This is a genomic window from Paracoccus salipaludis (assembly GCF_002287065.1).
GTDB classification, from domain to species: domain Bacteria; phylum Pseudomonadota; class Alphaproteobacteria; order Rhodobacterales; family Rhodobacteraceae; genus Paracoccus; species Paracoccus salipaludis.
In genome coordinates this window covers 166,663-222,603 of the sequence record NZ_NSJZ01000003.1, presented here as the reverse complement: position 1 = coordinate 222,603, position 55,941 = coordinate 166,663, and the positions used below count along the sequence as shown (strand labels likewise).

Below are 55,941 nucleotides of genomic sequence, written 5' to 3'. Positions count from 1 at the left end.
GTCGATCGAGAAGGCCGGCTACGCCCCCGGCGACGACATCATGCTGGCGCTCGACTGCGCCTCGACCGAATACTTCAAGGGCGGGCGCTACGAGATGGTCGGCGAGGGCAAGTCCTTGACCTCGGCCGAGAACGTGGACTACCTCGCGGCCCTTTGCGCCGACTACCCGATCCTGTCGATCGAGGACGGCTGCGCCGAGGATGACTGGGAGGGTTGGCGCCTGCTGACCGAGCGTCTGGGCGGCTCGGTCCAGCTTGTGGGCGACGACCTGTTCGTGACCAACCCCGCGCGTCTGGCGGAAGGGATCGCCCGGGGCTGCGGCAACTCGCTGCTGGTCAAGGTCAACCAGATCGGCACGCTGTCGGAAACGCTGGACGCGGTGATGATGGCCGACCGGGCGGGCTATACCTCGGTCATGTCGCACCGCTCGGGCGAGACCGAGGACGCGACCATCGCCGACCTCGCCGTGGCCACCAACTGCGGCCAGATCAAGACCGGCAGCCTCGCCCGGTCCGACCGGCTGGCCAAGTACAACCAGCTGATCCGCATCGAGGAGATGCTGGGCGCCACCGCCGAATACGCCGGCCGCTCGATCCTGCGCGGCTAAGGCCGCCCCTGCTCCGGGGGGCATCGTCCCCCGGAGCTTCCGGCCCTGCAGCAAGGGCCGACCTGCCGCCCACATTTGCAAGCCCAAAGTGGTGGCATAGCCTGCACGAAGCGCCTATCTTCCCTGAAACGGAAGCAGGACAGGTTGATCGGCATGGCGCATCCGCAAGAGGCAAGGACCGCAGAGCCCGAGCGGATGCTGGGCCTGGCGATGCGCCGCGGCGCCATGGGCCGCTGCCCCAACTGCGGCGAGGCGCGGCTGTTCACCGGATACCTCAAGGTCAAGGACCACTGCCCGAATTGCGGCGAGGCATTCCATCACCACCGGGCCGACGACGGCCCGGCCTATGTCACGATTCTGATCGTCTCGCACATCGCCGTCGCCGTGATGCTGTCGGTCTACACGATCTACCGCCCCTCCTCCGAGGTGATGATCGCGATCTTCCTCGGCGGCTCGCTGGTGGCCTCGCTGATCCTGCTGCCGATCATCAAGGGCGCCTTTGTCGGGCTGCAATGGGCCAAGCGGATGCACGGCTTCGGCCAGGGGGGCGAGGACCGCCCGAACGAGCCGTGAGCATGGACGCCGCCGCGACGCTGGACAACCTGCCTGCCCCCGCAGCCGACCGCATCCGCAACGCGGCGACCGTGATCCTGATCGACCGCGACCGCGCGGACGGTCCTTCGGTCCTGATGGGAATGCGCGGCGCGGGCGCGGCCTTCATGCCCTCGAAATACGTCTTTCCCGGCGGTGCGGTGGATGCCGAGGATGACGCGCCCTGCCCCGAAACCCTGTCGGACGCCTGCCGGGCGCGGCTGTCGGCCGAGCCGCTGGCGGACGTGACCGTCAGCCCGGACGCGCTGGCCCGCGCGGCGCTGCGCGAGATGGTCGAGGAAACCGGGTTGACGCTCGCCCCGTCCGCCGACGATCCGCTGCTGTTCGTCTTTCGCGCGATCACGCCTCCGGGCCGGCCGCGGCGGTTCGACGCGCGCTTCTTCCTGATCGACGCGCGCAACATCGTGGGCGACCGCGACGACTTTTCCGGCGCCTGCGACGAGTTGAGCCACCTGCACTGGGTGCCGCTGGCCGAAGCCCGCGCCCTTGACCTGCCCTTCATCACCGAGGTCGTGCTGGCCGAGGTCGAGGCGCTGGTTCGCGCCGCAGGCAACAGCCCGCTGCACGCGCCCCGGACCGTGCCCTTCTTCGACAACCAGGGCGCCGAGCCCCGCTTTGTTCAGCTTTCCTGATCGCGCATCAGGGCATCCAGCCGCGCACGCTCTTCGGTGGTCAGGGCCTCGGGCGCAGGCGCGGCATCGGGACGTCGGCCGCGCAGGAACAGGAAGGCGGCCAGCGCCGCGACCAGCGCCATCAGGGGCCCTGCCCAGTAGAGGATGAGGTTTCCGCCCTCGGCCTTCGGCTCGAACAGGACAAACTCGCCGAAGCGCTCGGTCACGGCGTCGATCACCTGGGCGTCGCTGTCGCCCGCGACCAGCCGCTCGCGCACGTAAAGGCGCAGGTCGCGGCTGATCGGGGCATTCGATTCGTCGATGTTCTCGCCCTGGCAGACGGGGCAGCGCAGCATCTGGCCGATCTCGCGGGCGCGATGTTCCAGCGCCGCGTCGGCCAGCACCTCGTCGGGCTGGACGGCCCAGGCCGCCTGCGCCGCGACCAGCGCCAGCATCGCGGCGGCTGCGCGCAGCCCCCTCATTCGGCGGCCACCGCGCGGGGCGCGGGCTTGCGGGCCGTGGCGGCCACGCGCCAGCGGCGGTCGGTCAGGCTGATGACGCCACCCAGGGCCATCAGACCGCAGCCCATCCAGATCCAGAAGGCGAAAGGCTTGACATAGCTGCGGACGGCCCAGCCCCCGCCCTGCTGCGGGTCGCCGATGACCAGGTAGATGTCGCCCCAGAACGACGACCGGATCGCCGCCTCGGTCGTAGGCATGGCCTGCACCGGATAGACCCGCTTCTCGGGATGCAGCACGCCGATCTCGCGCCCGTTCCGTTCGATCCGCATGGCCGCGGTGGTCGAGACATAGTTCGGCCCCTGCACCTCGGATACGTCCTGAAGCGTGATCCGGTAGCCCGCGACCTCGAAGCTTTCGCCCTCGCGGGCGACCCGGATGTCCTCGACCGACCAGGCCATCAGCAGGCTGATGCCGACAAAGGCGACGCCCAGCCCCGCATGGGCCACGACGCGGCCCCAGTCGGCGCGCGGCAGCCGCGACAGGCGCCCGAACTGGCCCGCCGCCCGCTGCCAGATGTCCACCGCCGACCCTGCGATGAGCCACGCCCCCAGCGACGCGCCCACGACCGCAAGGCCCGAGCGGCCGGTCGAGACGGCATAGACCAGCGCCGCCACCGCGACCGCCAGCACCACGGCCGGCATCAGCACCCGCGTCGCGCGGCCCAGCTTGCCGCGCTTCCACGGCAGGATGGACCCGATCGGCAGCGCGATGGCCAGGACGATCATGAAGGGGGTGAAGGCCTTTTCAAAGAAGGGAGCGCCCACCGACAGGCGGCGGTCCCACAGCATCTCGGCCACAAGGGGCCAGATCGTGCCGATGAAGACGACGAAGCCCGCCACCGCCAGAAGCAGGTTGTTCAGCAGCAGCGCCCCTTCCCGCGACACGGGCGCAAAGACCGCGCGCGAACTCATGGCCCCGGCCCGCGCGGCGTAAAGCGTCAGCGCGCCGCCGATGAAGAAGGCAAGGATGCCCAGGATGAAGACCCCTCGGGCCGGGTCGCTGGCGAAGCTGTGGACCGAGGTGATGACGCCCGAGCGCACGATGAAGGTGCCGACAAGCGAGAAGCCGAAGGCGAGGATCGCCAGAAGGATCGTCCAGCTTTTCAGCGCCTCGCGCTTTTCCACGACGATGGCGGAATGCAGCAGCGCGGCGGCGATCAGCCAGGGCATGAAGCTGGCGTTCTCCACCGGGTCCCAGAACCAGAAGCCACCCCAGCCGAGCTCGTAATAGGCCCACCACGATCCTAGGGCGATGCCAATGGTCAGGAACATCCAGGCGGCCAGCGTCCAGGGCCGCACCCAGCGCGCCCAGGCGGCGTCCACGCGCCCCTCGATCAGCGCGGCGACGGCGAAGCTGAAGGACATCGAAAGGCCGACATAGCCGAGGTAAAGGAACGGGGGGTGGAAGGCGAGGCCGGGGTCCTGCAGCAGCGGGTTCAGGTCGCGGCCGTCGAAGGCGGGCGGGCTCATCCGCGTGAAGGGGTTCGAGGTGAAGACGATGAAGGCCAGGAAGGCCGCGCCGATCGCCCCCTGCACCGCCAGCACGCGCGCGCGCAGGCCCGGCGGCAGATGCTCGCCGAAGCTGGCGGCGGCCGCGCCGAATAGCGCCAGGATCAGCACCCACATGAGCATCGAGCCCTCGTGGTTCCCCCAGACCCCCGTGACCTTGTAAAGCATGGGCTTGGCCGAGTGGCTGTTCTCGTAGACCAGCGCCACGCTGAAATCCGAGGTGATGAAGGCCACCGTCAGCGACGCGAAGGCGATGCCCAGCAGCCCGAACTGCGCCATCGCGGCGGGGCGGGCGCTTTCCATCCAGGCAGGCCAGCCGCGCGAGGCGCCGACCATCGGCACGATGGCCTGGAACAGCGCGATGCCAAAGGCGAGGATCAGCGCGTAATGTCCAAGCTCGGCAATCATGGAAAAACCCCCGGGGATGTGGCCCGGGGGCAAGGTAAGCCTTCAGGGGCTCCGGGACCAGTCCCCCGCGCCGCGCCGGGTTGTCACAGGGGTGTCAGGCGGCGGGCCTCAGCTCCGCGCCTGCGCCCAGTCCCGCAGCGCCGGATTGTCGGCGAAGTCATCGGCAGGCGGGCGCAGCGGCCCGGCCCCGGCCGGAGCCTCTGCGCCCGCGACCGGCACCTGCGGCGCGCGCCAGCCGTCGTCCGCGGGAACGCGGGGCGCGCGCCAGCCGTCCTCGCCGACCACGGTGGTCTGGACCTTGGCGCGCGGCCAGACCCGCCTGCGGAAATAATGCGCCTCGCGCGCGCCGAAATAGAAGCTGACGATAGCCCCCATCAGCCACCACAAGGGCTCGGGCACCAGCGCCAGCCCCTCCATCCGCATCGAGAAGCCGGGCGGATCGATCATCGCGTAAGCGAACAGGCCGATGGTCCCCAGCGTCAGCAGCGGGCGCGGCAGGCGGTTCAGCCCGTTCATCAGGCTGTCCCACCAGGTCTGCGGCGCGTGGCTGAACTCGGCCTGCGCCTGGGTGATGGCACGGGCATAGGCTTCCTCGTCCAGTTCCATCCGGCGGGTGGCATTGGGAGTGAAGATCTCGGCCACGTCGCCTGCGGCCTCGGCAGCGGCGGCGAACCCGCCCGAGCGGGTCAGGAAGCGGTCGATCATGCCCATCGGGACGTCCTTTCGCGGTGCTGCGCCTCGGTCAGGTGATAGCGGGGCGAGATGAACTCCTCGGCGCGGGTGATCCAGCCGCCCTTGCCGCCGTCCTGACGGCGGGCGAACTTGCGGCTGGCAGGGCGCGCGTCGGCCAAGGCATAGTAATAGCTGCGCCGGGCGATCCCGTAGGCATCGGCCAGATGCGCGGGGGCGGCGGCGGCGGCGGCCTGGGTCGCGGCCTCGGTCCTGGGCCCCACCACGCCATCGTCGGTGCAGGCAAAGCCCATGCGCGACACCAGCCGCTGAAGGATCTTCACCGCATTGGCGCCCGCATTCACCTGCATGTCGAAGACGCTGGCCTGCACCATCGCCGGCAGGCGGTCCAGGCGCGGGCGGCGGAAGTAGTGTTCCACGTAGATGCGCGCCGCCTGCGCGGGATCCAGCCGCCGCACGTCCGCCGCGTCCACCCGGCCGTTCCCGTCAAGGTCCAGCCCCAGCCCGCGCATCGTGCCGATCGTGACGCCGTGGTTCGTGGCTCCGCCGGGGTCGTCGGGGTCGTCCACGAACCCCCCTTCGCGCGCGACGATGGCGGCGGCGATCTGTTCCACTGTCTGCATCTCCTGCTCCCCTTGCGAGGCAGGCAGGGTCGCGCGGGGGCGTTAAGCTTGCGTTAACCCTCCGCGCGTTGCGGTCAGGAGGTCGGGCCCTTGTAGACGCCCTGCTCCTTGAGCGAATCCGAGACTTCGCGCGGCATGTAGTTCTCGTCGTGCTTGGCGAGGATCTCGTCGGCGACAAACACGCCGTCCACCATCCTGCCGGTGCCGATCATGCCCGCGTTCTCGGCAAACAGGTCGGGCAGCACGCCGCGGAAGGTGACGGGCACGGTTCCGCCGCCGTCCGTGACGGAAAAGCTGACGGTCTCGCCCTCGCCCCGGACCAGCGAGCCGTCCTCGACCAGACCGCCCAGGCGGAAGACCTCGCCCGCAGGCGGCGGCGCCTCGGCCAGTTGCGTGGGCGAACGGTAAAGGTTGATCCCGTCGCGGAAGCCGTAGCCGATCAGCACGGCCGCCACCACCAGCGCGACCGCGGCCGCGATCAGAACCTGGATGCGACGTTTCTTCTTGAGCGATTTCATCGGATTGCCCTTGCTTTCTCAGGCCGCCTCGAAGCGGATCGGATGGCGCAGGAACTGCGTGGCCTTTGACGTGACCCGCTCGGGGTCGCCGGTGGTCAGGAAGCGCGATCGCGTGCCCGACCCCCGGAACTCGGGCCGGCGGCGCAGGTAGTCTTCAAGGCTTTCGGCCACCAAGCCTGCCTGCGAATAGACCGCGACTCCCGGTCCCAGCGCCTCGCGGAAGGCCTTTTCCATCAGCGGGTAATGGGTGCAGCCGAGGATCGCGGCCTCGGGATGCGGCATCCGGCGCTTGAGCGCCTCGACATGGGACCGAACCAGCGCCTCGGCCAGCATCTCGTCGCCGTCCTCGATGGCGTCCACGACCCCGCCGCAGGGCTGGGCCTCGACATCGACGCCGATGGCGCGGAAGGCCAGTTCCCGCTGGAAGGCCCGGCTGGCGACCGTCGCGGGCGTGGCGAACAGGGCGACATGCTTGACCGCCACCTCGCGCGGCGGACTGTTGTCGCCCCAGTGGCGTTCGGTCAGCGCCTCGATCAGCGGAACGAAGACGCCGAGGACGCGCTTGTCCGCCGGCAGCCAGGTTTCCTGCATCCGCTTCAGCGCCGCGGCGCTGGCCGTGTTGCAGGCAAGGATCACCAGGTCGCAGCCTTCCTGCCACAGCCGCTCGACGCCCCTGCAGGTCAGATTGAAGATGTCGTCGTGGGTGCGGACGCCATAGGGCGTGTGGGCGTTGTCGCCCAGATAGACCAGCGGCAGGTCCGGCATCCGATTGGCAATGGCCTGATGCACGGTCAACCCGCCCAGACCCGAATCGAAGACGCCGACAGCCATCCGAACCCTCCTTGAAGCTGGACCCCATCTAAGGGCGCGAGCGGGGGGAATCCATGACTCAAGTCAGATTGATGCGCCGGGACCGGGCCCCCGCCCCGGGCGCCGGGATGTCCGGGAAAAGAAGAAACGCGCAGCGCCCTGGGGGCCTGCGCGCTTCTTCCTGACCCAAATACCCCCGCCGGAGGCAGGCCGGGCCGTCAGGCCCGGGCTTTCATTCCGCAGCGATCCGCATCTCGGGCTGCGAGGGCCAGCCACCCGCGCGGAAGGCCGCCAGCAGCTCGTCCCGGCGCGCCTGCGCCTTTTCGGCGGCCGCGTCCTTGATGAAGCCGTAGCCCCGGATCTGCTGCGGCAGCGCGGCGAGTTCGCGCGCGATCTCCACGGTCGCGGGCGTCACCTTGGGCAGCACCTCGGCCATGTCCTGCTCGTACTGGCGCGCCAGTGCGCGTTCGCGGCGGCGCTCGCCCTGCCAGCCGAAGACGTCCAGCGGCGTGCCGCGCAGGCCCCGCAGCGCCGAAAGCGTGCGGAACACCGGCAGCATCCATGCGCCAAACTCGCGCTTCTTCGGGCGACCTTCCGAATCCTTGCCGCCCAGGAAGGGGGGCGCCATGTGAAAGGTCAGCTTCGTGTCACCCTCGAAGCTGCGGGCCACGCCCTCGGTCGTGGTCAGGTGCAGGCGGGCGACCTCGTATTCGTCCTTGACGGCAAGCAGGCGATACCAGCTTTCGGCCACCGTTTCGCGCAGCTCGGCGGGCGCCAGGTCCACCAGCTTGAGGAACCGGCGCTTGAGCTTGGGCCCCTGATAGCCGACCAGCCGCTCCGCACGATAGGCGACGGGATCGAAGCGCTCCACCTTTGCCGGCGCAGGCGCGGCCTGTTCGGGGTGAAGGATCGCCCAGCGGCCGATCTGGAAGGCGCGCTTGTTTTCCTCGGCCTTGGCGCCGTTCAGCTCGATGGCGCGCAGGATCGCTTCCTCGGACAGCGGGATCAGCCCCTGCTGCCAGGCCGCGCCGGTGATGAGCATGTTCGAGTAGATCGAGTCGCCCAAGTAGCGCTCGGCCAGCTTGGATGCGTCGAGGAAGGCCACATTCTCGCCCAGACGCGCCTGAAGCGACATCTTCAGCCGGTCGGCGGGCACGCGGAAGTCGCGGACGCGGGTGAACTCGCCGGTGATGATCTCGTGGTCGTTCACCACGGCGCCGGTGCGGCCGCCCGTCATCAGGCCGATGGTCTTGGCCCCGGCCGTCACCACGAGGTCGCCGCCGATGATGGCGTCGGCCTCGCCCACGGCGACGCGGATGGCGCTGATGTCCTCGGGCGCGTTCGCCAGCCGCAGGTGGATGTGGACCGCCCCGCCCTTCTGGGCGAGGCCCGCCATCTCCATCATACCGGCGCCCTTGCCATCCAGCTGCGCGGCCTGCGCCAGCACCGCGCCGATGGTCACGACGCCGGTGCCGCCGACGCCCGTGATGACGAGGTTATGGGTGCCGCTGATCGCCGGCAGCGCGGGCGCGGGCAGGTCGGGAAGCGCAAGCGTTTCGGCCGCCGGCTTGCGGAGCTTGCCGCCCGACACGCTGACGAAGCTGGGGCAGAAGCCCTTCACGCAGGAATAGTCCTTGTTGCAGGACGACTGGTCGATGGCCCGCTTGCGACCCAGCTTGGTGTCGAAAGGCACGACCGAAACGCAGTTCGACTGGACCGAGCAGTCGCCGCAGGCCTCGCAGACCTCGGGGTTGATCCAGACGCGGCGGTCGGGATCGGGGAACTTGCCCTTCTTGCGGCGGCGGCGCTTTTCGGCGGCGCAGGTCTGGACATAGACGATGGCCGTGACGCCGGGCACCTGCGACAGTTCGCGCTGCACCGCCATGAGGTTCGCGCGTTCCTCGAAGCGCAGGCCCTTGGGGAAGAGGTTGCGGTCCACCTCTTCCTTCTCGTCATGGACCAGCACCACGGGCACGTCGATCGCCTGCAGCTCGCGCACGATCTGGGGCGCGGTCAGTTCGCCTTCGTTCGGCTGGCCGCCGGTCATGGCGACGGCGTCGTTGAACAGGATCTTGTAGGTGATGTTGGTGCCCGCCGCCTTGGCCGCGCGGATCGCCAGCGATCCCGAATGGTTGTAGGTCCCGTCGCCCAGGTTCTGGAACACGTGAGGCCGCTGGGAAAACGGCGCTTCGCCGATCCAGTTCGCGCCCTCGCCGCCCATTTGGGTGAAGCCGGTGGTTTCCCGGTCCATCCACTGCACCATGTAGTGACAGCCGATCCCCGCATAGGCGCGGCTGCCCTCGGGCACCTTGGTCGAGCTGTTGTGCGGGCAGCCCGAGCAGAACCAGGGCGTCCTGACGGCGATCTCGGGCGCGTTGTCGGCGCGGCGCGTCTCGGCCAGCTTCGACAGCGCGGATTCCAGCCGGTCGGTGCGGCGGCCTTCCTCGATCAGGATGTCGCCCAGACGTTGCGCGATCAGCACCGGGTCCAAGGCATAGCGGGTGGGGAACAGTTCCAGCCGCCGCCCGTGTTCCCAGGTGTCGCCCTTGTGCCAGCCATAGACGCGGCGGCCGCGGCGGTCGTCGAAGATGGCCTCCTTGACCTGCACCTCGATCAGCTTGCGCTTCTCCTCGACCACGATGATGAGGTCCAGTCCCTCGGCCCATTCGTGGAAGCTGGTCATGTCCAGCGGCCAAGTCTGGCCGATCTTGTAGGTGGTGATGCCCAGCCGCTCGGCCTCGGCCTCGTCGATGCCCAGCAGCGACATGGCGTGGACCACGTCCAGCCAGTTCTTGCCGGCGGCGCAGATGCCGATCTTGGCTCCGGCCCGGCCCCACATCCGGCGGTCGATGCGGTTCGCGCGGGCAAAGGCCTCGGCGGCGAAGCGCTTGTAGTCGATCATCCGCGCTTCCTGCGCGACGGGCGTGTCGCCAAGGCGGATGTTCAGCCCGCCTTCGGGCATCGCAAAGTCGTCCGGCGTCACGAAGCTCATGCGGAAGGGGTCGCCGTCCACGACGCTGGTGGCCTCGACCGTGTCCTTCATGGTCTTGAGGCCGGTCCAGACGCCCGCAAAGCGGCTCAGCGCCCAGCCGTAAAGGCCGAAGTCCAGGATCTCCTGCACGCCGGCCGGGGACAGGACAGGGATATAGGCGTCCACCATGGCCCAGTCGGACTGGTGCAGCACGGTCGAGGATTCGCCGGTGTGGTCGTCGCCCATCGCCATGACGACGCCGCCATGCCTGGACGAGCCGGCCATGTTGGCGTGGCGCATTACGTCGCCCGTGCGGTCCACGCCCGGCCCCTTGCCGTACCACAGCGCGAAGACGCCGTCGTATTTCCCCTCGCCGCGCAGTTCCGCCTGCTGGCTGCCCCAGATGGCGGTCGCGGCCAGGTCCTCGTTCAGGCCCGGCTGGAACAGGATGTTCGCGGGATCGAGCAGCTTCTTCGACCGCATCATCTGCAGGTCCACGCCACCCAGCGGAGAGCCGCGATAGCCCGTCACCAGCCCCGCCGTGTTCAGCCCCGCCGCGCGGTCGCGCGCCGACTGCATCAGCATCAGTCGGACCAGGGCCTGCGTGCCGTTCAGAAGCACATGGCGCTTGGTCAGGTCGAATCGGTCGGCAAGGGAAATGTCCTGAACGCTCATCTTGCTTCCTCCCAAAGCTGGACGGCCTTTGGATGGCATTATAGGTCAGTCTCGCTGACCGATAAAGCCCTTTGTTCTTTTCGTGGTTGCCCCTATGTGTTGCGCACACCGCATGGCAGGGATGCAGCAAGGTATGAACGGGCTGGACTGGGACAAGCTGCGGATATTTCACGCGGTGGCGGAAGCGGGCAGCCTGACGCACGCGGGCGACGCACTGCACCTGTCGCAGTCGGCCGTCAGCCGTCAGGTGCGGGCGCTTGAGGAAGGCTTGGGCACCACGCTGTTCCACCGCCATGCGCGCGGCCTGATCCTGACCGAACAGGGCGAGATGCTGTTTGATGCCACAAAGGCGATGAACCGCAAGCTGGACACCACCGCCGCCCGCATCCGCGACAGCGAGGAGCATGTCTTCGGCGAACTCAAGGTGACGACCACCACCGGCTTCGGCACGCTGTGGCTGGTTCCGCGCCTGGCCAAGCTGTACGAGCGCTATCCCGATCTCAAGATCGACCTGCTGCTTGAGGAGCGGGTGCTGGACCTGCCCATGCGGGAAGCGGACGTCGCCATCCGCATGAAGGAGCCGAGCCAGGCCGACCTGATCCGGCGGCGGCTGCTGAACATCCGCATGCGGCTTTACGCCTCGCCTGAATACGCGGAACGGACCGGCCTGCCCCAGAAGGTCGAGGATCTGGCCGGCCACCGCCTGATCTGCCAGAATCCCACGACGCCGCAGGTGCAGGCGGGCGCCGTCCTGGCGCAGGCGCTGCTGAGCCGGCATTCCCCGTCCACCCTGCTGGTCAACAGCTACTTCGGCGTGCTGCAGGGGGTGCTCAGCCACGTCGGCGTCGGCATCCTGCCCAACTACATGGAACACGAGATGCCGCATCTTGTCCGGGTGCTGCCGGATGTCGAATCCACCGAAGTCCCGGTTTTTCTGGCCTTCCCCGAGGAATTGCGCTCGTCGCGCCGCGTTGCAGCATTCCGGGATTTCGTGCTTGAAGAAATCCAAGCGATGAAGCGCAACTCGGACGAGAGTTGAGCTTTTGTTCTTCTACTGCCGCCATGCGTCGGCCGCATGGCGGTCATGCACCAATAAAGTTAAGGCGTGCTTGAATAGCAGTCGGGCCGCCGCTTATTTGGACATTGAAGGAACGCGAGGAGACTCGTGTTGTTTCAACCTCCCTGTTGGACTTAGGCCGGGCCTTTGTGCCCGGCTTTTTTTTGCTGCACCGCAGCGCCGTCCTTCATCTTTCCCTTCCGCGCGGCTGGCCCTAGAAGGCACGCATCCGCACCATGGGGGACATGCGCCATGCAGAACGAACCTGCGATCACCGACGAACTGGTCGCCGCGCATGGGCTGAAGCCCGACGAATACCAGCGCATCCTGGAGATCATCGGGCGCACCCCGACCTATACCGAACTGGGCATCTTCTCGGCGATGTGGAACGAGCACTGCTCGTACAAGTCGTCGAAGAAATGGCTGCGGACGCTGCACACGACCGGCCCGCAGGTGATCTGCGGCCCCGGCGAGAACGCGGGCGTGGTGGACATTGGCGACGGGCAGGCCGTGGTCTTCAAGATGGAAAGCCACAACCACCCCAGCTACATCGAGCCGCACCAGGGCGCCGCGACCGGCGTGGGCGGCATCCTGCGCGACGTCTTCACCATGGGCGCCCGCCCGGTCGCCGCGATGGACGCGCTGAGCTTCGGGCGGCCCGAACACCCCCGCACCCCGCACCTGGTCAAGGGCGTGGTCGAGGGGATCGGCGCCTACGGCAACGCCTTCGGCGTCCCGAACGTCGGCGGCGAGGTCCGTTTTCACCGCGCCTATGACGGCAACTGCCTGGTCAACGCCTTCGCGGCGGGCCTCGCGGATGCGGACCGCATCTTCTACTCGGCGGCCTCGGGCGTGGGGATGCCGGTGGTCTATCTCGGCGCCAAGACGGGCCGCGACGGCGTGGGCGGGGCGACCATGGCCTCGGCCGAGTTCGACGATTCGATCGAGGACAAGCGCCCGACCGTGCAGGCCGGCGACCCCTTCACCGAGAAATGCCTGCTGGAAGCCTGCCTCGAGCTGATGGCGACGGATGCGGTCATCTCCATTCAGGACATGGGCGCGGCGGGCCTGACCTGTTCCGCCGTGGAAATGGGTGACAAGGGTGGCCTCGGCATCAGGCTGGTGCTGGACCACGTGCCCCAGCGCGAGGCCGCGATGACGGCCTACGAGATGATGCTGTCCGAAAGCCAGGAGCGGATGCTCATGGTGCTGAAGCCCGAGAAAGAGGCCGAGGCGCGGGCGATCTTCGAGAAATGGGACCTCGACTTCGCCATCGTGGGCGAGACCATTGCCGAGGACCGCTTCCTGATCCTGCACGGCAACGAGGTCATGGCCGACCTGCCGCTGTCCAGGCTGTCGTCGAGCGCCCCTGAATACGACCGGCCCTGGGTGGAAACCCCTGCGCCCGAGCCGCTGGGCGACCTGCCCGAGATCACGCCCGTCGCGGCGCTGAAGGCGCTGATCGGTTCGCCCAACTATGCCCGCAAGGCCTGGGTGTGGGAACAGTACGACACCCAGGTCGGCGGCGACACGATCCGCAAGCCCGGCCTTGGCGCGGGCGTCGTGCGGGTCCATGGCACGAACAAGGCGCTGGCCTTCACCAGCGACGTGACGCCGCGCTACGTGAAAGCGAACCCGGTCGAGGGCGGCAGGCAGGCGGTGGCGGAAGCCTGGCGCAACCTCGTGGCCTGCGGGGCGCGTCCGCTGGCCGCGACCGACAACCTGAACTTCGGCAACCCCGAAAAGCCCGAGATCATGGGCCAGTTCGTCGGCGCCATCAAAGGCATCGGCGAGGCCTGCCGGGCGCTCGACTTCCCCATCGTGTCGGGCAACGTCAGCCTTTACAACGAGACGGACGGCCAGGCGATCCTGCCCACCCCCACCATCGGCGCGGTCGGGCTGATCGAGACGCTGGACGACCTGATCGCCGGGGTGCCCCACAAGGGCGACCTCGCGCTGGTGATCGGGGCCACGCGCGGCCACATGGGCCAGTCGGCCCTGGCGGCCGAGGCCTGGGGGATCGAGGCGGGCGATGCGCCCCCGGTCGATCTGGCGGCCGAGCGCGCGCATGGCGAGTTCCTGCTGGCCCATCGGAATCACATCCGGGCGGCCTCGGATCTGTCGGACGGCGGCCTTGCGCTGGCGGCCTTCGAGATGGCCGAGGCGGCCGCCATCGGCGTCACGCTGGACGCCGCCGACATCCCGGTGCTGTTCGGCGAAGACCAGGCCCGTTATCTGGTTGCGGCCCCTTCCGCCGATGCGGCCTCACTCATCGAGGCGGCACGCGAGGCCGGGATCGAGATCGCGACCGTCGGCCGGTTCGAGGGGGACCGGGTCACGCTGGGCGGGGATTCGGCGGCGCTTGCCGAACTGTCCGCGCTTTACCGCAGCGCCTTTGCCGGCGCGATCAAGGGCGACGTGCCGGATCACGCCTGAGGGCTGGCGCAGAGAGGCCTTGACGCGGCGCCTGCGTCACGGCTCCGGCGCCTCCGGCGGGGGTATTTGGGTCAGAAAGAAGCCCGCCGGGCGGTGTTCGGGTCGGCCGGTCCCTTGCGGGCTGCTATCCCGGGACCGTCCATTCGGGCAGGATGACCGTGAAGCGGCTGCCCTGCCCCTTGGCGCTGTCGATCTTCAGCCGCCCCCGGTGGCGGGCGACGATGTGCTTGACGATGGCAAGGCCAAGGCCGGTGCCGCCCTTCTCGCGCGAGCGGTGGGTGTCCACGCGGTAGAAGCGTTCGGTCAGGCGCGGCAGGTGGACCTCGTCGATGCCTTCGCCGTCGTCTGCGATCTCGATCGCCCAGCCGGGGCCGCGCAGGACAGGCTCGTGCGGGACATGGGACAGGGTTGCGCGGACCTCTCCGCCGCTGCGGCTGCCGTATTTGACGGCGTTCTCGACAAGATTGTGCAGGACCTGCTGGATCTGGTCGGCGTTGCCCGCGACCGGCGCGGTCCTGTCGGTGCCGATCTGGCGCAGCGTGACGCCCGCCGCCTGCGCCGTCGGGCCCAGCGTGGCGCAGGCGCTGCGGACCAGCGCCGCAAGGTCCACGCGCTCGGCGGGACGGCGCCGCTCCTCCTGCTCGACGCGGCTGAGGGACAGCAGGTCGCCGATCAGGCGGTTCATCCGCCCGGCCTCGCGGTCCATGATCGCCAGGAACCGCTCGCGCGCGGCGGCGTCGTCGCGGGCGGGGCCGCGCAGCGTCTCGATGAAGCCCATCAGCGCGGTCAGGGGCGTGCGCAGCTCGTGGCTGACATTCGCCACGAAGTCGCGGCGCATCTGCTCGGCCTGCTCGATGCCGGTGGTATCCTCGAGCACGACTGCGGCGCCCCGGCGTCCCCGCAGCGTCAGCGGCGACACGGTGACCACGCATTTGCGTTCCCGCCCGCGCGCGCTGATCCCCACCGGCAGGCGCGCAGGCGCAGGCACCTTGGGCGCCGCGAGCACCTGGTCCACGGCACGGTTCACGAGCGGCTGGCGCAGGACGGTGACGAAGGGGCGGTCGGTCAGCCCGGGGCCCAGCATCTCGACGGCGGCGGCGTTCGCCATGACGACCCGCGCCTCGCGGTCCAGGACCAGCATCGCCGCGGGAACCGCATCGCCGATCTGCTGCAGGGCGACGCTGTCCATGGTTCGCCTCAGCCGACCGGCCGCAGGCCCGCGCGGTAGCGTGCGGCGTTGGCGCGGTAGCGGGCGGCCGAGTCGCGCAGGCGGGCGATGGCCGCCGCGTCAAGCTGGCGCACCACGCGACCGGGCGCGCCCATGACCAGCGCGCCGGGCGGGATTTCCTTGCCTTCGGCCACCAGCGCGCCTGCGCCGATCAGCGCGCCCTCGCCGATGACGGCGCCGTTCAGGATCGTCGCCCCCATGCCGATCAGTGCGCCGTCATGGACCGTGCAGCCGTGCAGGATCGCCTTGTGACCCACGGTGACATCCGCACCGACCCGCAGCGGGAAGCCGGGATCGGTGTGGAAGACGCAGCCGTCCTGCACGTTCGATCCCCGGCCGATGCGGATTTCCTCGTTGTCGCCGCGCAGGACGGCGGCCCACCAGACGCTTGCCATGTCTTCCAGCACGACGCGGCCGATCAGCTGCGCGTCCGGCGCGACCCATGCGTCGGGGGCGACCTGCGGGGCGGTGCCGTCAAGTTCCCAGATCATGCTGCATCCTCCATCAGCTTGCGGACAAACCCGCCCAGCGCGGGACGGCGGTCCCGGCGCAGGCGCTCGGCGGTCAGGATGGCGCGCAAGTCGGCCTCGGTCGCCTCGATGTCGTCGTTCACCAGCACATAGTCGTATTCGGCCCAGTGGCTGATCTCGTCGCGGCTTTTCAGCATCCGCCGCGCGATCACCTCGTCGCTGTCCTGGTTGCGCGACCGCAACCGGCGTTCCAGTTCCGGGAGGCTGGGCGGCAGGATGAAGATGGACACGACATGCGGTCCCAGCGCCGAGGCCCGGATCTGCTGGCCGCCCTGCCAATCCACGTCGAAAAGCGTGTCGCGCCCTTCGGCCATCGCCAGTTCCACGGGACCGCGCGGGCTGCCGTAGCAGTTGCCGAAGACTTCGGCATGTTCCAGCATCTGGTTCTGCGACACCATCTCGTCGAAGGCCGCGCGATCCATGAAGTAATAGTGCTGCCCCTCGACCTCGCCCGGACGCGGCGGGCGGGTGGTGGCCGAGACGGAAAAGCGCAGGGTCGGGTCCCATTCCATCAGCCGCCGCGCGAGCGTGGACTTGCCCGCGCCCGAGGGCGACGAAATGATGATCAGCAATCCGCTGCGCTGCATGGTTCCTCTCGCGGCTGTATGGCGCGGACAGTTGCCCCACGGGGGCGGCCAAGGTCAAGGACGCGGCATGGACCTTGGCCCTCGGCCGCTGTATTCCTGCGCGCATGGACAAGAAGCCGCCCCTGACCCTGTATCTCGCCGCGCCGCGCGGATTCTGCGCGGGCGTGGACCGCGCCGTGCAGATCGTGGAACTCGCGCTGCAGAAATGGGGCGCGCCCGTCTATGTGCGCCACGAGATCGTGCACAACCGCTTCGTCGTGGAGGGCTTGCGCGACAAGGGCGCGGTCTTTGTCGAGGAACTGGACGAGGTGCCCGACGACCGCCCCGTGATCTTTTCCGCCCACGGTGTGCCGAAATCGGTCCCGGCCGAGGCGCGGCGTCGCGAGATGGTCTTCGTGGACGCCACCTGCCCCCTGGTCAGCAAGGTCCATATCGAGGCCGAGCGGCACCATGCCGAGGGCCTGCAGATGGTCATGATCGGCCATGCCGGCCACCCCGAGGTGCTGGGCACGATGGGCCAGCTTCCCGAGGGCGAGGTCATCCTGGTCGAGACGGTCGAGGACGTGGCGCAGGTCATGCCGCGCAACCCGCAGCGTCTGGCCTGGATCACGCAGACCACCCTGTCGGTGGACGACACCGCGCAGATCGTGGCCGCCCTGCAAGCGCGGTTTCCCGCCATCGTGGGCCCCGCCAAGGACGACATCTGCTATGCCACGACGAACCGGCAGGCTGCCGTCAAGGCCATCGCGCCCAGGATCGACGCGCTGCTGGTGATCGGGGCGCCGAACAGCTCGAATTCGAAGCGGCTGGTCGAAGTCGGCCGCTCGGCCGGCTGCGATTACGCGCAGCTCGTGATGCGGGCCGCCGACATCGACTGGCGCGCGCTGGACGGCATCCGCGCCGTTGGCGTCACGGCGGGGGCAAGCGCCCCCGAAGTGCTGGTGGACGAGGTGATCGCCGCCTTCGCGGACCGCTACGACGTGACCGTGGAACTGGTCGAAACCGCGCAGGAACGGGTCGAGTTCAAGGTTCCGCGCGTGTTGCGCGAGCCCTTGGCGGGCTGAGCCGACACGGCGGCGCGCCAGCAAGCATTCGCACAGGGTTGAGCGATGAAGCTTTATTCCATGCCGTCCTCCGGCAACAGCTACAAGGTGCGGCTGCTTGCGGCCCTGCTGGGGCTTCGGCTCGACATCCGGGATGTCGAGAACGGATCGGCCGAACTGGCCGAGGCAAGGGCCGAAGGGCGGCTTCCCTTCGGCAAGGCGCCGGTGCTGGAACTGGACGACGGCACGCTTTTGCCCGAATCCAACGCGATCCTGTGGTTCCTGGGCGAAGGCACCCGCTTCGTTCCGTCCGATGCCGTCCTGCGGGCGCAGATGCTGGGCTGGATGTTCTGGGAACAATACAGCCACGAGCCCGTGATCGCCGTCCGCGCCGCGCTGCGCGTCTATCCCGAACGCGCGGCCCAGGCCACGCCCGAGCGGATGGCCGACCTGCTCGACCGCGGCCATGCGGCCCTGGACCGGATGGAGGCGCGGCTTGCCGCCCATGACTGGCTGGTCGGGGACGGACCGACCCTCGCCGACATCAGTTTGCATGCCTACACCCACACGGCGGCCGACCGGGGTGGCTTCGACATGGCCCGCTTTCCCGGGATCGGCCGCTGGCTTGAGCGGATTGCCCGCCTGCCCGGCTACGTGGGCCTTCATGGCTGAGCTTTTCGCCTGGACCGACGGCGCCTGCAGCGGCAATCCCGGCCCCGGCGGCTGGGGTGTGCTGATGCGCGCGCTGGACGGCGACACGGTCGTGAAGGAGCGAGAGCTATCCGGCGGCGAGCCCGCGACCACCAACAACCGGATGGAGCTGATGGCCGCCATCTCGGCGCTCGAGGCACTGAGCCGCCCCACGACCATCACCATCACCACCGATTCGGCCTATGTGAAGAACGGCGTCACCGGCTGGATCCACGGCTGGAAGCGGAACGGCTGGAAGACCGCCGACCGGAAGCCCGTGAAGAACGCCGACCTGTGGCAGCGGCTGGACCAGGCGCGCAACCGCCACCAGGTCACCTGGGCTTGGATCAAGGGCCATGCCGGGCACCCGGAAAACGAACGCGCCGACGAACTCGCCCGCGCCGGCATGGCGCCCTTCAAGTGACCGAGGGGCTCGCCCTCGGGGCAAGCCTGCCCGCGCTGGTCTGGCTGCTGGACTATGCCTCGGCGCTGGTCTTTGCGCTGACGGGGGCGCTGGTCGCCAGCCGCCTGCAGCTCGACCCCGTGGGCTTCATCTTCATGGCGACGATGACGGCCGTCGGCGGGGGGACGCTGCGCGACCTGATCCTGAACCGCGCGACGGTCTTCTGGGTGGACCGACCCTCGCTGATCCTTCTGGCGGCGGGGGCCGCGATGCTGGTCTTCTGGACGGCGCACCTGGTCGAAAGCCGCCAGCAATGGCTGCGCTGGCTGGACGCCTTCGCGCTGGCCGTGGCCGTCCCCGCCGGCGTGGGCGTCGCGCTCGAGGCGGGGGTCTCGCCCGTCATCGTGGTGCTGATGGGCGTTGTCACCGGCACCTTCGGCGGGCTGATGCGCGACGTCGTCGGCAACGAGCTGCCGCTGGTCCTGAAGCAGGGCGAGCTTTACGTCACCGCCGCCTTCGGGGGCGCCCTGACGGCGGCGGCGCTGATCTGGATGGGCCTCGACCGCTCTGCCGCGGTGGTGCTGGGCGGAGCCGTCACGCTGGTCCTGCGGCTCGGCAGCATGATCCTCGGCTGGCAGTTGCCGGTCTATCGCCCCCGTCCGCCGCGCAACCGCTAAAGCGGCGGAATGTCGCCCTCGGCGCGTTGGGCGTGGAAGGTGGCGACCCAGGCGTCCAGCGTTCCGCCCGCGATGGCGTCCCGCATCCCCTGCATGATCTCCTGATAGTAATGCAGGTTGTGCCAGGTCAGCAGCATCCCCGAGATCATCTCTCCGGCGCGGAAGACATGGTGCAGATAGGCGCGGGAATAGCCCGTGCATGCGGGACAGGTGCAATGCTCGTCCAGCGGCCGCGGATCGTCGGCATGGCGGGCGTTCTTGATGTTGACCTGCCCCCGCCGCGTCCAGGCCTGCCCCGTCCGCCCCGATCTCGAGGGCAGCACGCAGTCCATCATGTCCACGCCCCGCTGGACGGCGCCGACGATGTCGTCGGGCTTTCCAACGCCCATCAGGTAACGCGGCTGGTCCTCGGGCAGCAGGTCGGTCGCATAGTCGAGGACGCCGAACATCGCCTCCTGCCCCTCGCCCACCGCCAGCCCGCCGATGGCATAGCCGTCAAAGCCGATCCGGCGCAGGGCCTCGGCGCTTTCCTCCCGCAGGTCGCGTTCGACGCCACCCTGCATGATCCCGAACAGCGCATGGCCCGGCCGGTCGCCGAAGGCATCCCGCGACCGCTGCGCCCAGCGCATCGACAGCCGCATCGCCTCGGCCTGCCGCTCGTGCGTCGCAGGCAGCGCCGGGCATTCGTCGAAGGCCATCACGATGTCGGACCCCAGCAGCCGCTGGATCTCCATGCTGGTTTCAGGCGACAGGAAATGGCGCGAGCCATCGACGTGGCTGGCGAAGGTCACCCCCTCCTCGGTCAGCTTGCGCAGTTCGGCCAGGCTCATCACCTGGAACCCGCCCGAGTCCGTCAGGATCGGCCGGTCCCAGTTCATGAAGCGGTGCAGCCCCCCCAGCCGCGCGATGCGCTCGGCCCCGGGACGCAGCATCAGGTGATAGGTGTTGCCCAGCAGGATGTCGGCCCCCGTCGCGCGCACGCTTTCGGGCAGCATCGCCTTGACGGTCGCGGCGGTGCCCACGGGCATGAAGGCCGGCGTGCGGATCTCGCCGCGCGGCGTCTGGATGACGCCGGTGCGGGCGCGCCCGTCCGTTGCGTTGAGGGTGAAGGAAAATCCGGTCATCGGACGCTTCTAGCGGCGCCCCGATCATGCGGCAACGCCTCCGGCTTCTTTCTGACCCAAATACCCCGGGGTCCGGGGCGGAGCCCCGGTCCGGCCCCTCGGGCTAACCCGCCAGTTGCCGCAGGGTGCGGGCGCGGGCGGGCGGGATGGACCTGACCTCGAGGCCCGTGAAGACATGCATGGTGTTCAGCTTGCGGTCCATGACCGCGTGGTCGCTGACCCAGCCCCCCATCATCAGATAGCTCCGCAGCAGGGGCGGCATCCCGGCCATGGCCCGCCCGGCGTCAGGCTGGTCCGTGAGCGGGGCGAAGCGGACCACCTCGGGCGCCTTGACGCGGGGGCGCCAACGCGGGGGCGCAAGGTGGCGCTCGCGCAGCATGGCAAAGGCATCCTCGTAGCCGGCGGCATCGGTTCCCAGGAAGGACGAACAGCCGAACAGCAGTTCGGCCCCCGTCTCGTCCACGTGGCGGGTCAGCGAGGCCCAGGCCGCGCGCAGGATGTCGGGGTCGGAATGGGCGGGGCGGACGCAGAAGCGGCCGACCTCGACCATCGGACCAGGGAAACCGCGCAGGCCCTCGAGGTCGTAGTACTGCGCGGAATAGCTGCGGTCGATCTCGGCACCCGAGGAAAGGTGCATCATGCGGAAGCAGGCGACCAGCCGGCCACTGCGCATGTCCTCGATCAGGACATGGCGGCAGATGTCGTCCAGTGCGTCCCTGTCCAGCGCATCGGCGTCCTCCCGCCCGGTCCGCTGCCCGATGAAGCACAGCCAGCGCAGGCGCTGGGCGGCGCGCAGATCCTCCTCGCCCTGGGCGAAGCGCACGCTGTAGCGGCCCCTGCGCAACTCCGGCATGACGCCCGTTCCCCGATGGCGGGTTCCCCCGCGTGATTTAACGTCCGCGTGCGGACGACGTTCCCGCCCGGCCACGCGCTTGCCCCGGCGCGATCCCGCCCTAAGTTGAGGGGGAACCGCAATGGAAAGGCCGCCCCTCATGGCTGACAAGATCACCCGCAGCGACGTGGAATGGCGCGAACTGCTGGACCCCGCAACCTATCATGTGACCCGGCAGGCCGGAACTGAACGCCCCTTTTCTCACCCCGGCTTCCCCAAGGGGCCGGGCCAGTATGTCTGCGCCTGCTGCGGGGCCAGGCTCTTTGACGGCGACCAGAAGTTCGAAAGCCACTGCGGGTGGCCCAGCTTCTCGCGCGCGGCGGGCAATATCGAGGAACACCGCGACCTCAGCCACGGCATGATCCGCACCGAAGTCCGCTGCGAACGCTGCGACGCACACCTGGGTCACGTCTTTCCCGACGGCCCCCCGCCCACGGGCCTGCGCTACTGCATCAACGGCGTGGCGATCCGCTTCGTCCCGGAAGGGGCCGAGGTTCCGGCCTGAGGCCGAATCACTCGGCCTGCCCGAGGACGTCTCCGGCGTTGAACCGGCCGACGTTGCCCAGAAGCTGGCGCAGCAGGCCCGAGCTCTGGACGCCGTTGTCGGTCACGCGCCGCGACAGGACCACGATGCGGCCCCGTTCCAGCCCGAAGCGCTCGACATTGGTCACGACGCCCGCCTCGTCGAAGCTGATGGCGACGACCTGGCGGTCGATCTCGCGCGGGGCGTTCATGGCGTAATGCTCCCAGCGCGAGCCGACGTAATACCAGCTCGATCCGGTCAGCACTCCCTGCGAACCGGGCCGGCCGACCAGCGCCTCAAGATCGTCGCGCCGGGTCTGGCCGACGATCACGGCGGCAAGCTCGTCGTCGGTCGGGACGTGGCCGTGGTTGCGATACATCCGGGTGCAGCCGGCGGCCGCGACAATGGGAACCGCAAGGGCCAAGGCGATCGCCCGCCGCCGGGTCATGGACATCGGGACACCTTCCCCTCGTTCAGGCCCGCCCGTTGCCAGGGTCCGGCCTTTTGTTCTTAGCTGCCGCCTTCCGCACCCGAAGGCCCGGTTGACGGCGCCGGACCCGCTTAGCAAACTCGTACACGCCGCTCAAGAACATCGGGGCACAGGCGCCCCGTCCCGCAAACGCATCCTCCGGGATGCCTGCCCGACAAGGCAAGGTCATGTCTTCTGCACCCTTCACCCATGCGCTGCGCGTGTCGCAGCTGAACCCGCGCCGCCCCAACCCCGTGGACCTGTCCCCCGACGACGAGGCCCGCGCCCGGATCGCGGCCGCGCTGGACCTGACCGCCCCGCCCGAGGTCCGGCTGACCGGCACGATCACCGCCGCGCCGAACGACGCCTGGCTGCTGGAGGGCCGCCTGACCGCGCGGGTCCAGCAGGCCTGCGTGGTCACGCTCGCCCCCGTGCGAACCGCCATCGACGAGCCGGTGCGCCGCGTTTATTCGCCCTGGGCCTCGACCCCCGAGGGCGACGAGGTCGAGATGCCCGACGACGAGATCGAGCCGCTCGGGCCCACCATCGACGCGGGCGCCGTGCTGGTCGAGGCGCTTGCGCTGGCCCTGCCCCCCTACCCCCGCTGCGATGACGCCGAGCTGCCCGACGCGGCTGTCGATCCCGACGGGGACGGGGACGAGGGCGCGCGGCGACCGTTCCAGGGACTTGCGGATCTGTTGCAACGCAAGGACAATTAGGCCACGTCCGGACAACGCAGGGGCCTTTGCCCTTGCGGAACGCGGCTTTGTGCCGTATCTGCGCGGTTCGATCCGAAACACGAACGGGTCGGGATGAGGACTCACCCGACCCCCTGCCACCGAAGGTTGTCCCATGGCCGTCCCTCAGAACCGAGTTACCCGGTCCCGCCGCAACATGCGCCGTTCGCATGACGCGCTGGTCGCCGGTAACCCCAACGAATGCACCAACTGCGGCGAACTGAAGCGCCCGCACCACGTCTGCCCCTCCTGCGGTCACTATGCTGACCGTGAAGTCGTCGCCCAGGCGAACGACGTCGACCTGGACGACGACGCGGCCTGATTGCGCTGATCGCAGGGTGCGATGACGACCTCGCTTTCCAAGGCAGACCCGTCGCGCCCCGGCGTAACAGGCCCGGTGGTGATTTCGGTCGATGCGATGGGCGGGGACCGCGGCCCTGCCGCCGTCGTCGCGGGCATCGAGAAGAGCGCCGAAAAGAACCCTGACATCCGCTTCATCGTCCACGGCCCCGAGGATGAGCTGCGCCGCATGATCTCGCGGCGCAAGGGGCTGGCGGACCGTTGCGACATCCGCAACGCCCCCGGCGTCGTGACGATGGACGACAAGCCCGCGCAGGTGATCCGGCAGGCGCAGGACACCTCGATGTGGTCGGCCATCGAATCCGTCCGCGCGGGCGAGGCGACCGTGGCCGTCAGCTGCGGCAATACCGGCGCGCTGATGGCGCTGTCCACGCTGCGCCTGCGCAAGCTGCCGGGCGTGAACCGGCCCGCCATCGCGGTGCTGTGGCCGTCGCGCGGCCCGCAGGGATTCAACGTGATCCTGGACGTGGGCGCCGACATCAAGGCGGACGCGACCGACCTGCTGCAATATGCGATGATGGGCGCTTCCTACGCCCGCAACGGCCTTGGGCTGCAGCGCCCCCGGATCGGCCTGCTGAACGTCGGGACAGAGGACCACAAGGGCCGTCCCGAGCTGAAGGAAGCCCACGTGCTGATCGCCGCCGCCGCCGGGAACGCGAATGCCGAATATGTCGGCTTCGTCGAGGGCAGCGACCTGATGAGCGCCCGCGTGGATGTGATCGTGACCGACGGCTTCACCGGCAATATCGCGTTGAAGACCGGCGAGGGGACGGCCAAGCTGGTCGGCGACTTCCTCAAGGACGCCTTTGCCAATTCCATCATGTCCAAGTTCGCCGCCGTTCTCGCCATGACCTCGCTGAAGCGGCTGCAGAAACGCATCGACCCCCGTCGCGTGAACGGGGGCGTGTTCCTCGGGCTGAACGGCACGGTGGTCAAGTCCCACGGCTCGGCCGACGCGACCGGGGTTTCCGCCGCGATCAAGCTGGCCTTCAAGCTGGCGCAGTCGGGTTTCCAGGACAGGCTGGCCGCCCGCGTGGCGCAGGCCAACGAACAGGCCGAGGTCGCCCAGGGCACCAGGCAGGCAGGTGCATGATGCGGCGGTCGGTGGTGCGGGGCACGGGGCATTACCTGCCCGAACGCGTGGTCGAGAACAGCTATTTCGAATCGATGCTGGACACCACGGACGAGTGGATCCGCTCGCGCACGGGGATCGAGCGCCGGCATTTCGCGGCCGAAGGCGAGTTCACCTCGGACCTGGCCATCGCCGCCGCCCGCCAGGCGCTGGAACGCGCGGGCATGGTGGCCGAGGACCTGAACGCGATCGTCGTTGCGACCTCGACCCCCGACCTGACCTTCCCGGCCACCGCCACCATCGTGCAGGCGGGCCTAGGAATGCAGCGCGGCTTTGCCTATGACATCCAGGCGGTCTGCGCGGGCTTCGTCTTCGCGCTGGCCAATGCCGACGGGCTGATCCGTTCGGGCCAGGCGGACCGCGTGCTGGTCATCGGCGCCGAAACCTTCAGCCGCATCATGGACTGGACCGACCGCGGGACCTGCGTCCTGTTCGGCGACGGCGCGGGCGCGGTGATCCTCGAGGCCGTCGAAGGCGAGGGCACCAGCGACGACCGCGGTGTTCTGGCGACCGACCTCAACAGTGACGGCAACCTGCGCGAACTGCTTTACGTGGACGGGGGCGTCAGCCGGACCGGCACGGTGGGCTTCCTGCGGATGCAGGGGAACCTCGTCTTCCGGCACGCGGTCGAAAAGCTGGCGGGCACCGCCAAGCGGGTGCTGGACAAGGCCGGGTTGACGCCCGGCGACATCGACTGGCTGGTTCCGCACCAGGCCAACCTGCGGATCATCGCGGGCACTGCGCAGAAGATGCAGTTGCCGATGGACAAGGTGGTGCTGACGGTCGCGGACCACGGCAATACCTCGGCCGCCTCGATCCCGCTGGCGCTGTCGGTTGCGGACACGCAGGGCAAGTTCAAGCCGGGCGACGTGATCGTGACCGAGGCCATCGGCGGCGGCATGAGCTGGGGCAGCGTCGTCCTGCGCTGGTAGGGCACACGGCGCAGCCGGCGCCTGTCCCTCGCGGGGACCGGAACCTGCCTGCAGGCACATGGTTCTTCCCGCTCATGCCTTTCTTGTCCTGGGCTGGGCCCATGCAGGGCGACCCTTGCGGGGGCGTGGAACCCTGACCCCCTTCTTCTTGCCGCGCTGGCCCTCTGGGCCGGGCTGCTGCTGCGCCGGCAAGGCCGCGTCCCCGGATGGACGGCCTGGGCATTGGCGGTGCTGGTCTTCGTCTCGCCGCTCTGCAACCTCACCTCGGCGCTGTTCTCGGCGCGCGTTGTTCACCATGTCCTGCTGAGCGCGGCCATCGTGCCCCTTCCCCTGGCGGGGCTGACCCCTGGGCGGCGACAGCGCCTGCGGATTCTTGGCCCAAGCGCGGCTGTTCTGCTGCACGCGGGGGCGATGTGGGCGTGGCACGCGCCCGGCCCCTATGCCTGGGCGCTGTCCACCACGCCGGGATACTGGCTGATGCAGGCCACGCTGGCGGGAAGCGCCGCGGCCGTCTGGCTGTGCGTGCTGGTGCCCGACCGTGGCGCGGCCGTCATCGCCGCAGGAGGCACCTTCCTGCAGATGGGTCTTCTGGGCGCGATCATCCTGTTTGCGGGCCAGCCGCTTTACGCCGCCCATCTTCTGACCACCGCGGCCTGGAGCCTGAGCGCGCTGGCGGACCAGCAGCTTGCCGGGCTTGTCATGTGGGTGCTGGGCGCCCTGCCCTACATGGCCGCGCTGCTGTGGCAGGCGGCGCGGCTGGCCGATGACCTGCCCGAGACGGTGGAACCCGCGCGGTGATTGCGACCCTGTCCGACGTCATCACAGGCGCCGTCACCTCCGAAGCCTTCCTCGCGGCCATCAAGTTCCTTCATGTCGGCGCCATCGCGCTCTGGGTCGGAGGGCTGATCGGCCTGCCCTGGCTGATGGCGCAGCGCGACGGGATCAGGCGGCGCGGCGGCCGGAACGCGCTGCACCGCCTGCACGCCACGGCGCGGACCCTGCATATCGGGCTGGTTTCGCCCGCCGCGGTGGTGGCGATCGTCTCGGGGACGGCGCTGATCTTCCTGCGCGAAACCTATGCACCCTGGTTCACCGCCAAGCTGGGCTTCGTCGTGCTGCTGGGGGCGGGTCACGTCCTTTGCGCGCGCAAGATGGTCAGGCTGTTCGCCGACGACCCCATCGAGGAAGAGCCGGAAGGCAACGTCGATCCCCGCCGCCTTCTGCTTCGCCCCGGACGGGCTGTCCTGCTGAACGCCTGATCGGCGTAGGCGCGCTGGCGGGCCTTTACTACTGGCTGCCGCACCTGACGGGGCGGCTGTCGATCCACCGGCTGTCCATCCCCGCCTTCTGGCTGATCTTCCTGGGCTTCAACGGGACCTTCCTGCTGATGCACCTGACCGGACTGCTGGGGATGCCGCGCCGGGTCCACGGCTATGGCTGGGACGACGGCTGGGCGGCGCTGAACCTGGCGTCCTCGGTCGCGGGCTTCATCCAGGCCATGGGCTTCGGGCTGGTGATCCTGGACGTGATCCTGACGCGGCGCCACGGGCCGGCGTTCCGCCGCAATCCCTGGGGCGCGCAGACGCTGGAATGGGCCACCGCCACGCCGCCGACCAACTACAACTTCGCGGCCCTGCCCCACATCGACCGCTGCGGTGACACGCTGGACCCGGGCGCGCTGGGCGGACGCCTGGCGGCGGGCCACGGCTATCTGGCGACGCCGCGCGGCTGGCAGGAAACGATGGTGGTCGAGGCCGTGTCCGACCGGGCGGACCACTTCGCCATCCTGCCCCGGCGCACCTACCTGCCGCTGGTGCAGGGGCTGGTGTCCTGGGGCGCGATCCTGTGCATCCTGTTCAAGCTCTACCCGCTGGCCGCCGGCCTTGCACTGGTGCTGGCGGCCCTGTTCATCCTGGGCGCACAGGGGGCGGGGCTGGGCCGTGACCACGGCCCCCTGCGCGTGGGCGGAGCGTTGTTCCTGCCGCCCCACCCCGAGGTCCGCAACTCGCTGCCTGCCTGGGGCATGACCTTCACGCTGCTGGCCAATGCGGCGATGGTCTCGGCGCTGGGCTTCGGCGTCCTTTACCTGCGGCTGACCGCGCCGAACTGGCCGCCCCCGCCCGAGGCGATGGCCCTGCGCGGCCCGGGCGTGGCGCTGGCCGCGCTGGTGTCCGTCGGGCTGATCTTCGCGGCGGCGGGGGTGTCGCGCCTGACCATCCGCGCGAATGACCGCGACGAGGCCAAGGGCCGCTGGATCGGGGCGACCGCGCTGCCACTGGTGGGGGCGGCGGTGCTGGGCTTCTGGCTGCTGGCCAGCGGGCACCTGCCCGATCCCCGCGCCCATGCCCTGAGGGCCACGCTGAACGCGCTGGCGGCTTACGTGGGCGTTCATGCGGCGCTGGGGCTGGCCTTCCTTGCCTCGAACGCCGTGCGCTCGGCGGGTGGCTGGACCAGCGCGCGGCGCGGGACGGACTTCCTGCTGACGCGCATGTGGCTCGTCTATACCGCCGCGGCGGCGGCGATCAGCCTGGGTCTGGCGGCGCTGGTGGTCTGAGGCGGCCCTTCCCCCGGCCGCGCCCGCGCGCTATCAGGCGGTCATGCTGAAGACCCGCATCATCCCCTGCCTGGACGTGGCCGATGGCCGCGTGGTCAAGGGCGTCAACTTCGTGGACCTCATCGACGCGGGCGATCCCGTGCAGGCCGCCGCCGCCTATGACGGGGCGGGTGCGGACGAGCTGTGCTTTCTGGACATCCACGCCACGCACGAAAACCGCGGCACGATGTATGACCTCGTGACCCGCACGGCCGAGCAGTGCTTCATCCCGCTGACCGTGGGCGGCGGCGTGCGCTCGCCCGAGGATGTGCGCGCGCTGCTGCTCGCGGGCGCCGACAAGGTGTCGTTCAACTCGGCCGCGGTGGCGGACCCCGACGTGATCGCGCGGGCCGCCGACCGCTTCGGCAGCCAGTGCATCGTCTGCGCCATCGACGCCAAGACGGTCGAGCCGGGCCGCTGGGAAATCTTCACCCATGGCGGCCGCCGCCCGACCGGCATCGACGCGGTCGAATTCGCCCGCACGGTCGCGGACAATGGTGCGGGCGAAATCCTGCTGACCTCGATGGACCGCGACGGCACCCGCGCGGGCTTCAACATCCCGCTGACCCGCGCCATCGCCGATGCGGTGGACATCCCCGTGATCGCCTCGGGCGGGGTCGGCACGCTGGACCACCTGGTCGAAGGGGTGCGCGACGGCCATGCCAGTGCCGTGCTGGCCGCCTCGATCTTCCACTTCGGCACCTACACCATCGCCGAGGCCAAGGCCCACATGGCCGCCGCCGGAATCCCCGTGAGGCTGGAATGACCGCGCTGGAACGCCTGGCCGCCACCATCGACTCCCGCCGGGGCGCCGATCCGTCCTCAAGCTGGACCGCGCAGCTTCTGGCGAAGGGCCCCGAGAAATGCGCCGAGAAATTCGGCGAGGAAGCGGTCGAGGCCATCATCGAGGCCGTGCGCGGCGACCGCGCCCGCCTGACGTCCGAGGCCGCTGACGTGCTGTATCACCTGCTGGTCATGCTGGCCGCGCGGGATGTGCCGCTGTCGGACGTCATGGCGGAACTCGACCGACGCGAGGGCCGCTCGGGCGTCGAGGAAAAGGCCGCGCGCGGGTCCTGAACCTTGTGCCGCCCGGGGGCAGCCGGTGGACCGGCGCTGGAAAACCGGGTCGGTGTCCTGATCGCCGGGTGACGGCGGGCTTTCCGAAGCCCCCGACGTCCCGGCAGGTGCGGGCGACCATCGCCACGATGCGGCCCTGCGAAGCGATGGGCTTCTGCCCCGGCCGGCGACCCCTTGTGACGGCGTCGGCCCTTGTCTGCGCCCGACCGCCCCTCGGTTCCGCCCGGCCGGATCTGCAACGACCCCGCCAGAGGCCGAGGGCCGCCGGCAGGCGGTCACTCGGCGGGCACCACCTTCACTGCGCCGTTCTGGGCCGACAGCGCGATCTTGCCCTGCGCCAGCCGCAGCGCGTCATGTCCGAAGACCTCGGCCCGCCAGCCGGACAGCGCGGGCAGGTCGCGCACCCCCGTCGCGATGGCGTCCAGTTCCGAGGACGACGCGATCAGCTTGGGCGCAACCCCCGCCGCGTCGGCCTTGGCCTGCAACAGCACCCGCAGCAATTGCGACAGCGCCGCGTTGCCCGGACGGCCCGGCTCGTCGGGGATGACCTTGGGCAGGTCCGTCGTCTCGACGCCCGCCTTGACGGCGTCCAGGATGCCCTGCGCGATCTCGCCCTTGCGCGCCTCGCGCAGCAGCAGGCGCGACTTGCCCAGGTCCTCCTCGGTCAGCGGCTTGGTCGAGGCCAGCTCGATCAGCGCGTCGTCCTTGAACACGCGCGACCGGGGAATGTCGCGGGTCTGGGCATAGGTTTCCCGGAACCTGGCCAGTTCCCGCACCACCGCCAGGAAGCGGGGCGAACCCGAGCGCGTCCGCACCCGTTCCCACGCATCCTCGGGGCGGCTGATGTAGGTTTCAGGGTTGACGAGGGCCTGCGCTTCCTCAGCCACCCAGGCCTCGCGGCCCGTCTTCTTCAGTTGCGTGGACAGGAACTCGTAGATCGCCCGCAGGTGGGTGACGTCGGCCAGCGCATATTCCGCCTGCGCCTGCGTCAGCGGGCGGCGCGACCAGTCGGTGAAGCGCGAGGACTTGTCGAGCGGCTGGCGGGCGATGCGCTTGACCAGCGTCTCGTAGCCCGCCTGCTCGCCGAAGCCGCAGACCATGGCCGCGACCTGGGTGTCGAACAGCGGGTCGGGGAAGATGCCCGCGTCGTGGAAGAAGATCTCGAGATCCTGCCGGGCGGCGTGGAAGACCTTGACCGTCGCCTTGTGGCGGAACAGGTCGTACAGCGGTTCCAGCGACAGGCCGGGCGCCAGCGGATCGACCAGCGTGGCGGGACCGCCCTGCGCCTTGGCGGCGGACGCCGGCGGCAGGGCCATCTGGATCAGGCACAGCTTGGAATAATAGGTCCGTTCGCGCAGGAACTCGGTGTCGAGCGTGACATAGGGCTGCTGCTTGGCGAGTTCGCAGAATGCCGCGAGTTCGTCGGTGGTGGTGATGATGCGCGGGTCTGCGGCCATCTTTGTCCTCATGGGGGCGGGTCATCCGCCGGTTGCTGAAGGCCGCTTTATGCCTGTCCAAAAGGGAATGCGAGAGGAAACGGGCGGTTGGGTTTCCTTCCTGTTGACGCGGCGCATCCGCTCCCTTTGATGGGCGCGCAGCCCTTCCGGCACCTGAGGTTTTCCATGCTGACCATCCACGGCGTTTCCCGCTCGCGCGCGTCGCGCATCATCTGGCTGTGCCACGAACTCGGCCTGCCCTTCCGGCAGGAGCCGGTGATCCAGGCCTACAAGCTGCCCTTCCCGGATGCGCCCGGCGCGGCCCTGAACACGCGCTCGCCGTCCTTCCTGGCGCTGTCGCCCGCGGGCGCGATCCCGGTCATCGAGGACGACGGGCTGGTGCTGTCCGAGTCGCTGGCCTGCACGCTGCACCTGGCCAGGAAGCACGGCGGCGACCTGGCGCCCCGCGATGCCGCCGAGGAGGCGCTGATGCTGCAATGGTCCTTTTACGCGGCGACGGCGATCGAGCCCGACGCGCTGACGATCATGATGCTGCACACGGGCCGCGAGCAGTCGGGCGAGGACGCCACGCTGATCGCCGACGCGGCCGAGCGGCTGGTCCGCCCGATGAAGGTGCTGGAGGATCACCTTGCGACCCATGGCCATCTGGTCGGCGGCCGCTTCACCGTGGCCGACCTGAACGTGGCGGAAATCGTCCGCTATGCCGAGGGCTACGGCGAGTTGATGGGCCAGTTTCCCGCCGTGCAGGCGTGGCTGACCGCCTGCCACGACCGGCCCGCCTTCAGGAAGATGTGGGACGCGCGGATGGCAGAAGAGCAGTGAAATCCGTGCGCGGGCACCTATATTGAGGTCACCTGCCCGGACGCCGCTTCAGGACTGATTGCGGCAGGGCGCCCGCCATGCCGCAAGGCGTGACAGGCCGGCAGGACCCCGCCCGCGCTTGGGGGCATATCGAGGACGGTCACCCCGCCGAGTGGCTGCGCAGGGGGGCCGTGAACCGCCGCCCCGGCCGGGGCAGGATTGCCCCGACCCGCCCCTTCGTGGCATGACGCCGCATCAGCAAGAGCAAGAATACCCATGTCCGACGACCTTCTTTCGGGCGCGCAAGCGGCCACCGACAGCTATTCCGCCGCCTCGATCGAGGTGCTGGAAGGGCTTGAACCCGTCCGCAAGCGCCCCGGCATGTATATCGGCGGCACCGACGAACGCGCGCTGCATCACCTAGTGGCGGAAATCCTCGACAACGCCATGGACGAGGCGGTGGCGGGCCATGCCAGCCGCATCGAGGTCGAGCTGCGCGCCGACCAGTCGGTGGTGGTGCGCGACAACGGCCGCGGCATCCCCGTCGATCCGCATCCCAAGTTCCCCGGCAAGTCGGCGCTGGAGGTGATCCTCTGCACCCTGCACGCGGGCGGCAAGTTCAGCGAAGGCGCCTACCAGACCTCGGGCGGGTTGCACGGGGTCGGCGCCTCGGTCGTGAACGCACTGTCGGACAGCATGGTGGTCGAGGTCGCCCGCAACCGCGAACTGTGGCGGCAGAGCTTCAGCCGCGGCATCCCGCAAGGTCCCGTGGAAAAGGTCGGCCCCGCCCCGAACCGCCGCGGCACCACCGTCACCTTCCATCCCGACGAGCAGATCTTCGGCCACCACCGGCTGAAGCCCGCGCGCATGATGCGGATGGTCAAGTCCAAGGCCTACCTGCATTCCGGCGTGGAAATCCGCTGGAAGACCGAGATCGACGACGGCGAGACCCCGCGCGAGGCCACCTTCCACTTCCCCGGCGGGCTGTCGGACTATCTGGGCGAACAGCTGGGGCCCGCCACGACCTATGCCGACCGGCCCTTTGCCGGGCTGGTCGAGTTCCGCGAGCGTTTCGGCGTTCCCGGCAAGGTCGAATGGGCGATCAACTGGACGCCCTCGCGCGACGGCTTCATCCAGTCCTACTGCAACACCGTGCCGACGCCCGAGGGCGGCACGCATGAGGCGGGCTTCTGGACCGCGATCCTGAAAGGCATCCGCGCCTATGGCGAGCTGACCAAGAACCGCAAGGCCGAGAACATCACCCGCGACGACCTGCTGACCGGCGGTTGCGCGCTGGTGTCCTGCTTCATCGCGGAACCCGAGTTCGTGGGCCAGACCAAGGACCGCCTTGCCACGACCGAGGCCGCCCGGCTGGTCGAGGGCGCCGTGCGCGACCATTTCGACAACTGGCTGGCGGCGGACACCAAGTCAGCGGGCGCGATCCTCGACTTCCTCGTCCTGCGGGCCGAGGAACGCCTGCGCCGCCGGCAGGAAAAGGAAACCGCGCGGAAGTCGGCCACCAAGAAGCTGCGCCTGCCCGGCAAGCTGGTCGATTGCTCGGCCAACGCGCGCGAGGGGACCGAGCTGTTCATCGTGGAAGGCGACTCGGCGGGCGGCAGCGCGAAGTCGGCACGGGAACGCCAGACGCAGGCCATCATGCCGATCCGGGGCAAGATCCTGAACGTGCTGGGCGCCTCCTCGTCCAAGCTGGGCCAGAACCAGGAGATCGCGGACCTCTGCCAGGCGCTGGGCGTCGGCATGGGAACCAAGTTCAACGTGGACGACCTGCGCTATGACAAGGTCATCATCATGACCGACGCCGACGTGGACGGCGCGCATATCGCCAGCCTGCTGATGACGTTCTTCTTCACCCAGATGCGGCCCCTGATCGACAAGGGACACCTGTATCTCGCCTGCCCGCCGCTTTACCGCCTGACGCAGGGCGCGGCCCGCGTTTATGTCGCGGACGACGCCGAGAAGGAGGCGTGGCTGGCCAAGGGCCTCGGCGGCAAGGGCAAGATCGACGTGCAGCGATTCAAGGGCCTGGGCGAGATGGACGCCAAGGACCTGAAGGACACGACGATGAACCCCGCCAGCCGCAAGCTGATCCGCGTTTCCATCGACGAGGAGGAAGGCGGCGAGACCGGCGACCTGGTGGAACGCCTGATGGGCAAGAAGCCCGAACTGCGCTTCCAGTACATCAGCGAGAACGCGCAGTTCGTGGAAGACGAGGGGCTGGATGTCTGACCGCCGCCCCATCGCCCTGTCCGACGACCACGTCGCCCGCGTGACGCCCGTTCAGGACGCGCCCCTCTACAAGCCGGAATGGCGGATGCTGGAGGACGCGGACCTGGACGCCTTGGCGGACAGGCTGACGCGGGACCACTCTCGCCCGATCCCGATCTTCGCCTATGGCTCGCTGATCTGGAACCCGGGCTTCGCGGTGGGCCGCCGCCGCCGGGCCACCGCGATCGGCTGGCACCGCGACTTCTCGATCGCGCTGGACCATTTCCGCGGCTCGCCCGAGCGGCCGGGGCTGATGCTGGCGCTGGCCTCGGGCGGTCGATGCGAGGGACTGGTGCTCGAGGTCGAGGGCGGCACCGAAGCCGAGTCGATGCGCGCCATCCTGCGGCGCGAGCTGGTCGCGCATGAACTGGCGGCCAATGCCTGCTGGATCGAGGTGGAAACGGATCGCGGCCGCGAAGACGCGCTGACCTTCTACGCCGATCCGGTCGATACCGCCACGACGCGGCTGACGGTCGAGGAGCAGGCCCTGCGGCTGGCCCATGCCAGCGGCCCGGCAGGCTCTGGCGCGGAGTACCTGCTGCGCACCGCCCGGGGCCTGGACGCGCATGGCATCCACGATCCCTATATCTGGCGCCTGCAGGAACTGGTCGCGGCCGAGATCGAGCGCTGGCCGGCCTGACGGAACGCTCGGCCCGGTCCGGCGTTGCCGCTGGAACAGCAAAGGAGCCGGCCCATGTCGTCCAGCGAGACCACCACCGACCACGACACGATCCGCGAATGGATCGAGAAGCGCGGCGGCATCCCCACTGTCGTCAAGGGCACCGAGGGCAAGGACGGCGAGGGCATCCTGCGCGTCGACTTCGCAGAGCGCGACGAGAAGCTGGAGGAAATCCCGTGGGAGGAGTTCTTCCAGGTCTTCGAGGACCGCGGCCTCGCCTTCCTCTACCAGGAGGAAACCAAGGACGGGTCCGAAAGCCGCTTCTTCAAGTTCGTCCGGCGCGAGGACTGAGGGCTCAGCCCTGCACGGGGGCGGCTTAGGCTGCCGCAGGCGCGGTGCGGTCCAGCCGCACCACCCGGTCCATGCGGCCCGCCAGATCGAGGTTGTGGGTGGCGATCAGCGCCGCCATCCCGGTCTCGCGCACCAGAGCCATCAGCACGTCGAAGACCCGGTCCGAGGTGGCGGGGTCCAGGTTCCCCGTGGGCTCGTCCGCCAGCAGCAGCGCCGGGGCGTTGGCCAGCGCCCGGCAGAAGGCCACGCGCTGCTGCTCGCCCCCAGATAGCGATGCCGGACGGTGATCGGCGCGGGGCGTCAGGCCCACGCGTGCCAGCAGGTCGCGCGCCCTTGCCCGCGCCGCGCCATCGGTCACGCCGTTGGCAAGCTGCGGCAGGACGATGTTTTCCAGCGCGGTGAACTCGGGCAGCAGGTGGTGGAACTGGTAGACGAAGCCGACCTCGCGCCGCCGCGCCTCGGTCCGGGTGCGGTCCGGCAGCCTGGTCATGTCGCGCCCGTTCAGCACCACTCGGCCCGCGTCGGGCGTGTCCAGCAGCCCCGCGATGTGCAGCAGCGTCGATTTCCCCGCGCCCGAGGGCGCGACAAGCGCCACGACCTCGCCCTGCGCCACGGTCAGGTCCAGCCCGCGCAGCACATCGACGGCGCCGGGGGTGCCGGGGTTGTAGGTCTTGGCGATGCCTTCCAGCCTCAGGACGTCATTCATAGCGCAGGGCCTCGACCGGGTTCATGCGGGCCGCGCGGCGGGCCGGGAAGATGGTGACGATGAAGGACAGGAACAGCGACAGCCCGACCGCCTTGGCGATGTCGATCCCCCGCAGCTCGGCCGGCAGGCGATAGATGCCGCGCACCGAAGGGTCCCAGGCCCCCCCGCCCGAGATCCAGTTGATCCCCGCCATGATGCTGTCCACGTTCAAGGCCAGCAGGACGCCCAGGATCACCCCGGCGACCGTGCCGATGACGCCGGTGAAGGCCCCGCACAGGAAGAAGACGCGCAGGATCGCGCCCTCGGTCAGGCCCATGGTCCGCAGGATGCCGATGTCGCGGCCCTTGTTCTTGACCAGCATGATCAGGCCCGAGGTGATGTTCATGGAGGCGATCAGCACCAGCACCGACAGGATGACGAACATCACGTCATCCTCGATGTCGAGCGCCGACAGGAACGACCCCGAGGCGTCGCGCCAGGTCCAGACGATCCCGCCAGGCAGCGCCTCCATCAGGGGCACGGTCAGGGCGTCCACGCCCTCGGGGTCGGAAACGAAGACCTGGATCTCGTCGACGACACCCTCGCGGTTGAAGAAGGACTGCGCTTCGGTCAGCGGCATGTAGATGCGGGTGCGGTCGATGTCGTAGCGGCCGGCAGAGAAGACATAGGCCACCGGATAGGTCGCGATGCGCGGCGTGGTGCCAAAGGCCGTCTGGGCCCCCTGCGGCGAGATCAGCTGCACCACGTCGCCCACGCCGACGCCCAGTTCCCGCGCCATGCCGACGCCGATGGCAATGCCGGTGTCGAAACGCGCAAGGTCGCCCTCGGCCGTCTCGGAATTGGCGACGCGGGGAATGGCGGCCAGGTCCTCGGCCGACAGCCCGTAAACCTCGGCCACGTTCGAGCGGTCGGTGACGCTGGCCATCACCTGCCCCCGCACGACCGGATCGGCGCGCAGGACCCCCGGCAGCGCCTCGATCCGGTCCACTGCGGCGGGATAGTCCGAGATCGTGCCCGCGACGGTATAGACCTCGTCCGTCAGTTCGTTGGTGATCGAGCTTGGCGGCAGGTAGACCGTCGAATGGGCGTTCGCCCCCAGGATCGTGTCCACGAACTCGGCCCGGAAGCCGGAACGGACCGCCAGCGTGGCGATCAGCGCCATGACGCCCAGCGCGATCCCGATCAGGCTGATCCAGGTCATGACCGATACGCCACCCTCGGCGCGCCGCGCGCGCAGATAGCGCCAGGCGATCATGAACTCGTAACGCGAAAACGGGGCTGGGTTCGCCATCGAGGGGCCTTCCTGAAAGGTCGGCGCAAACTGGCCGCAGCGCGTCCGCGATGCAAGGCGACAAGGGCGTGAGCGTGGCGGGACGCCGCGCTTCATCTTCTGTCCTCAAGTATCCCGGGATGGATGGGGCGGGGGGCGCCATTCATGGGCAGCGCCCCGCGTCTTGCCCCTGCCCCCGAACCTCTGCCACAAGCGGGCATGGCCAAACCCGTCACCTCCTTCACCTGCACCGCCTGCGGTGCGTCCCATCGCAAGTGGTCCGGCCGCTGCGAGGCTTGCGGCGAGTGGAACACCATCGTCGAGGAAGCCCCGCTCAGCCAGGGACCCGGCCGGGGCCTCGGGGCCCAGCGCGGCCGCGCGATCCCGCTGAGCGGGCTGTCCTCGACCGAGCCGCCGCCCGCCCGTGCGCCTTCCGGCATCGAGGAACTGGACCGCGTGCTGGGCGGCGGGCTGGTGCCCGGCAGCGCCATCCTGGTCGGCGGCGATCCGGGCATCGGCAAGTCCACGCTGATGCTGCAGGCGGCCGCGGCCTTCGCGCGCCGCGGCACCGCCGCCGTCTACATCAGCGGCGAGGAAGCGGGCGCGCAGCTTCGGATGCGGGCGCAGCGGCTGGGGCTGTCGGATGCCCCCGTGCGGCTGGGCACGGAAACCGCCCTGCGCGACATCCTGACGACGCTGGACGCCGAACGCCCCGACGTGGCCGTGATCGACTCGATCCAGACCTTGTGGTCCGACACCGTGGACGCCGCGCCCGGCAGCGTGGGGCAGGTCCGTTCCGCCGCGCATGAACTCGTCACCTTCGCCAAGCGGTCCGGGGTCGCGGTGATCCTTGTCGGCCATGTCACCAAGGAAGGCCAGATCGCCGGTCCCCGCGTGGTCGAGCACATGGTGGACACCGTGCTTTACTTCGAGGGCGAGCGTGGCCACCAGTTCCGCATCCTGCGCGCCGTCAAGAACCGCTTCGGCCCTTCGGGCGAGATCGGCGTCTTCGAAATGACCGGCGGCGGCCTGTCCGAGGTCGCCAACCCCTCGGCCCTGTTCCTGTCCGAACGGGGCGAGCCCGTGCCCGGCAGCGCGGTCTTCGCGGGGATCGAGGGCACGCGTCCCGTGCTGACGGAAATTCAGGCGCTGGTCGCGCCCTCGACGCTGGCCGCGCCGCGCCGCACGGTTGTGGGGCTGGACGGCGGCCGCGTCTCGACCATCCTCGCCGTGCTGGAGGCGCGCTGCGGCATCCCCTTCGCCGGGCTGGACGTCTTCCTGAACGTTGCCGGGGGCATGCGGGTCGCCGAACCCGCCGCCGACCTGGCCGTCGCGGCGGCGCTTCTCAGCGCCCGCGAGGACCACGCCCTGCCCGCCGAAACGGTGTTTTTCGGCGAGGTGAGCCTGTCTGGGGCGCTGCGCCCTGTCGCGCAGGCGGAAAACAGGTTGAAAGAGGCGCAGAAACTTGGTTTTTCCCGGGCCATCCTGCCCGAGGTCCAGAAGGTCGAGGGCGGCGGCGGCATGAGCCTTGCGCGGGTCGCCGATCTGACCAGTTTCACGGGCGAGACATTCGGAGCCGGATGACCGCCCCAAGCATGCCGGGCCAAGGCCCGCACAGAGGGCGGTAGAAATGGACGGTTTCACCCTGATCGACGGCATCGTGGCTGCCGTCATCATCCTGTCGGCCATCCTGGCCTATTCGCGCGGCTTCGTGCGCGAATCGCTGGCGATCCTGGGCTGGATCGGCGCGGCCGTGCTGGCCTTCATCTTCGCCGCCGCCATGCGGCCGCTGATCGCGCAGGTCCCCTATCTGGACAGCATCATCGCCGACAACTGCGAACTGGGCATGATCGCGGGCTTTGCCGTGGTCTTCGCCCTGGCGCTGGTCCTGTTCTCCATCCTGACACCGCTGTTCTCGTCGGTCGTGCAGCGGTCGGCGCTGGGCGGCGTGGACCAGGGCATGGGCTTCCTGTTCGGGGTCGCGCGCGGCATCCTGCTGGTCGTGATCGCCCTTATCGTCTACGACCGCGTGATGACGACGCAGCGCGTGGCCATGGTGGACCAGTCGCGGTCGGCGCAGGTCTTCCAGCAGATGAGCGGGCGGCTGAACCAGCAGATCCCGCAGGATGCACCCGGCTGGCTGGCCGCCCGGTTCGAGCAGCTGGTCCGCGACTGCAGCCCGACCGGCGCGACGGTCACGCCCTCGGCCCCCCCCTCGGCTCCCGCCCCAGCCCAGGCCACCAGCGGGACCTGACCTGCGACGCAGGGCAGAATTGCGTGGCGCGGGCGTGACTTTCCCTGCCCGTCCCCCTACATAACGCCTCGGCGGCGGCCCGAGTCGGGCCGCGCCTGCCCTCCTGAGCGATCTCGTTTCCCTTCCGACAGCCACAGGCCGACGCGATGCAGCCCTTTCTTGCGGACCCCTTCGACAGCGACCGGCTGCACGAGGAATGCGGCGTCTTCGGCGTCATCGGCATGGCCGATGCGGCGAACTTCGTGGCCCTCGGCCTGCATGCCCTGCAGCACCGGGGACAGGAAGCCGGCGGCATCGTCGCCTTCGACCCCGAGACCGGCTTCAACAGCGCCCATCGCTTCGGCTATGTCCGCGACAACTTCACCAAGGCGTCCCTGATGGAGACGCTGCCGGGCGACCTTGCCATCGGCCATGTCCGCTACTCGACGGCAGGCGCCAAGGGCCCGGCGATCCGGGACGTCCAGCCCTTTTTCGGCGAATTCGCCATGGGCGGCTGCGCCATCGCCCATAACGGCAACATCACCAATGCCGTCGCCCTGCGCCGCGAACTGATCGAGCGCGGCTCGATCTTCCAGTCCGGCTCGGACTCGGAATGCATCATCCACCTCATGGCGCGTTCCATCCAGCGCAACATCCCGGAACGGATGAAGGACGCGCTGCGCCGGGTCGAGGGCGCCTTTTCGGTCATCGCCATGACGCGCACCAAGCTGATCGGCGTGCGCGACCCCCTGGGCGTGCGCCCGCTGGTGCTGGGCAAGCTGGCCGGCGACGGCTATGCGCTGGCGTCCGAAACCTGCGCGCTGGACATCATCGGCGCCGAGTTCGTGCGCGAGATCGAGCCGGGCGAGATGGTGGTCATCTCGAAGGGCCAAGTCGAAAGCTCGCGTCCCTTCGGCCCGGCCACGGGGCGCTTCTGCATCTTCGAGCATGTCTATTTCAGCCGACCCGATTCCATCATCGGCGGCCGCTCGGTTTATGAAACCCGCAGCCAGATCGGCGTGGAACTGGCGCGCGAGGCGCCGGTGGACGCGGATCTCGTCTGCCCCGTCCCCGACAGCGGCACCCCCGCCGCCATCGGCTATGCGCGCGAAAGCGGCATCCCCTTCGGCATGGGGATCATCCGCAACCAGTACATGGGCCGCACCTTCATCGAGCCGACCGAGCAGATCCGCAACATGGGCGTCCGGCTGAAGCTGAACGTCAACCGCGCGCTGGTGAAGGGCAAGCGCATCGTGCTGGTGGACGATTCCGTCGTGCGCGGAACGACCAGCCGCAAGATCAAGGACATGATCCTCGACGCGGGGGCGGCCGAGGTGCATTTCCGCATCGCCTCGCCGCCGACCGCCTGGCCCTGCTTCTACGGCGTGGACACGCCCGACCGCGACAAGCTGCTGGCCGCGAACATGTCGCCCGAGGAGATGCGCGACTGGATCGGCGTGGACAGCCTCGCCTTCGTCTCGCTGGACGGGCTTTACCGCGCCGTGGGCGAGGCGCAGGGGCGCAACGCCTCGTGCCCGCAGTATTGCGATGCCTGCTTCTCGGGCGATTACCCGGTCGCGCCCTTCGACCAGCTCGAGCGCGGCTTCCGCATGAAGCCCGATCCGCTGTCGGGCGATGCCGAGGCGCAGGAAGACCAGACGGGCTACCAGCCCGTGGACCACACGCTGACGCCCAACAGCGCGACGCGCGCCGCCGAATAGGTCAAAGCACGAGGGCCTCGATCAGCGCCCCGTAGCGGCGCTCGGTCTCGGCCTGCGCAGCGGCGACCTCCGGGATGGACATCAGCCGCGCGTATTCCGCCCGCAGCGCCGCCCCGTGGCGTGTGGCGAAGCCGTCGTCGCGGATGCGGGCATTGGCGATGCGTTCGAAATACCGGTCCGTGTGGCGGGTGTTGCCCTCGCCCTTGGGCGCCGCGCCGCGTCCGCGGTCCTGCCGCAGCAGGAACGAGGCCAGCGACTTCACCGCGTAATGGTTGTAATGCGCAAGGCCATGGCGGATCTCGTCCACCGGCACGTTCCGCAGCCGTGTCCACATCTTCTCGCGCGGCGGAATGGCGAAGGTCGAGCCGTCGGCGCGCATCACCGTCAGGTCGCCCGGTCCCGCATAGCCCATCACCGAGTGGTTGTGGATGTGGCGGAAACGGCCGATCCCGCGGGCCAGCGTCTTGACCGGCCCGTTCGCGCGGTGGCGCTCGGGCAGGCGCCGGGTGAACTGCTCGGTGACAAGGCCGGGGCGCCACTCCTGCTCTTCGGCCGTTCCGAAGGTCCGGGCGTTCAGCATGACGATGTCCGCCCCCCCGCCCGCCGCGGCCGTCAGATCCTGCACGCGCCCGGTGCCGGTGGTCACGTCCAGGAACTCGTCGGCATCAAGCACCATCAGCCAGTCGGCGCGGTCCAGCCCGTATCGCTTCCGCATGGCCGCATAGGCCGCGTGCTGCGGCACGTCGCCGGGCCGGACGGCGCTGCGGAAATGGGTGATCGCGCCGGTCCGGTCCAGCGCGTCCAGCAGCAGGTCCGTCCCGTCGCGGCAATCGTTCGAGGCGATGAAGATGCGATCGAAGCCGACGGCCCGGTGATGGGCCACGAACTCAAGCGCATAAGGGCCCTCGTCCCGCATCGACGTCACAAGGACATGGCCGAGCGGCCCTGGGCCGTGTTCCGGGTCGTTCGGCGCGTGCCTCGCCGGCACCTGGTCCTGCATGATCGGTTACGTCGCCTTCGCTAAGCTGCGGTTTCTGCCGGGCCGCCGATGTGCGCCCGGCGGGGCGCGAGGTCAAGGCGGGTGCTCTCGGCCCTGCCCCGGCCGATGCGGGGCAGCATCCGCAGACATCTCGGGGACGGCCGTCGCCTGCACCACCGACCTGCTGGATGATCGTCTCGAACATGGCCGGCACGGTCGCCGAGATCGTGGATGGTCGCTCCGGGGGAAAGCATCGCCCCTGCCGCCTGGCGCGTGGTCCTCGTCATGCGTTCCGCTTTCCCGGGGCGCCGTCAGAACGGTCCGTGGCGCGTCAGGCGGCAGGATGGATGCGGCTTGCGGACCAGCCCGGATGCCGATTCGAGCGCCGCGCCCCGGCGCTGGTGGGAAGGCGTCTCTCTGTCCTGAAGGGCTGGCCGCCGCCGACTGCCGGCCGCGCCCCGCGCGGGGTGGCGTTTGCCGCAGGCCCGCGCCAACATGCAGGGACTCGCGGATGAAGGAAAGCCAATGTCGCAGAAGACCATTCTCGTCACCGGAGCCTCGAGCGGGCTTGGGGCGCATTTCGCGGCTGTGCTGGCCAGGGATGGGGCGCGGGTGATCCTCGCCGCCCGCAGCGAGGGCAAGATCGCCGATCAGGTCGGGGCGATCCGCGACGCAGGCGGGACGGCGCTGGCGGTGGCGATGGACGTGGCCGATCCGGGTTCGGTCGCGGCGGGTTTCGCGCAAGTCGAGGGGCGCATCGACGTGGTGGTGAACAACGCGGGCGTCACCGCGACGACCCCTGCCATCGACACCGACCCGGCCGAGTTCGGCGCCGTGCTGGACACCAACGTCAAGGGCGTCTTCCATGTGGCGCAGGCGGCGGCGCGACGGATGCGCGACACGGGCGGCGGGGCCATCGTCAACGTGGCCTCGATCCTGGGCTTCCGCGTGGCCGGCAACGTCGCGGCCTATACCGCGTCGAAGGCCGCCGTGGTGCAGCTGACGCGGGCGCTTGCCCTGGAATGGGCGCGCTACGGCATCCGCGTGAACGCCCTCTGCCCCGGCTATATCGAGACGCCGCTGAACCGCGACTTCTTCGCGACCGAGGCGGGACAGGCATTGATCAGGCGCATCCCGCAGCGCAGGCTCGGGCAGCTTGCCGACCTCGACGCGCCCTTGCGGCTGCTCTGCTCGGACGAGGCCCGCTACATGACCGGCTCGTCCATCGTCGTCGATGGCGGCCACCTTTGTTCCAGCCTTTGAGGATGTCCATGGATTTCACCATCTCGCCGCGCATCGAGGATTTCCGCCGCCGCATCGCCCGCTTCGTCCAGGACGAGCTGCTGCCGGTCGAGGAGGACCGTGCGAACTACGACCCGCACGAGAACATCCGCCTCGACCTGCTGGAGGCGCTGCGCGACAAGGCCCGCGCCGAGGGGCTGTGGTGCCTGCAACTCAAGCAGGAAACCGGCGGACAGGACCTCGGCCGCGTCGGCATGGCGGTCTGCTACGAGGAGATGAACCGCTCGATCTTCGGGCCCGTGGTGTTCAACTCGGCCGCGCCCGACGACGGCAACATGATGGTGCTGGAAAAGGCCGCAACCCCGGAACAGAAGGAACGCTGGCTGAAGCCCATCGTGGAAGGCCGCGTCCGCTCGGCCTTCGTGATGACGGAACCGCATCCCGGCTCGGGCTCGGACCCCGGCGGCATGATGCTGACCACGGCGACGCGGCACGGCGACAGCTACCGCATCCGCGGTCGCAAGTGGTTCATCACCGGGGCCGAGGACGCGGCGCATTTCATCCTGATCGCGCGGACCTCGGACGACCCGCGCAAGGGCCTCAGCGCCTTCCTGTTCCACCGCGACACGCCCGGCTGGCGGATCGAGCGGCGCATCCCGATCATGGGCCCCGAGGAACACGGCGGCCATTGCGAGCTGGTCTTCGAGGACATGGAGATCCCGGCCTCGGACCTGCTGCTGAACGAGGGCGACGGGCTGAAGCTGACGCAGATGCGGCTGGGCCCCGCGCGGCTGACCCACTGCATGAGGTGGCTGGGGCTGTCCAAGCGCTGCGTCGAGATCGCCACCACCTATGCCCATGAGCGCTTCGCCTTCGGGGAACGGCTGTCCAACCGCGAAAGCATCCGCATCATGCTGGGCGACCTTGCCATGCAGATCGAGGTCGGGCGCCTGCTGGTGATGAAGGCCGCCTGGGCGCTGGATCAGGGCAGCTATGCCCGCAAGGAGGTGTCCATGGCCAAGGTCCATGTGGCGAACCTGCTGCACAAGGCCGCCGACACCGCCATCCAGATCAACGGCGCACGCGGCTATTCCAAGGACACGCCGCTGGAATGGATCTACCGCTACGCCCGGCAGGCGCGGCTGGTCGATGGCGCCGACGAGGTCCACAAGATGGTCCTCAGCCGCAACCTGGAAGCCGAGGGCCGGGACTTCTGGTCCTGGCCGGTCGAGGGAGAAAAGGCATGAACGAGGTCACGCCCGAGCGTCTGAACCCCTTCCTGTCCGAGCATTTCGGGCCGGGCGAGACACGCCTGACGCGCATCGGCGGCGGGCAGTCGAACCCGACCTTCATCGTCGATCACGGCACCCGCCGCATGGTGCTGCGCAAGCAGCCCGCGGGCGAGATCCTGAAAGGCGCCCATGCCATCGACCGCGAGTTCCGGGTGATGCGGGCCCTGCAGGATACCGACGTGCCGGTGCCCCGCGCCCTGCTGTTCCACGAGGACCCGGACCTGCTCGGGACGCCCTTCTACCTGATGGACTTCGTCGAGGGCCGGGTCTTCTCGGACTGCCGACTGCCGGAGCTTTCGCCCCCGGAACGGCGCGAGATCTACCTGTCGATGGTCCGCACCCTTGCAAAGATGCACCGGGTCCGGCCCGACGAGATCGGCCTGGCGGACTTCGGCCGCCCCGGCGACTATTTCGCCCGCCAGATTCACCGCTGGACCAGCCAGCTCAAGGCGTCCTCCTTCGCCGATGACAAGGTGCTGCTGGCGCTGTCGGAGCGGCTGGCCGAGTTGCAGCCCCCCGACGACGGGCTGTCCTCGATCGCGCATGGCGACTTCCGGCTGGGCAACATGCTGATCCACCCGACCGAGCCGCGCGTGATCGCGGTGCTGGACTGGGAACTGTCCACCATCGGCCACCCGCTTGCCGACCTCGGCTTCGCGGCCATGCCCTTCCACACCAGCCCCGAGGAATACGGCGGCATCCTGGGCGCCGAGACCGAGGGCATCCCGACCGAGGCCGAGTTCTTCGCCGCCTACCGCGAGGTCTATCCCGAGGTTCCTCCTCCGCAGCCGTTCCACATCGCCTTTGCGCTGTTCCGCTTTGCGGTGATCTTCGTGGGCATCGCGGACCGCGCGGCCCAGGGCACGGCCGCAGACCCCGAGGCTGCCCGCTATGCCCCGCTGGCGGGCCGCTTCGCACAGCGGGCATGGGAGGTTCTGGGGGAAAGGCCACCCGCAGGCTGACCGCCCGCTCTCCGGCAGGGCAGCCGCGTCAGCCCGGCGGGCGGGCGGCGAAGTTGAATTGCCCGGCGCCAACTGGCAGATTGCCCCGACGCTGACGCAGGGATCGCCGTTGTCCGCCGAGATCGCCACCTCCTCCCTTGACGCCCTGCCGGCCCGAGCGCCGTCAGGGCCGGGGCTGCGCAAACGGCAATGGCTGCTGGCCGCGCTGCTGCCCCTGCTGGGGCTGGCGCTCTGGACGGCCGATCGGATCGCGGTGCGGCACTACCTGTCCGCCGGTCAGGCGCGGGCCGAGGCGGCGCTGCGGCTGACCGCCAACGGCCTCGAGGCCGACCTCGCGCGCTACGAGGTGGTCCCGCAACTGCTGGCCGAGATGGACCTGGTCCGGCGGCTCGTCTCGCAGCCCGACGACACGGAACTGCGGCAGGCGACGAGCGAGTGGCTCGCGACCGAGAACGCGTCCCTGCGGGCGGCGGACATCTACCTGATCCGGCCGGACGGGGAAACGATCGCGGCCTCGAACCACCTGGACGGCCCGAACAGCTTCGTCGGGCGCAACTTCAGCTATCGCCCTTATTTCACCGAGGCGATGCAGGGCGGCGCGGGCCGCTTCTACGGGATCGGCACGGCCTCGGGCATCCGGGGCTATTTCTTCTCGGCCCCCGTGTTCGACTTTGCCGGGCGCATCGCGGGCGTAATCGCGGTCAAGGTGGGTCTGGACCGGATCGAGCAATCCTGGCGCGGCGACGATTTCCGCACCTTTGTCACCGATCCCGAAGGGCGCGTGTTCCTGTCCTCGGAACCCCGCTGGCTTTACGCCAGCTTCGAGGCGCCGACCCCGCAGCGGGTGGACCGCACCCTCGCGACCCGCCGCTATGCCGACGCACCGCTGCCCGACCTGCCGGTGGAACGGCGCGCGGACCACGGCAGTCTCGTGCTGCGCATCACGACAGACGGCGAGGCGCGGGACTATATCGCGGCCGCGCAGCAGATGCCCCGCGCGGGCTGGACGGTGCATGTCCTGCTGGACAGCGCCGCCATGCGGGCCGAGGCGCGGCTGGCGGTCTTCACCGTCATGCTGCTTCTGGGCGCGGGCGCCCTGGGCGCGCTGATCCTGCTGCAACGCCGCGCCCGCGCGGCCGAGCGCATCGCCCTGCAGCAGCAGGCCAATGCCGAACTGGAACGCCGCGTGCAGGAACGCACCGCCGAACTGGCGCTGCTGAACCGCCAACTGGGGCAGGAGGTGGCCGAGCGCCGCGCGACCGAAGCCGAGCTGCGGGCGGCGCAGGACAGCCTCGTGCAGGTGGGCAAGCTTGCCGCGCTGGGGCAGATGTCGGCGTCCCTGTCGCACGAGATCAACCAGCCGCTGGCCGCGGCCCGCAACTATGCCGACAGCGCCGCGATCCTGATCGAGCGCGGCGACCACACCGAGGCGCGCGAGAACATCCAGGCGATCCTGGCGCTGGTGGACCGCATGGCCGCCATCGGCAAGCACCTGCGGAACGCCGCCCGCCAGCCCGAGGACCCGCTCGAGCCCGTCGACCTGGCCGCGCTGCTGCCTGAAACCCGGACCATCGTCGCCACCCGCCTTTCCGGCAGCGGCGCGGTGCTGGAGCTTGACCTGCCCCCGGGCCTGCCGCCGCTGAAGGCCAATCCGACGCGGCTGCAGCAAGTGCTGGTGAACCTCATCTCGAACGCCGCCGATGCCGTCGAGGGCGCGGCCGACCGCCGCATCACCCTGTCGGCGCAGGCCGAGGGCGACTGGGTCATCCTGCGGGTACGAGACCGGGGACCGGGCGTTCCGCCCCTGATCGCGGACCGCATCTTCGACCCCTTCTTCACCACAAAGGGCATGGGCGCGGGCCTTGGCCTCGGCCTGTCGATCTCGGCCAACATCGTCCGCGACTTCGGCGGCACCATCGCCTGCCGCGACGCCGCCCCCGGCGCCGAGTTCTGCGTCCGCCTGCCCATCGCGAGGGCGGCATGATCGCGCGCGTGCTGTTCGTGGACGACGACGCGCAGATGCGCCATTCGACCGCGCAGGCGCTGCGGCTCGCAGGCTTCCAGGTCGAGGCCCTGACGGGCGGCGAGGAGGCGCTGGCCCTGGCGGGCCCCGGCTTCGCGGGGGTCGTGGTCAGCGACATCCGGATGCCCGGGATGGACGGCATGACGCTGCTGGAGCGGCTGCACGAGGTCGATCCCGAGGTCCCGGTCATCCTTGTGACCGGCCATGCCGAGGTGCCGCTGGCGGTCGAGGCGATCCGCAAGGGCGCCTATGACTTCATCGAAAAGCCCTTCGTGATGCAGGAACTGGCGACGGTGATCCGGCGCGCCATCGACCACCGCGCGCTGGTGCTGGAGAACCGCCAGCTTCGGGCCGTCGCGGGCAAGCGCGACGATGTCGAGGCCCGCCTTCCCGGCCGCACGCAGGTCATGGTGGACCTGCGCTATCGCCTGCGCGCGATCGGGGCGTCCGACGCCGACGCGCTGATCATCGGGCCAACCGGGGCGGGGAAAGAGGTCGTGGCGCGCGCGCTGCACGACATCTCGGCCCGCGCGGGCCTGCCGTTCATCGCCATCAACTGCGCCGCCCTGCCCCAGGCGCTGATCGAAAGCGAGCTGTTCGGCCACGAGGCGGGCGCCTTCCCGGGCGCGCTGCGGCCCCGCTATGGCAAGTTCGAACATGCCCGCGGCGGCACGGTGCTGCTGGACGAGATCGGCTCGATGCCGCCCGACCTGCAGGCCAAGCTGCTGCGGGTGCTGCAGGAGCGGGTCATCACCCGGCTGGGGGCCAACGATCCCGTGCCGCTGGACGTGCGCTTCATCGCCACCAGCAAGGTGGACCTGGCCGAACTGGTCGCGCGCGGAGAGTTCCGCGAGGACCTGTTCTGGCGCCTGAACGTGGCCGTCCTGCGCGTGCCGCCGCTGGCCGCCCGGCGCGAGGACATCCCGCTGCTGTTCCTGCAACTGATGCGCGAGGCCGCCGCCCGCCACAGCCTGCCCGAGCGGGAGGTTCCGCCCGCCCTTCTGGCCGGGCTCGCCGCCCGCGACTGGCCCGGCAACGTGCGCGAGCTGCGCAACCTTGCCGAGCGGACCGTGCTGGGGCTGGAGGAAACCGACCCGGAGGCCGACCCCGGCGGGGCGGCGACCGGCCGCCTGCCCGACCGCGTGGCGGCCTTCGAGCGCAGCCTGATCGCCGGCGCCATCGCCGCGCATGGCGGGCGGCTTCGGGCGGTCTACGAATCCCTCGGGATCTCTCGCAAGACGCTTTACGAGAAGATGCAGAAGTACGGCCTCGATCGCCGCCTGATTGTCGAGCCGGCCGAGGACCGCGACGCCTGATCCGACTGATGGGTGGATTTCCCCCCATCCCTGCGGACGTCATGTCACCGTCTCCACCCATCCTGATCCGCGGGCTGCCATAAACTGGGGCAGTCTGGTGGATTTGCTTGCCCGGGACCGCCTGCCTGCGCGAAAGTTTCCGACAGGCGCGGCGCCGAGGAGAGAACGCCGCTCTTGTTGCATCTGGGAGGATAGATGTCTGTTTCCAAGCTGTTCGGCGCTCTTTGCGCCGTCACGATCATGGCTGCGCCGGCCCTGGCGCAGGATTATCCCGCGCGCACGATGACCATGGTCATCCCCTTCTCGGCCGGTGGCCCGACCGACACCGTGGCCCGCCTTCTGGCCGAGCGCATGTCGGCCGACCTGGGCCAGCAGATCATCGTGGAAAACGTGACCGGCGCCGGTGGCACCCTGGGCGCCGACCGCGTCGCCAAGGCCGAGGCGGACGGCTACACGATGCTGCTGCACCACATGGGCATGGCGACCTCGGCCACGCTGTACCGCACCCTGCCCTATGACCCGCTGAACGACTTCGAATACGTGGGCGAGGTCGTGGACGTGCCGATGATGATCACGGCGCGCAAGGACTTCGAGCCGGCGGACATGGCCGGCTTCATCGACTACGTGAAGGCGAATGCCGGAAACCTGACGCTGGCCAACGCGGGCATCGGCGCGGTCAGCCAGCTTTGCGGAATGCTGCTGATGCATTCGCTGGACGCGCAGCTGACCACGGTTCCCTACAAGGGCACCGGCCCCGCGATGACCGACCTTCTGGGCGGGCAGGTGGACATCCTCTGCGACCAGACCACCAACACCACCCAGCAGGTGCAGGCCGGCACGATCAAGGCCTATGCCGTGACCACGCCCGAGCGCCTGGACCTGTTCCCCGACCTTCCGACCGCCATCGAAAGCGGCCTGCCCGACATGGAGCTGTCGGTCTGGCACGGCGTCTATACCCCCAAGGGGACGCCCGCCGAGATCAACGAGCGCCTGGCCAAGGCGCTGCAGGTCGCGCTGGCGGACGAAGGCGTGGTCAAGCAGCTGGCCGAGCTCGGCTCGGCCCCCGTCCCGGCCGAGAAGGTGACGCCCGCGGCGCTGAAGACCAAGCTGGAAACCGAGATCGCGCGCTGGAAGCCGATCATCGAGGCCGCCGGGGTTTACGCGGACTGATCCGCCATCTGACCTGAACCGCCCGCCGCCCTTCGCCGGGGCGGCGTGCTCAATCCAAGAGACCGGAGGGAAACGCGTGTCCACGAGACCGAGAGACGACACGGACCTGATTGCCGGGGTGGGCCTGATGGCCGTCGCGGCCTTTTTCGGCTGGCAGACGATGGGACTGGAAATCGGCACCTCGCTGCGCATGGGGCCGGGCTACTTCCCGATGATCCTGTCGGGCCTGCTGTTCATCCTGGGGCTGCTGGTCACCATCAAGTCCTTCGGCCGCGAGGGCGAGCCGGGCACCCCCATCGCCTGGCGCGGCATCCTGTTCATCCTGCCCGCCCCCATCTTCTTCGGCCTGACCGTGCGCGGCCTCGGCTTCGTGCCGGCGTTGTTCATCACCACGCTGATCGCCTCGCAGGCTTCGGTGAAGATGCGGCCGGTGTCTGCGCTGATCCTGGCCGTCGCGGTGACGGTGCTGTCCACGCTGATCTTCAGCTATGGCCTGGGGCTGCCCTTCCGGCGCTTCGGTCCCTGGCTTCCGTTCTGAAGGGGGACAGGATGGATCTTCTTGCCAATCTCGCCATGGGCTTCTCGGTCGCCTCGTCGATCGCGAACCTGGGCTTCTGCCTGATCGGCGTCATCCTGGGCACGCTAATCGGCGTGCTGCCCGGCATCGGCGCCACGGCGACCATCGCCATGCTGCTGCCGATCACCTTCCAGCTGGAGCCCGTCTCCTCGCTGATCATGCTGGCGGGCATCTATTACGGCGCGCAGTACGGCGGCTCGACCACCGCGATCCTGATCAACATGCCGGGCGAAAGCTCGTCGGCGGTCACCGCCATCGACGGCTACCAGATGGCAAGAAAGGGCCGCGCGGGCACCGCCCTGGCCACCGCCGCGCTGGGGTCGTTCTTCGCGGGCAGCGTGGCGACCTTCCTGGTCGCGCTGTTCGCCCCGCCGCTGACCGCCGTCGCGCTGCAGTTCGGCGCGGCCGAATACTTCAGCCTGATGGTGCTGGGCCTCGTGATGTCGGTGGCGCTGGCCCACGGCTCGGTCATCAAGGCGCTGGCGATGGTCGTGCTGGGCCTGCTGCTGGGGATCGTCGGGACCGACATCTACACCGGCACGCCCCGCTTCACGATGGGGATCACCCAGTTCGCGGACGGGCTGAACTTCGTCGCGGTCGCCATCGGCGTCTTCGGCTTCGCCGAGATCCTGCGCAACCTCGAGGACGAGCATGAGCGCGAGGTGATGACCCGCAACATCAACCGCCTGTTCCCCTCGCGCGCAGAGTTCCGCGAGATGGTCGGCCCGATCCTGCGCGGCACGGGCATCGGCTCGGTCCTGGGCATCCTGCCGGGGGGCGGCGCGATCCTCGCGTCCTTCGCCTCCTACACGATGGAAAAGAAGCTGTCGAAGACGCCCGAGGAGTTCGGCCGTGGCGCGCTGGCCGGCGTCGCCGGTCCCGAAAGCGCCAACAACGCGGGCGCGCAGACCTCGTTCATCCCGCTCCTGACCCTGGGCATCCCCGCGAACCCGGTGATGGCGCTGATGATCGGCGCGATGATCATCCAGGGCATCGTCCCCGGCCCCAGCGTGGTGACCGACCAGCCGCAGCTCTTCTGGGGCATCATCGCCTCGATGTGGATCGGCAACCTGATGCTGGTCGTGCTGAACCTGCCGCTGATCGGGCTGTGGGTGAAGCTTCTGACCGTGCCCTATTACGTGCTGTTTCCCATCATCATGGCGATGTCGGGCATCGGCGTTTATTCGGTCAACGGCAACCCCTACGACCTGTTCGCCGTCGCCTTCTTCGGGCTTCTGGGCTACGTCATGTCCAAGCTGCGGTTCGAGCCCGCGCCCCTGCTGCTGGGCTTCGTCCTCGGCCCGCTGCTGGAGGAAAACCTGCGCCGCGCCATGATCCTGTCGCGGGGCGATCCCACGACCTTCCTGACGCGCCCCATCAGCGCCGGCCTGCTGGTCGTGTCGCTGATCGTCATGGTGCTGGTCTTCCTGCCCCAGATCCGCAAGCGCCGCGAGGAAGTCTTCACCGAAAGCGACGCCTGACCCACCTCCGGGGCGCAACCTCGCGTCCCGGACTTCCGCCGCCGCATAACACCAAAAGTCCCAACGGGAGAATGACATGATCCTGACCCTGACCCGCCGCGCCCTGATGGGCACGGCCCTGGCCTTCGGGCTGGCGGGCGTTGCCGCCGCGCAATCCTTCCCCGATCGCGCCGTCACGCTGGTGATCCCCTTCGCCGCGGGCGGCTCGACCGACGTGGTGGGCCGCATTGTCGCGGAACGCATGAGCCAGGAACTCGGCCAGCAGATCGTCGTGCAGAACGTGGGCGGCGCGGGCGGCTCGCTGGGCGCCCAGCAGGTCGCCAAGGCCGATGCCGACGGCTACACGATCCTGATGGGGACCGTCGCGACCCACGCGCTGAACCCGCTGATCCTCAAGCAGAAGCCCTATGATCCGGTGGCGGACTTCGCCCCCGTGTCGCTGCTGGTGCTGGTGCCGAACGTCCTGGCCGTGAACCCCGAACTGCCGGTCAACACCGTGCAGGAACTGATCGACCTGGCGAAGAAGGAACCGCTGGCCTATGCCTCGTCGGGCAATGGCACGCCGCTGCACCTCTCGGGCGAGCTGTTCAAGTCGATGGCGGGCGTGGACATCACCCACATCCCCTACAAGGGCTCGGGCCCCGCGCTGACGGACGTGCTGGGCAACCAGGTGCCGGTGATCTTCGACAACCTTCCCTCGGCTTCCAGCCACATCACCAGCGGCAAGCTGCGGGCGCTGGGCGTGACCACGGCCGAGCGCGCCCCGTCCTTCCCCGATGTCCCCGCCATCGCGGAAACGCTGCCGGGCTACGAGACCTACAGCTGGAACGCGCTGTTCGCCCCGGCAGGCACCCCGCCCGAGGCGGTCGAGGTTCTGGCCAATGCCGCCAAGGCCGCGATGGCCGACCCGGCCGTCGTCGCGCGCATGGGCGAATTCTCGGCCAAGATCGTGGCCTCGGGCCCCGAGGAACTGGCCGAGCACGTCAAGGCCGAGATGACCAAATGGGAACCGGTCGTGACCCAGGCCAACGTCAGCCTCGACTGATCCCGGCCGATCCCTGCACGGTGCCGGGGCCCGCGCGGCCCCGGCATTTTCATGTGCGCATCTGTGGCGGAAGGACGCAGGCCCGCATCTTCGTAGAAGTTGACCGGTTCCCTCGGATAAACTAGATGCGGGCCGACGCCATCCTTCAAAGTCGAGGCCGCATTGCTCGCGCCGTTTCTCATCATGCTTCGCGAAGGAATGGAGGCGGCGCTGATCGTCGGCATCATCGCCACCTACCTGCAGCGGACCGGTCGCGGCGCCTGGATGCCCGCCGTCTGGACGGGCGTGCTGCTGGCCATCGCGCTGTCGCTGTTCACGGGCGCGGGTCTTCAGGTCCTGCAGGCCGGTTTTCCCCAGAAGACGCAGGAAGCCTTCGAGGCCGCCGTGGCGCTGGTCGCCGTGGGCGTGCTGCTTGGCATGGTGACCTGGATGCGGAACTCGGCGCGATCCATCAAGGGCGCGCTGCAAGGCTCGGTGGACGCCGCCTTTGCCCGGCCGCAGGGCGCCGCCTGGGCGCTGGTCGGCGCGGCCTTCCTGGCCGTCGCGCGCGAAGGGCTGGAGTCGGTCTTCTTCCTGCTGGCCATCTTCCAGCAAAGCCCCGGCATGGGGGCGCCCCTGGGGGCGCTGCTGGGATTGGCGCTTTCGGTCGTCCTGGGAGTCGCGGTCTATCGCGGCGGCGTCCGGCTGGACCTGCGCCAGTTCTTCACCTGGACCGGGATCTTCATCATCTTCGTGGCGGCGGGGCTGTTTTCCAGCGCATTGCGCAGCCTGCACGAGGCCGGCCTGTGGAACCACCTCCAGCAGCCCCTTTACGACCTGACGCGGGTGCTGCCGGTGTCCTCGGTTCCCGGCACGGTCCTGTCCGGCCTGCTCGGCTATCATGACCGCCCGACCGTGGGCGAGGCACTGGGCTGGGCGCTGGTCGTGCTGGGCGGGCTTTGGTTCTTCCTGCGACCCACTCCGGCGCCGCGGCTGCGGGTGCAGGGGTAAGATCATGACGGACTCGCACGCTCTCCGAAGCATGACGCCGATGCTGGTCGGCGCGGGCGCGCTGGCCGTGGCGGGGCTGGTGGCCTTCACCTGGGCCGCGCGCACCAGCGCCCCCCAGCCGGTCGAGGGCGCATTGCAGGTCGCCGTCACCGAAACCGCCTGCGCGCCGATGGCCCTGACGGTGCCCGCCGGGCCCGCCAGCTTCGTCATCCGCAACGACTCCTCGCGTCCCTTGGAGTGGGAGATCCTCGACGGCGTCATGGTCGTGGCCGAGCGCGAGAACATCGCCCCCGGCTTCACTGCCACGCTGACCGAGCGGTTGAAGCCAGGCACCTACCAGATCACCTGCGGCCTGCTGTCGAACCCGCGCGGCACCCTGACCGTGACCGCCACCGCCGCGTCGGAAGCCGCCCGCACCGCCCCGCCGGTGGCCGAGTTCATCGGACCGCTGTCGGAAATGCAGGTCCGCCTGATCCAGGCCGGGGCCGCGCTGGAACGCGACACAAGGGCGCTGGCCGAGGCTGTCGCGTCAGGCGACCTGGCGTCGGCGCGAGCCGCCTATGTCACCGCCCGCGCCGACTGGGCGCGGCTTGGGACGGCGACCGGGCGGGCCAGCGACCTGGTCAACCGCATGTCGCCCACGGCCGCCGTGCTGGCCAGGCGCGAGGACGACCCGGGCTTCACGGGCTTCCACCGCATCGAACACGGGCTGTGGTCCAAGGGCTCGACCGAGGGGCTTGAACCCGTCGCCCGCAGCCTGGCCGAGGACGCCACCGCCCTGCGCGCCCGCCTGCGCGGGATCACGCTGGCGCCCGCCGACATCGCCGCGGACGCGGCGCGGCTGGCCCGCCATCTGGCCGAGGGACAGGTGCGGCAGGGCGTCAACCTTTATTCCGGCGAGGACGCGGCCGAGTTCGCTGCCGCGCTCGATGCCGTCGCGGGGGCTGCGCAGGTGCTGTCGCCGCTGACCACCGCCGCCGCCCCGGACGCCGCCGCCGGGGTCGAGGCCGAGATCGCCCGGACCCGCACGGCGATCGAGGCGATGTCCTCCGACCCCTCGCCCGCCGCGCGCGAACGCGTGGCCGAGGGCTTCACCGCATTGGCCGGGGCGCTGGACGCGCTGAACCCGGCCCTTGGACTCGAGGCCTGAGATGAGCCGACCCGTCGATCCGTCGCGCCGCGCCCTGCTGCTGGGCGTCCTGGGCGCGGCTGCCCTGACCTGCCCCTTCGCGCTGGCCGCGGCTGCGCAGGACGCGGCCACACCGCGCGCCCGCGTGACCGAGGCGCCGCAAGCCAACAAGGCGCGTGCCGGCGACCATGTCCCGCCCTTCGGCCGCCATCAGGCAGGCATCGTCACCCCGCGCCCCGCGCATGGCATGGTCGCCAGCTTCCATGTGCTGGCCGACACGCCCCAGGACCTGGAGCGCCTGTTCCGCCGCCTGACCGAGCGCATCGTGTTCCTGACGCGGGGCGGCGAGGTGCCCCGTCTCGACCCCAAGCTGCCGCCCGCCGATTCCGGGCTGCTGGGCCCCGTCATCGAGCCGCAGGCGCTGACGATCACCGTGGCGCTGGGGGCGGACCTGTTCGACCGCCGCGACTGGCTGGCCCCGCACCGCCCCGCACAACTGGTGCGGATGCCCAAGTTCCCGAACGACGCGCCGGACGCCTCGATCCTGCACGGAGAGCTTGCCCTGCAGATCTGCGCCAACACGCAGGACGCGACGATCCATGCCCTGCGCGACATCATCAAGTCGATCCCCGACCAGCTTCTTCTGGCCTGGAAGCAGGAGGGCAGCGTTCCGGTCATCCCGCCGCAGCCCGACGGCGTGATCGAGAACGCCCGCAACTTCCTGGGCTTCCGCGACGGCTCGGCCAACCCGGATGCCGCCGACGAGGCGCTGATGGAGCGCGTGGTCTGGGTCGGCCCCGACGATCCCGCCGAACCGGGCTGGAGCCACGGCGGCAGCTACATGGCCGTGCGCATCATCCGCAACTTCGTCGAACGCTGGGACCGCGCGCCGCTGGCCGAACAGGAACGGATCTTCGGCCGCGCCAAGGACAGCGGGGCACCGCTGGATCACCCGCACGGGACCGAGATGGACGTCCCCGACTTCGCGGCCGACCCCGAAGGGAACAGGACGGCGCTGGATTCGCACATCCGCATGGCGAATCCGCGCACGCCCCAGTCAGGGCAGAACCTGATCCTGCGGCGGCCCTTCAACTATTCCAACGGCGTGACGAAGTCGGGCCAGCTGGACCAGGGGCTTCTGTTCATCGCCTGGCAGGCCAACCTGGAACGCGGCTTCGTGGCCGTCCAGAACCGCCTCAACGGCGAGCCGCTTGAGGAATACATCAAGCCCGTGGGCGGCGGCTTCT

General features: G+C 69.6%; 54 protein-coding genes and 1 pseudogene (2 of these 55 cut by a window edge). 38 read left to right on the top strand and 17 right to left on the bottom strand.

Going from position 1 to position 55,941, the window contains the following annotated elements; genetic code table 11:
• The 3 genes from eno to CK240_RS06125 all read left to right on the top strand — a co-directional run.
• Positions 1 to 607, top strand: the final stretch of a protein-coding gene (eno, locus tag CK240_RS06135) for a phosphopyruvate hydratase (RefSeq protein ID WP_095639449.1). The gene continues 671 nt to the left of window position 1, outside the view; only the last 607 of its 1,278 coding nucleotides appear in the window; its start codon lies off the left edge, out of view; its stop codon occupies positions 605 to 607.
• A gap of 153 nt (positions 608 to 760) precedes the next feature.
• Positions 761 to 1,180: a DUF983 domain-containing protein gene (locus tag CK240_RS06130; RefSeq protein ID WP_095639519.1), complete on the top strand. Its 420-nt coding sequence runs from the start codon at positions 761 to 763 to the stop codon at positions 1,178 to 1,180.
• Between the two features lie 2 nt (positions 1,181 to 1,182).
• A complete protein-coding gene (locus CK240_RS06125; RefSeq protein ID WP_095639448.1) occupies positions 1,183 to 1,851 on the top strand; it encodes an NUDIX hydrolase in 669 nt (222 codons plus the stop codon).
• On the opposite strand, the gene CK240_RS06120 is transcribed toward CK240_RS06125, so the two are convergent.
• The 7 genes from CK240_RS06120 to CK240_RS06090 form a co-directional block, all read right to left on the bottom strand.
• On the bottom strand, positions 1,839 to 2,303 hold the full coding sequence (locus CK240_RS06120; RefSeq protein WP_167649981.1) for a cytochrome c-type biogenesis protein: 465 nt from the start codon (positions 2,301 to 2,303) through the stop codon (positions 1,839 to 1,841). The two genes, CK240_RS06125 and CK240_RS06120, sit on opposite strands and share 13 nt — an antisense overlap.
• A 5-nt stretch (positions 2,304 to 2,308) precedes the next feature.
• Entirely contained in the window at positions 2,309 to 4,267 is a 1,959-nt protein-coding gene (locus CK240_RS06115) for a heme lyase CcmF/NrfE family subunit (RefSeq protein WP_095639446.1), read from the bottom strand.
• A gap of 108 nt (positions 4,268 to 4,375) precedes the next feature.
• Entirely contained in the window at positions 4,376 to 4,978 is a 603-nt protein-coding gene (locus CK240_RS06110; RefSeq protein ID WP_240517310.1) for a holin family protein, read from the bottom strand.
• On the bottom strand, positions 4,969 to 5,580 hold the full coding sequence (locus CK240_RS06105) for a holin-associated N-acetylmuramidase (protein WP_095639445.1): 612 nt from the start codon (positions 5,578 to 5,580) through the stop codon (positions 4,969 to 4,971). Before CK240_RS06105 ends, CK240_RS06110 begins: the two co-directional genes overlap by 10 nt.
• A gap of 74 nt (positions 5,581 to 5,654) precedes the next feature.
• Complete coding sequence (ccmE, locus tag CK240_RS06100; protein ID WP_095639444.1) at positions 5,655 to 6,098, bottom strand: cytochrome c maturation protein CcmE; 444 nt, start codon at positions 6,096 to 6,098, stop codon at positions 5,655 to 5,657.
• A gap of 18 nt (positions 6,099 to 6,116) precedes the next feature.
• Positions 6,117 to 6,929, bottom strand: a complete 813-nt coding sequence (locus CK240_RS06095) for a glutamate racemase (protein ID WP_095639443.1) — start codon at positions 6,927 to 6,929, stop codon at positions 6,117 to 6,119.
• A 211-nt stretch (positions 6,930 to 7,140) separates the two neighbouring features.
• Complete coding sequence (locus CK240_RS06090) at positions 7,141 to 10,554, bottom strand: indolepyruvate ferredoxin oxidoreductase family protein (protein ID WP_095639442.1); 3,414 nt, start codon at positions 10,552 to 10,554, stop codon at positions 7,141 to 7,143.
• A gap of 142 nt (positions 10,555 to 10,696) precedes the next feature.
• Here CK240_RS06090 and CK240_RS06085 point away from each other — a divergent pair, with 142 nt between their 5' ends.
• A complete protein-coding gene (locus CK240_RS06085) occupies positions 10,697 to 11,593 on the top strand; it encodes a LysR family transcriptional regulator (protein ID WP_095639517.1) in 897 nt (298 codons plus the stop codon).
• Between the two features lie 270 nt (positions 11,594 to 11,863).
• The gene (gene purL / locus CK240_RS06080) at positions 11,864 to 14,047 is read left to right on the top strand and encodes a phosphoribosylformylglycinamidine synthase subunit PurL (protein ID WP_095639441.1); all 2,184 of its coding nucleotides are present in this window, start codon (positions 11,864 to 11,866) and stop codon (positions 14,045 to 14,047) included.
• Positions 14,048 to 14,171: 124 nt separating this feature from the next.
• On the opposite strand, the gene CK240_RS06075 is transcribed toward purL, so the two are convergent.
• From CK240_RS06075 to gmk, 3 genes are read right to left on the bottom strand one after another with little or no spacing between them, the layout of a single operon-like run.
• Complete coding sequence (locus CK240_RS06075; RefSeq protein WP_095639440.1) at positions 14,172 to 15,236, bottom strand: sensor histidine kinase; 1,065 nt, start codon at positions 15,234 to 15,236, stop codon at positions 14,172 to 14,174.
• A gap of 8 nt (positions 15,237 to 15,244) precedes the next feature.
• Positions 15,245 to 15,766: a gamma carbonic anhydrase family protein gene (locus CK240_RS06070; protein ID WP_095639439.1), complete on the bottom strand. Its 522-nt coding sequence runs from the start codon at positions 15,764 to 15,766 to the stop codon at positions 15,245 to 15,247.
• Positions 15,763 to 16,392, bottom strand: a complete 630-nt coding sequence (gmk, locus tag CK240_RS06065) for a guanylate kinase (protein ID WP_095639438.1) — start codon at positions 16,390 to 16,392, stop codon at positions 15,763 to 15,765. The genes CK240_RS06070 and gmk overlap by 4 nt, the downstream gene beginning before the upstream one ends.
• 104 nt (positions 16,393 to 16,496) lie before the next feature.
• On the opposite strand from gmk, the gene ispH reads away from it, so the two are divergent.
• From ispH to CK240_RS06045, 4 genes are read left to right on the top strand one after another with little or no spacing between them, the layout of a single operon-like run.
• Entirely contained in the window at positions 16,497 to 17,456 is a 960-nt protein-coding gene (gene ispH, locus CK240_RS06060) for a 4-hydroxy-3-methylbut-2-enyl diphosphate reductase (RefSeq protein ID WP_095639437.1), read from the top strand.
• 45 nt (positions 17,457 to 17,501) lie between these two features.
• Complete coding sequence (locus tag CK240_RS06055) at positions 17,502 to 18,107, top strand: glutathione S-transferase family protein (RefSeq protein WP_095639436.1); 606 nt, start codon at positions 17,502 to 17,504, stop codon at positions 18,105 to 18,107.
• On the top strand, positions 18,100 to 18,549 hold the full coding sequence (rnhA, locus tag CK240_RS06050) for a ribonuclease HI (protein WP_095639435.1): 450 nt from the start codon (positions 18,100 to 18,102) through the stop codon (positions 18,547 to 18,549). Before CK240_RS06055 ends, rnhA begins: the two co-directional genes overlap by 8 nt.
• Positions 18,546 to 19,205, top strand: coding sequence for a trimeric intracellular cation channel family protein (locus tag CK240_RS06045; RefSeq protein WP_420818611.1), 660 nt, complete (start codon positions 18,546 to 18,548; stop codon positions 19,203 to 19,205). Before rnhA ends, CK240_RS06045 begins: the two co-directional genes overlap by 4 nt.
• On the opposite strand, the gene tgt is transcribed toward CK240_RS06045, so the two are convergent.
• Both tgt and CK240_RS06035 read right to left on the bottom strand, forming a co-directional pair.
• Positions 19,202 to 20,329 (bottom strand): tRNA guanosine(34) transglycosylase Tgt, encoded by a 1,128-nt coding sequence (gene tgt / locus CK240_RS06040; RefSeq protein ID WP_095639434.1) that lies wholly within the window; start codon positions 20,327 to 20,329, stop codon positions 19,202 to 19,204. The two genes, CK240_RS06045 and tgt, sit on opposite strands and share 4 nt — an antisense overlap.
• Before the next feature lie 103 nt (positions 20,330 to 20,432).
• The gene (locus tag CK240_RS06035) at positions 20,433 to 21,182 is read right to left on the bottom strand and encodes a GNAT family N-acetyltransferase (protein ID WP_095639433.1); all 750 of its coding nucleotides are present in this window, start codon (positions 21,180 to 21,182) and stop codon (positions 20,433 to 20,435) included.
• A 139-nt stretch (positions 21,183 to 21,321) separates the two neighbouring features.
• On the opposite strand from CK240_RS06035, the gene msrB reads away from it, so the two are divergent.
• Entirely contained in the window at positions 21,322 to 21,726 is a 405-nt protein-coding gene (gene msrB / locus CK240_RS06030; RefSeq protein WP_095639432.1) for a peptide-methionine (R)-S-oxide reductase MsrB, read from the top strand.
• Positions 21,727 to 21,733: 7 nt separating this feature from the next.
• Here the strand turns inward: msrB and CK240_RS06025 are convergent, their stop codons facing one another.
• Entirely contained in the window at positions 21,734 to 22,198 is a 465-nt protein-coding gene (locus CK240_RS06025) for an outer membrane protein assembly factor BamE (RefSeq protein ID WP_095639431.1), read from the bottom strand.
• A gap of 203 nt (positions 22,199 to 22,401) precedes the next feature.
• Here CK240_RS06025 and CK240_RS06020 point away from each other — a divergent pair, with 203 nt between their 5' ends.
• The 9 genes from CK240_RS06020 to CK240_RS05985 all read left to right on the top strand — a co-directional run bounded on the left by CK240_RS06020 (position 22,402) and on the right by CK240_RS05985 (position 29,044).
• Entirely contained in the window at positions 22,402 to 22,932 is a 531-nt protein-coding gene (locus tag CK240_RS06020; protein WP_095639430.1) for a YceD family protein, read from the top strand.
• A 133-nt stretch (positions 22,933 to 23,065) separates the two neighbouring features.
• A complete protein-coding gene (gene rpmF / locus CK240_RS06015) occupies positions 23,066 to 23,272 on the top strand; it encodes a 50S ribosomal protein L32 (RefSeq protein ID WP_095639429.1) in 207 nt (68 codons plus the stop codon).
• Between the two features lie 21 nt (positions 23,273 to 23,293).
• Positions 23,294 to 24,403 carry a phosphate acyltransferase PlsX gene (gene plsX, locus CK240_RS06010; RefSeq protein ID WP_095639428.1) on the top strand — a complete coding sequence of 370 codons (1,110 nt, stop codon included), beginning with the start codon at positions 23,294 to 23,296 and terminating at the stop codon, positions 24,401 to 24,403.
• Positions 24,400 to 25,374: a beta-ketoacyl-ACP synthase III gene (locus tag CK240_RS06005; RefSeq protein ID WP_167649977.1), complete on the top strand. Its 975-nt coding sequence runs from the start codon at positions 24,400 to 24,402 to the stop codon at positions 25,372 to 25,374. The genes plsX and CK240_RS06005 overlap by 4 nt, the downstream gene beginning before the upstream one ends.
• Positions 25,375 to 25,395: 21 nt before the next feature.
• Positions 25,396 to 26,172 (top strand): cytochrome c oxidase assembly protein, encoded by a 777-nt coding sequence (locus CK240_RS06000; RefSeq protein WP_338048956.1) that lies wholly within the window; start codon positions 25,396 to 25,398, stop codon positions 26,170 to 26,172.
• On the top strand, positions 26,169 to 26,633 hold the full coding sequence (locus CK240_RS18630) for a CopD family protein (RefSeq protein ID WP_167649976.1): 465 nt from the start codon (positions 26,169 to 26,171) through the stop codon (positions 26,631 to 26,633). The genes CK240_RS06000 and CK240_RS18630 overlap by 4 nt, the downstream gene beginning before the upstream one ends.
• The gene (locus CK240_RS05995; RefSeq protein ID WP_240517315.1) at positions 26,630 to 27,928 is read left to right on the top strand and encodes a cbb3-type cytochrome c oxidase subunit I; all 1,299 of its coding nucleotides are present in this window, start codon (positions 26,630 to 26,632) and stop codon (positions 27,926 to 27,928) included. The genes CK240_RS18630 and CK240_RS05995 overlap by 4 nt, the downstream gene beginning before the upstream one ends.
• Positions 27,929 to 27,971: 43 nt before the next feature.
• Positions 27,972 to 28,733 (top strand): imidazole glycerol phosphate synthase subunit HisF, encoded by a 762-nt coding sequence (hisF, locus tag CK240_RS05990; RefSeq protein ID WP_095639425.1) that lies wholly within the window; start codon positions 27,972 to 27,974, stop codon positions 28,731 to 28,733.
• Positions 28,730 to 29,044 carry a phosphoribosyl-ATP diphosphatase gene (locus CK240_RS05985; RefSeq protein WP_095639424.1) on the top strand — a complete coding sequence of 105 codons (315 nt, stop codon included), beginning with the start codon at positions 28,730 to 28,732 and terminating at the stop codon, positions 29,042 to 29,044. The genes hisF and CK240_RS05985 overlap by 4 nt, the downstream gene beginning before the upstream one ends.
• Before the next feature lie 275 nt (positions 29,045 to 29,319).
• Here the strand turns inward: CK240_RS05985 and rnd are convergent, their stop codons facing one another.
• Positions 29,320 to 30,501 carry a ribonuclease D gene (gene rnd / locus CK240_RS05980; protein ID WP_095639423.1) on the bottom strand — a complete coding sequence of 394 codons (1,182 nt, stop codon included), beginning with the start codon at positions 30,499 to 30,501 and terminating at the stop codon, positions 29,320 to 29,322.
• A gap of 165 nt (positions 30,502 to 30,666) precedes the next feature.
• Here rnd and CK240_RS05975 point away from each other — a divergent pair, with 165 nt between their 5' ends.
• The 4 genes from CK240_RS05975 (at position 30,667) to CK240_RS05960 (ending at position 34,558) form a co-directional block, all read left to right on the top strand.
• A complete protein-coding gene (locus CK240_RS05975) occupies positions 30,667 to 31,323 on the top strand; it encodes a glutathione S-transferase family protein (RefSeq protein WP_095639514.1) in 657 nt (218 codons plus the stop codon).
• A gap of 255 nt (positions 31,324 to 31,578) precedes the next feature.
• Positions 31,579 to 33,549, top strand: coding sequence for a DNA topoisomerase IV subunit B (parE, locus tag CK240_RS05970; protein ID WP_095639422.1), 1,971 nt, complete (start codon positions 31,579 to 31,581; stop codon positions 33,547 to 33,549).
• The gene (locus CK240_RS05965) at positions 33,542 to 34,228 is read left to right on the top strand and encodes a gamma-glutamylcyclotransferase (protein ID WP_095639421.1); all 687 of its coding nucleotides are present in this window, start codon (positions 33,542 to 33,544) and stop codon (positions 34,226 to 34,228) included. Before parE ends, CK240_RS05965 begins: the two co-directional genes overlap by 8 nt.
• A gap of 54 nt (positions 34,229 to 34,282) precedes the next feature.
• On the top strand, positions 34,283 to 34,558 hold the full coding sequence (locus CK240_RS05960; RefSeq protein ID WP_095639420.1) for a hypothetical protein: 276 nt from the start codon (positions 34,283 to 34,285) through the stop codon (positions 34,556 to 34,558).
• Between the two features lie 25 nt (positions 34,559 to 34,583).
• On the opposite strand, the gene CK240_RS05955 is transcribed toward CK240_RS05960, so the two are convergent.
• Together CK240_RS05955 and CK240_RS05950 are read right to left on the bottom strand one after the other, a co-directional pair.
• Positions 34,584 to 35,264, bottom strand: a complete 681-nt coding sequence (locus CK240_RS05955) for an ABC transporter ATP-binding protein (RefSeq protein WP_095639419.1) — start codon at positions 35,262 to 35,264, stop codon at positions 34,584 to 34,586.
• The gene (locus CK240_RS05950; protein WP_095639418.1) at positions 35,257 to 36,555 is read right to left on the bottom strand and encodes a lipoprotein-releasing ABC transporter permease subunit; all 1,299 of its coding nucleotides are present in this window, start codon (positions 36,553 to 36,555) and stop codon (positions 35,257 to 35,259) included. Before CK240_RS05950 ends, CK240_RS05955 begins: the two co-directional genes overlap by 8 nt.
• 198 nt (positions 36,556 to 36,753) lie before the next feature.
• Between CK240_RS05950 and radA the strand changes: the two genes are divergently transcribed.
• The 3 genes and pseudogenes from radA to purF form a co-directional block, all read left to right on the top strand.
• On the top strand, positions 36,754 to 38,118 hold the full coding sequence (gene radA, locus CK240_RS05945; protein ID WP_095639417.1) for a DNA repair protein RadA: 1,365 nt from the start codon (positions 36,754 to 36,756) through the stop codon (positions 38,116 to 38,118).
• A gap of 46 nt (positions 38,119 to 38,164) precedes the next feature.
• Positions 38,165 to 38,788 carry a CvpA family protein gene (locus CK240_RS05940; RefSeq protein ID WP_095639416.1) on the top strand — a complete coding sequence of 208 codons (624 nt, stop codon included), beginning with the start codon at positions 38,165 to 38,167 and terminating at the stop codon, positions 38,786 to 38,788.
• A 146-nt stretch (positions 38,789 to 38,934) separates the two neighbouring features.
• Positions 38,935 to 40,383, top strand: a pseudogene (gene purF, locus CK240_RS05935) (amidophosphoribosyltransferase); the annotation flags it as partial.
• Positions 40,384 to 40,489: 106 nt separating this feature from the next.
• Here purF and CK240_RS05930 read toward each other — a convergent pair.
• Positions 40,490 to 41,488, bottom strand: a complete 999-nt coding sequence (locus CK240_RS05930) for a glycosyltransferase family 2 protein (protein ID WP_095639415.1) — start codon at positions 41,486 to 41,488, stop codon at positions 40,490 to 40,492.
• A 504-nt stretch (positions 41,489 to 41,992) separates the two neighbouring features.
• Here CK240_RS05930 and CK240_RS05925 point away from each other — a divergent pair.
• From CK240_RS05925 to efeB, 12 genes are all read left to right on the top strand, one after another.
• Positions 41,993 to 42,730 (top strand): SDR family NAD(P)-dependent oxidoreductase, encoded by a 738-nt coding sequence (locus tag CK240_RS05925; protein WP_240517308.1) that lies wholly within the window; start codon positions 41,993 to 41,995, stop codon positions 42,728 to 42,730.
• An 8-nt stretch (positions 42,731 to 42,738) separates the two neighbouring features.
• Positions 42,739 to 43,956: an acyl-CoA dehydrogenase family protein gene (locus CK240_RS05920; RefSeq protein WP_095639413.1), complete on the top strand. Its 1,218-nt coding sequence runs from the start codon at positions 42,739 to 42,741 to the stop codon at positions 43,954 to 43,956.
• On the top strand, positions 43,953 to 44,963 hold the full coding sequence (locus CK240_RS05915) for a phosphotransferase family protein (RefSeq protein WP_095639412.1): 1,011 nt from the start codon (positions 43,953 to 43,955) through the stop codon (positions 44,961 to 44,963). Before CK240_RS05920 ends, CK240_RS05915 begins: the two co-directional genes overlap by 4 nt.
• Before the next feature lie 109 nt (positions 44,964 to 45,072).
• Positions 45,073 to 46,947 (top strand): sensor histidine kinase, encoded by a 1,875-nt coding sequence (locus tag CK240_RS05910; protein ID WP_240517307.1) that lies wholly within the window; start codon positions 45,073 to 45,075, stop codon positions 46,945 to 46,947.
• Positions 46,944 to 48,302 carry a sigma-54-dependent transcriptional regulator gene (locus CK240_RS05905; protein WP_095639410.1) on the top strand — a complete coding sequence of 453 codons (1,359 nt, stop codon included), beginning with the start codon at positions 46,944 to 46,946 and terminating at the stop codon, positions 48,300 to 48,302. Before CK240_RS05910 ends, CK240_RS05905 begins: the two co-directional genes overlap by 4 nt.
• A 195-nt stretch (positions 48,303 to 48,497) precedes the next feature.
• On the top strand, positions 48,498 to 49,472 hold the full coding sequence (locus CK240_RS05900) for a tripartite tricarboxylate transporter substrate-binding protein (protein ID WP_095639409.1): 975 nt from the start codon (positions 48,498 to 48,500) through the stop codon (positions 49,470 to 49,472).
• A gap of 76 nt (positions 49,473 to 49,548) precedes the next feature.
• Entirely contained in the window at positions 49,549 to 50,010 is a 462-nt protein-coding gene (locus CK240_RS05895; protein ID WP_095639408.1) for a tripartite tricarboxylate transporter TctB family protein, read from the top strand.
• 11 nt (positions 50,011 to 50,021) lie between these two features.
• The gene (locus tag CK240_RS05890) at positions 50,022 to 51,530 is read left to right on the top strand and encodes a tripartite tricarboxylate transporter permease (protein ID WP_095639407.1); all 1,509 of its coding nucleotides are present in this window, start codon (positions 50,022 to 50,024) and stop codon (positions 51,528 to 51,530) included.
• Positions 51,531 to 51,606: 76 nt separating this feature from the next.
• Complete coding sequence (locus CK240_RS05885) at positions 51,607 to 52,575, top strand: Bug family tripartite tricarboxylate transporter substrate binding protein (RefSeq protein WP_095639406.1); 969 nt, start codon at positions 51,607 to 51,609, stop codon at positions 52,573 to 52,575.
• Between the two features lie 162 nt (positions 52,576 to 52,737).
• Complete coding sequence (gene efeU / locus CK240_RS05880; RefSeq protein WP_095639405.1) at positions 52,738 to 53,565, top strand: iron uptake transporter permease EfeU; 828 nt, start codon at positions 52,738 to 52,740, stop codon at positions 53,563 to 53,565.
• A 4-nt stretch (positions 53,566 to 53,569) separates the two neighbouring features.
• Positions 53,570 to 54,715: an iron uptake system protein EfeO gene (gene efeO, locus CK240_RS05875; RefSeq protein WP_095639404.1), complete on the top strand. Its 1,146-nt coding sequence runs from the start codon at positions 53,570 to 53,572 to the stop codon at positions 54,713 to 54,715.
• Position 54,716: 1 nt separating this feature from the next.
• Positions 54,717 to 55,941: the 5' portion of an iron uptake transporter deferrochelatase/peroxidase subunit gene (gene efeB / locus CK240_RS05870; RefSeq protein WP_095639403.1), read on the top strand. 92 nt of this gene lie beyond the right edge of the window; the window shows 1,225 of its 1,317 coding nt (coding positions 1–1,225); it begins with the start codon at positions 54,717 to 54,719; its stop codon lies off the right edge, out of view.

Bases quoted from the DNA above. Each gene is read 5' to 3' on its own strand.
- CK240_RS06130 (WP_095639519.1), top strand. From the start codon at position 761: ATGGCGCATCCGCAAGAGGCAAGGACCGCAGAGCCCGAGCGGATGCTG.
- CK240_RS06125 (WP_095639448.1), top strand. From the start codon at position 1,183: ATGGACGCCGCCGCGACGCTGGACAACCTGCCTGCCCCCGCAGCCGAC.
- CK240_RS06115 (WP_095639446.1), bottom strand. From the start codon at position 4,267: ATGATTGCCGAGCTTGGACATTACGCGCTGATCCTCGCCTTTGGCATC.
- CK240_RS06110 (WP_240517310.1), bottom strand. From the start codon at position 4,978: ATGGGCATGATCGACCGCTTCCTGACCCGCTCGGGCGGGTTCGCCGCC.
- CK240_RS06105 (WP_095639445.1), bottom strand. From the start codon at position 5,580: ATGCAGACAGTGGAACAGATCGCCGCCGCCATCGTCGCGCGCGAAGGG.
- ccmE (WP_095639444.1), bottom strand. From the start codon at position 6,098: ATGAAATCGCTCAAGAAGAAACGTCGCATCCAGGTTCTGATCGCGGCC.
- CK240_RS06095 (WP_095639443.1), bottom strand. From the start codon at position 6,929: ATGGCTGTCGGCGTCTTCGATTCGGGTCTGGGCGGGTTGACCGTGCAT.
- CK240_RS06090 (WP_095639442.1), bottom strand. From the start codon at position 10,554: ATGAGCGTTCAGGACATTTCCCTTGCCGACCGATTCGACCTGACCAAG.
- purL (WP_095639441.1), top strand. From the start codon at position 11,864: ATGCAGAACGAACCTGCGATCACCGACGAACTGGTCGCCGCGCATGGG.
- CK240_RS06075 (WP_095639440.1), bottom strand. From the start codon at position 15,236: ATGGACAGCGTCGCCCTGCAGCAGATCGGCGATGCGGTTCCCGCGGCG.
- CK240_RS06070 (WP_095639439.1), bottom strand. From the start codon at position 15,766: ATGATCTGGGAACTTGACGGCACCGCCCCGCAGGTCGCCCCCGACGCA.
- gmk (WP_095639438.1), bottom strand. From the start codon at position 16,392: ATGCAGCGCAGCGGATTGCTGATCATCATTTCGTCGCCCTCGGGCGCG.
- ispH (WP_095639437.1), top strand. From the start codon at position 16,497: ATGGACAAGAAGCCGCCCCTGACCCTGTATCTCGCCGCGCCGCGCGGA.
- CK240_RS06055 (WP_095639436.1), top strand. From the start codon at position 17,502: ATGAAGCTTTATTCCATGCCGTCCTCCGGCAACAGCTACAAGGTGCGG.
- rnhA (WP_095639435.1), top strand. From the start codon at position 18,100: ATGGCTGAGCTTTTCGCCTGGACCGACGGCGCCTGCAGCGGCAATCCC.
- tgt (WP_095639434.1), bottom strand. From the start codon at position 20,329: ATGACCGGATTTTCCTTCACCCTCAACGCAACGGACGGGCGCGCCCGC.
- CK240_RS06035 (WP_095639433.1), bottom strand. From the start codon at position 21,182: ATGCCGGAGTTGCGCAGGGGCCGCTACAGCGTGCGCTTCGCCCAGGGC.
- msrB (WP_095639432.1), top strand. From the start codon at position 21,322: ATGGCTGACAAGATCACCCGCAGCGACGTGGAATGGCGCGAACTGCTG.
- CK240_RS06025 (WP_095639431.1), bottom strand. From the start codon at position 22,198: ATGTCCATGACCCGGCGGCGGGCGATCGCCTTGGCCCTTGCGGTTCCC.
- CK240_RS06020 (WP_095639430.1), top strand. From the start codon at position 22,402: ATGTCTTCTGCACCCTTCACCCATGCGCTGCGCGTGTCGCAGCTGAAC.
- rpmF (WP_095639429.1), top strand. From the start codon at position 23,066: ATGGCCGTCCCTCAGAACCGAGTTACCCGGTCCCGCCGCAACATGCGC.
- plsX (WP_095639428.1), top strand. From the start codon at position 23,294: ATGACGACCTCGCTTTCCAAGGCAGACCCGTCGCGCCCCGGCGTAACA.
- CK240_RS06005 (WP_167649977.1), top strand. From the start codon at position 24,400: ATGATGCGGCGGTCGGTGGTGCGGGGCACGGGGCATTACCTGCCCGAA.
- hisF (WP_095639425.1), top strand. From the start codon at position 27,972: ATGCTGAAGACCCGCATCATCCCCTGCCTGGACGTGGCCGATGGCCGC.
- CK240_RS05985 (WP_095639424.1), top strand. From the start codon at position 28,730: ATGACCGCGCTGGAACGCCTGGCCGCCACCATCGACTCCCGCCGGGGC.
- rnd (WP_095639423.1), bottom strand. From the start codon at position 30,501: ATGGCCGCAGACCCGCGCATCATCACCACCACCGACGAACTCGCGGCA.
- CK240_RS05975 (WP_095639514.1), top strand. From the start codon at position 30,667: ATGCTGACCATCCACGGCGTTTCCCGCTCGCGCGCGTCGCGCATCATC.
- parE (WP_095639422.1), top strand. From the start codon at position 31,579: ATGTCCGACGACCTTCTTTCGGGCGCGCAAGCGGCCACCGACAGCTAT.
- CK240_RS05965 (WP_095639421.1), top strand. From the start codon at position 33,542: ATGTCTGACCGCCGCCCCATCGCCCTGTCCGACGACCACGTCGCCCGC.
- CK240_RS05960 (WP_095639420.1), top strand. From the start codon at position 34,283: ATGTCGTCCAGCGAGACCACCACCGACCACGACACGATCCGCGAATGG.
- CK240_RS05955 (WP_095639419.1), bottom strand. From the start codon at position 35,264: ATGAATGACGTCCTGAGGCTGGAAGGCATCGCCAAGACCTACAACCCC.
- CK240_RS05950 (WP_095639418.1), bottom strand. From the start codon at position 36,555: ATGGCGAACCCAGCCCCGTTTTCGCGTTACGAGTTCATGATCGCCTGG.
- radA (WP_095639417.1), top strand. From the start codon at position 36,754: ATGGCCAAACCCGTCACCTCCTTCACCTGCACCGCCTGCGGTGCGTCC.
- CK240_RS05940 (WP_095639416.1), top strand. From the start codon at position 38,165: ATGGACGGTTTCACCCTGATCGACGGCATCGTGGCTGCCGTCATCATC.
- CK240_RS05930 (WP_095639415.1), bottom strand. From the start codon at position 41,488: ATGCAGGACCAGGTGCCGGCGAGGCACGCGCCGAACGACCCGGAACAC.
- CK240_RS05925 (WP_240517308.1), top strand. From the start codon at position 41,993: ATGTCGCAGAAGACCATTCTCGTCACCGGAGCCTCGAGCGGGCTTGGG.
- CK240_RS05920 (WP_095639413.1), top strand. From the start codon at position 42,739: ATGGATTTCACCATCTCGCCGCGCATCGAGGATTTCCGCCGCCGCATC.
- CK240_RS05915 (WP_095639412.1), top strand. From the start codon at position 43,953: ATGAACGAGGTCACGCCCGAGCGTCTGAACCCCTTCCTGTCCGAGCAT.
- CK240_RS05905 (WP_095639410.1), top strand. From the start codon at position 46,944: ATGATCGCGCGCGTGCTGTTCGTGGACGACGACGCGCAGATGCGCCAT.
- CK240_RS05900 (WP_095639409.1), top strand. From the start codon at position 48,498: ATGTCTGTTTCCAAGCTGTTCGGCGCTCTTTGCGCCGTCACGATCATG.
- CK240_RS05890 (WP_095639407.1), top strand. From the start codon at position 50,022: ATGGATCTTCTTGCCAATCTCGCCATGGGCTTCTCGGTCGCCTCGTCG.
- CK240_RS05885 (WP_095639406.1), top strand. From the start codon at position 51,607: ATGATCCTGACCCTGACCCGCCGCGCCCTGATGGGCACGGCCCTGGCC.
- efeO (WP_095639404.1), top strand. From the start codon at position 53,570: ATGACGGACTCGCACGCTCTCCGAAGCATGACGCCGATGCTGGTCGGC.